This window comes from Kocuria rhizophila DC2201, assembly GCF_000010285.1.
GTDB classification, from domain to species: domain Bacteria; phylum Actinomycetota; class Actinomycetes; order Actinomycetales; family Micrococcaceae; genus Kocuria; species Kocuria rhizophila_A.
This window is the reverse complement of sequence record NC_010617.1, coordinates 1,265,693-1,323,363: the sequence shown is the minus strand read 5'-3', so window position 1 is coordinate 1,323,363 and position 57,671 is coordinate 1,265,693. Positions and strand designations below refer to the sequence as shown.

Sequence of the window (57,671 nt, the reverse complement as noted above, 5' to 3'; positions counted from 1 at the left end):
CCTCGTGGCCGTTGGCCATGGCGTCCATCACCAGGGCCCCGGAGTCGATCGAGGTGATGAAGAAGACGGTGATCACGATCAGCGCCACGATCGCCGTGACCGCGAACCACGGCATGGACTGCAGGAACTGGAACAGGGCCGCCTCCGCGTTGCCCTGCGTGACGATGGTCTCCGTGAGGCTGCCCTCGGTGCCGGGGGCGCGGTCCACGCGGATCGCGTTGTAGCCGTAGATCCCCATCCAGACCACCACGAACGCGGACGGCACGCCCAGCACGCCCACCACGAACTCGCGGATGGTGCGCCCGCGGGAGATCTTGGCCACGAACATGCCCACGAACGGCGCCCACGTGACGGTCCAGGCCCAGTAGAAGACGGTCCAGTCCCCGGACCACTGGCCGCCGCCGAAGGTGTCGTTGAAGAACGCGAGCGTGGGCAGCTGGTTCACGTAGCTGCCCGCGGACTCCACGACCGCGCGCATCGTGTCCATGCTGGCCCCGGCCATGAGCACGAACAGCATGAGCGCCACGGCCAGGATGATGTTGGCGTAGGACAGCCGCTTGACGCCCTTGTCCATGCCCGCGAGCACGGACGCCAGGCCCACCGCCGTGATCAGTGCGATGATCACGGCCTGGATCCACCCGGCCATGGGGATCCCGTACACGTACGTGAGACCACTGTTGATCTGCAGGGCCCCGAGGCCCACGGAGACCGCGAGCCCGAACACGGTGGCCACAATGGAGAGGATGTCGATGGCCTTGCCCCACGGCCCGTGGATGCCGTCACCGAGCAGGGGGTGGAACGCGGAGGACACGCGCGGCGGGAGCTTGCGCTTGTACGTGAAGTACCCGAACGCCAGCCCCGGCACGGCCAGGATCACCCACATGTGCAGCCCGAAGTGGAAGTTGGCGATGTTCAGCGCCTCCACGGCCGCTTGGTCGGAACCCGGCTCCGTGCCGTACATGGGCGGGTTGGCGTAGTGGTTGATCGGCTCGGCCACTCCCCAGAACATAAGTACCGCGCCCACGCCCGCGGCGAAGAGCATCCCGAACCAGGTGAGGCCGGAGTACGCGGGTGAGGAGTCGTCGTCGCCGATCCGGACGCGCCCGTAGCGGCTCACCGCGAGGCCGAGCGCGAAGATCACGAGGGCGGTCACGCTGAACGTGTAGAACCACCCCGTCTGGTAGCGCAGCACGTGGGCCACCGCCCCGAAGATCCCCTGCACCGGTCCGGGGAACAGCCCCATGGCCGCGGTGAACACCACCACCAGCGCCGCGGAGACGAAGAAGATGGAGGGCGTGGTGCGGAGCCCGAGTCGGTCGTGGAGGCGGTTGAGCACGGAGCTTGCGCTTTCGGTCGGGGTCGAGTGGGCGTGACGGTCGCCGCACGGGCGGCCGACCTCACTGTAGCGGCACCACCGTCCCCGGTCCGAGTCCGTCCGCACCGTGGGACGGGACCGCCCGTGACCGGAACCACCCCGCGCCGTGCCGGGGCGGCGGGCTCGTAGACTGGCGGGGTGTCCCCCGAACCAGCCACCGAGCAGTCCGCCCGAGACCTCGCCTTCTACACGGTGCTCCGAGCCGGGTCCGGCCACCGTGCCGAGCTGGAGATCAAGAAGTCCCGGTTCCTGGCCGTGCTGCACCGCACGGACACCGAGGACGCCGCCCGGGAGGCCGTCGCGGAGGTCGCGGCCCAGCACCGTGACGCCCGGCACCACTGCACCGCGTTCGTGCTGGGTGCCTCCCGCGGGACCACCCGCTCCTCCGACGACGGTGAACCCGCCGGCACCGCGGGCATCCCCATGCTGCAGGCGCTCACGCAGTTCGCGACCCCGCAGCAGCGGGCCGGGGGGCACCCGGGTGACCTCTCGGACGTCACCGCCGTGGTGGTGCGCTGGTTCGGTGGCGTGAAGCTGGGGGCGGGAGGGCTGGTGCGCGCCTACTCCGCCGCAGTGACCGCCGCGCTCGAGACCGCCCCGCTGCGCCGTCGGCTGCGCTGCCGGGAGCTGAGCTTCACGGCCCCGCACGCGGACGCCGGGCGCGTGGAGGCGGAGATCCGCGCCCACGGCTACACCGTGCTGCCCACCGACTACGACGCCGCCCGGGCCACCCTGCGCGTGCTCGTCCCGGACCGCGCCGACGACCTCGCCGACGCCCGCGACGGCCTGGCCGGAATCACCTCCGGGCGCGCGGACGTGCTCGACGGCGCCCCGCAATGGCGGGACCTGCCCCTGGAGTGAACCCGCCCCGGACGATCCGGGAGCCCTCCTCGCAAACCCCGTGGCGGGTGTGCTCCGGCAGGGCGGTCAATGCAGAAGGTCCCGCACCCCTTCCGGGGTGCGGGACCTTCCGTCACGCGTCAGCGTCCCTCACAGGACGCCGTCACGCGGTGCTCAGTGACCGGTGAGCTTCTCGCGCAGAGCGGCGAGGGCCTCGTCGGACGCGAGCGTGCCGGAGTCCTCGGCCGGAGCCTCGGACGAGTAGCTCGTGGGACCGGAGGAGTGGCTCTGCGATGCCGGGGAGGACGAGGAAGAGGACGAGGTGGTCGCCGCCTCCTGGTCATCCTGGATGTGCTTGCGCACCTGCTCCTTGTGGGCCTCCCAGCGGGACTGGGCCTGAGCGTACTGCTCCTCCCATGCCGCGCGCTGCTCCTCGTAGCCCTCGATCCACTCGTTGGTCTCGGGATCGAAGCCCTCGGGGTACTTGTAGTTGCCCTGCTCGTCGTACTCGGCGGCCATGCCGTACTGGGCGGGATCGAACTCGGTGGACTCCGGGTCCACGCCCTCGTTGGCCTGCTTCAGGGACAGCGAGATGCGGCGGCGGTCCAGGTCGATGTCGATGACCTTGACGAACAGCTCCTCGTTGACGGAGACGACCTGTTCGGCCATGTCCACGTGGCGCTGGGCCAGCTCGGAGATGTGCACCAGGCCCTCGATGCCGTCCTCGACGCGCACGAACGCACCGAAGGGAACCAGCTTGGTGACCTTGCCCGGCACGACCTGACCCAGGGCGTGGGTGCGGGCGAACAGCTGCCAGGGATCCTCCTGGGTGGCCTTGAGGGACAGGGACACGCGCTCGCGGTCCATGTCCACGTCGAGGACCTCCACGGTGACTTCCTGACCCACCTCGACGACCTCGGAGGGGTGGTCGATGTGCTTCCAGGAGAGCTCGGAGACGTGCACGAGGCCGTCCACGCCACCGAGGTCCACGAACGCACCGAAGTTGACGATCGAGGAGACGGTGCCGGTGCGGACCTGGCCCTTCTGCAGCTGCTGCAGGAAGTTGGCGCGCACCTCGGACTGGGTCTGCTCGAGCCAGGCACGGCGGGACAGCACCACGTTGTTGCGGTTCTTGTCGAGCTCGATGATCTTGGCCTCGAGCTGCTGGCCGATGTACGGCGCGAGGTCGCGGACGCGGCGCATCTCCACGAGGGAGGCGGGCAGGAAGCCGCGCAGGCCGATGTCCAGGATGAGGCCGCCCTTGACGACCTCGATGACGGTGCCGGTGACGACGCCGTCGTCTTCCTTGATCTTCTCGATGTCGCCCCACGCACGCTCGTACTGGGCGCGCTTCTTGGAGAGGATCAGGCGGCCTTCCTTGTCCTCCTTGGGGAGGACCAGAGCCTCCACCTCGTCACCCACGGCCACGACATCGTCGGGGTTGATGTCGTGCTTGATGGACAGCTCGCGCGAGGGGATGACACCTTCGGTCTTGTACCCGATGTCCAGGAGGACCTCGTCGCGGTCAACCTTGACGACGGTGCCTTCCACGAGGTCGCCGTCGTTGAAGTACTTGATGGTCGCGTCGACAGCGGCGAGGAAGTCCTCTTCCGTTCCGATGTCGTTGACGGCAACCTGCTGGGTGGTGGTGGTCATGTAGTAGGGACTCCGATGGAATTGGTCTGATGGATTGTCACTCCCGCGGCCGACCCGAGGGGCACGGCGCGGCGGAAGAGTAGAGCTCAGTGTAGGCGTGCGAAAACACGCACCGACCCAGTCTAGTGCTGGGCCGGTGCGGGTTCAAGCCTGCGGGACTCAGAACGGGGAGATGCAGTACGGCTCCGCCGGGGTGCTCATGAGGTCCTGCAGATCGCGCAGGGCGGCCTCGTCCCGCACGCGCAGCAGACCGGCGTCGTGCAGCGTGGACGCCTTGACGGCGCCGAGGTACAGCGAGCCGAGCAGGTCCACGGTGAGGGCGGCGTCGACGCCCTCGGGCAGCTCCACCGCGGGCAGAGAGCTGTCCGCGCGGTAGTCGTCGGTGCGCGGGCGGTCCGCCACGCGCTCGACCCGAGGCTGTGCACCCGTGGTGTCGATCGCGTAGATCCCGTCCGCGAAGCCCAGGGAGTCCACCACGGACAGGGTCATCCGCCGGTGGGCCGTGTAGCCGCGGGCGGACAGGGCGGCCACGGGGTCGAGGATCCGCAGCCACACGCGGTCCGAGCGCTTGTGCACCGTGTAGGCGGACATGTCCACCATGCCCCACATCAGGGGGTCCTCGATGGGTGCGGAGCCGTAGCGGACCTCCGTGACCAGGTCCAGGTTGCACAGGAACTCCCACAGGGCGATCCGCGCCCGGGGATTCGCGCCCACGAGGTCCACGACCTCCAGGGTTCCCTCGTAGCCCTGGGTGGGTAGGAACTTGTAGCTCACGTAGCCGTCCGGCTCACCCTGCTGGTCGTAGTGCACGGCGGTGCGCACCTCGGGCTCCGCGGCCCCCTTGTGCCAGTTCCACTGCCCCGAGACGTAGTCCCACCACTTGACGGTGCGCGTGAGCGAGCCCGCGGTGGAGCGGTGGAAGCGCTCGAAGATCTCCGGCGCCAGCCGCGCCACGGCCAGGTTGTCCGCCATCTCCACCGATCCCACGGTGGGTGCCTTGAGCTGCAGCCGGGTGTGGGCGTCCACCGTGATCTCGGCGTTGAAGGTGGCCGCGCCGAAGCCGAAGCGGCCGTAGATCGTGGCCTCAGAGGCCGTCAGGGCGGCCAGTGGGAAACCGGCCTCGTGCGCCTCGGTGAGGTCCTGCGTCATGAGCCGGCGCAGCAGGCCGCGGCGCGCGTGCGTGGGGCGCACCGTCACCTCGGAGATCAGCCACGCGGGGATGCTGCGCCCCTCCCCCAGGGTCAGCTCGGAGTCCCACGAGCAGAACGTGGCCACGGGCCGTTCCGCCCCGAGGGCCGCGGGCGGGACCGGGTCCGCGGTGTACACCGAGCGCAACCGGGTGCCCGCCGCCCGCAGGGAGCGCAGGATCCGCCGGGTGGCCTCGTCCGTGGGCTCGGAGTCGTGGAAACCCTGGTACACGGCGCGGTTCCACTGCACTGCCTCGGGGTTGTCCGCGAGCGAGCCCTCCCCCACGTGGAACCGCCGCAGCGTGTAGGTGTTGCCCCGTGCGCTGTGGGTGGTCTCGACGGGCTGGTCCTGCGGGGGTGTGGTGCTCATGGTGCTCCTTCGTTCCGTGCACCGGTCCCGGGGTTCCTCCCACGCGGGGGAGTAACCGTTCGGGGCCGTAGGGGTCTCGGGGGGTGCGGTGCCCGGCAGCGGGGTCAGCGTGCCGAGCCGCTCGCGGGGGCGGGGTCAGTGCGCCGCCTGGTGCCACGTGCGGCCGGTGCCCACGTTGACGTCCAGCGGGACGGTGAGCTCCGCGGCCCCGGCCATCTCGGTGCGCAGGATCCGCTCCACCTCCTCGCGCTCACCGGGGGCCACCTCCACGATGAGCTCGTCGTGGACCTGCAGCAGCACGCGGGAGCGCAGCTGCCCGTCCCTCAGCGCGCGGTCCACGCCGATCATCGCCTTCTTGATGATGTCCGCGGCCGAGCCCTGGATGGGGGCGTTCAGGGCCATGCGCTCGGCGGCCTGGCGGGCCTGGCGGTTATCGCTCGTGAGGTCCGGGAGGTAGCGGCGGCGGCCGTCGATGGTCTCGGTGTAGCCCTTGGAGCGGGCCTCCTCCACGACGCCGCGCAGGAAGTCCCGCACGCCCCCGAAGCGCTCGAAGTAGCCGCTCATCATGGTCCGGGCCTCGTCCACCCCGATGTGCAGCTGCTGAGAGAGTCCGTAGGAGCTCAGCCCGTAGACGAGGCCATAGCTCATGGCCTTGACCTTGGAGCGCATCTGCGGGGTGACGTCCTCCGGGGCCACGTCGAACACGCGGGAGCCCACGAAGCGGTGCAGGTCCTCACCGCCGCGGAAGGCCTCGATGAGCCCCTCGTCCCCGGACAGGTGCGCCATGATGCGCATCTCGATCTGCGAGTAGTCGGCAGTCATCAGGCACTCGAAGGGCCCCTGGGTGTCCTCCCCCACGACGAAGACGTCTCGGATGCGCTGGCCCTGCTCGGTGCGCACCGGGATGTTCTGCAGGTTGGGCCCGGTGGAGGACAGCCGCCCGGTGGCCGCCACCGTCTGCTGGTAGGTGGTGTGGATGCGCCCGTCCTCGGCAATGGCGTCCCGCAGTCCGGCCACGATCTGCTTGAGCTTGGAGTACTCGCGCCAGTTCATGAGCGCCACGAGGAAGCGTGACCCGGCGGTGTCCGGGGAGACCTTGCCGATCAGGTCCGCGACGGCCGAGGCGTCCGTGGTGTAGCCGGTCTTGGTCTTCTTGGTCTTGGGCAGGCCGAGCTCGTCGAACATCACGGCCTGCAGCTGCTTGGTGGAGCCCAGGTTGACCTCGTGGTCGATCTGGGCCTGGGCCTGCTCGAACGCCTGGTCGATGGGGTGCTGCAGGTCCTCGAACAGGACGTCGATCCCCGGGCGGTCCATGGCGATCCCCGTGGCCTCCATGCGGGCGAGGATCACGGCGAGCGGCATCTCGAGCTCGGTGAGCAGCCCCAACTGCCCGTCCGCCTCGAGCAGTGCCCGCAGGTGCTCGCTCAGTTCGCGGCACGCCCGCCCCAGCGTGGCCTCACGGACCAGCACGGCGTCGCTGACACCGCCGAGCGCGTCCTCGTCCTCCAGTGCGAGCGCGGTCTGTCCGTGCGCGTCCGCGCCGCCGGTGCTCTCCTCGGCGGCCGGGACCTCGACCTCCAGGTGCTGGGCCAGCTGCGACTCCAGCTCGTAGGAGCGCAGGGCCGGGCGCACGAGGTAGCCCGAGAGCTGGACGTCGTCCACCACCCCGGCCAGCACGATGCCCCGCTGGATCAGCCCGTGGTAGAGGTCCTTGAGGCCGTCCACGACCTTGGCCGCGGTGGTGTCTCCGAGCCACTGCTCCACGGCGCGGGTCAGCTCCTGGTCGGCGGCCACGAGGTCCAGGGCCGCGCCCGTGGTGCCCGTGAGCACCAGGGCGGTGACCTCCTCGCCCGAGGGCGCCTTGGGGTCCGCGCTCAGCCGGCGCACGACGACGGGTGCGTCCTGGTCCTGCGCCTCGAGCCAGTCGGCGAACTCCGGGGCGGTGTGCACCCGGGTGACGTCCGTGACGGGGGCGAGCGCGGCGACGTCGTCCCCGGAGGTCTGCGCTGCGAAGGCCTCGAGCAGACGACCGCGCAGCTGGGAGCCGAACTCGAGCTCGTCGAAGACCTCCGCCACGCGCTCCGCGTGCGCCTTTGGCAGGGCCGTCGCGGAGAGGTCGATCTCGAGGGGCAGGTCCGTGACCAGGCGGTTGAGCTTGCGGTTGCGGCGCACGAGCTCCTCGTTCTCGCGCAGCGCCTCGCCCTTCTTGCCGGTGATCTGCCCGGCGTGCTCCAGCAGCGAGTCCACGGGGCCGTAGGCGGTGATCCACTTGGCGGCGAACCCGGGACCGACGCCCGGGACACCCGGGAGATTGTCCGCGGTCTCCCCCGTGAGCGCCGCGAGGTCCGGGTAGTTCTGGGGAGCCACCTTGTACTTCTCGTACACGGCGGCCGCGTCCATCCGGCGCAGGTCCGAGGGCGTGCGACCGGGGTAGACCACGGTGACGTGGTCGGTGATCATCTGGAACGCGTCACGGTCCCCGGAGAACACGAGGACCTCGAAGTCCTCGGCCGCGGCGCGGGAGGCGAGCGTGGCCAGGACGTCGTCCGCCTCGTGCCCCTCCATGGTGACGATCGGCACGCCCAGGGCCTCGAGGACGCGCTGGATGTTGGGAACCTGGCCGTGGAACTCCTCGGGGGTCTCGTCACGGCCGCCCTTGTACTCCCCGTACTCCTGGGAGCGCAGCGTGGGACCCTCGAGGTCGAAGGAAACCACCAGGTGGGTGGGCTTCTCCTCCCGCACCAGCTTGACCATGGTGTTCACGAAGCCGTAGACGCCCTCGGTGTGCACCCCCTCGGAGGTGACGAAGCCCGGGCCGTTGCCGTATTCCGCCGCACGGGAGAGCGCGAAGAAGGCGCGGAACGCCAGGGAGTGGCCGTCGATGAGCAGCAGCCGCTTCTCCGGGCGGGACACCGGCTCGGGCAGGGGCACCTGCTGCGGGGCGTCGGTCTTCTCGCCGATCACCACCGTGCGGGGTGCGCTCGGATCCTGGCTGGGCTGCTGGCTCGTCTCGGTCACGCCCCCATCCTAGGGGCAGCCCCGGACAGGCACGGGCGCTTCGCCTCAGGCCACCTGGTTGATGATGGCCTCCGCGACCTCGCGCATGGACAGCCGGCGGTCCATCGAGGTCTTCTGGATCCAGCGGAACGCCTCGGGCTCGGAGAGGCCCATCTTGGTCTGCAGCAGGGACTTGGCCCGTTCCACGAGCTTGCGGGTGGCGAACTGCTCCTTCATGTCCGCGACCTCGTTCTCGAGCGCGGCGATCTCCTCGAAACGCGACATCGCAATCTCGATGGCCGGCACCACGTCGTCGACCGTGAAGGGCTTGACCACGTACGCCATGGCCCCGGCCTCCCGGGCGCGCTCCACGAGCTCGCGCTGGCTGAACGCGGTCAGCAGGACCACGGGGGCGATCCGGTCCGCGGCGATCTGCTCGGCCGCGGTGATCCCGTCCATCACGGGCATCTTCACGTCCATGAGCACGAGGTCCGGGCGGTGCTCGGTGGCCAGGGCGACGGCGCGCTCACCGTTCTCGGCCTGCGCCACCACGCGGTAGCCGGCGTCCTCGAGCATCTCCACGATGTCCATGCGGATCAGGGCCTCGTCCTCGGCGACCACCACGGTCCGGGGGGTGGCGCCGGTGGTGTCCGCGCCGGACGCGGCCTGCGCGGAGACGGAGTCGCGAGTCTCGGCGTGGGGTTCGGATGCACTGGGGTCAGGTGCGGGGGATTCGGGTGCGTGGGGCGTATCCGTCACGGGCACTCCTCGGTTCGGGGGTCGTCTGCCTGCTCTCGACACCGAATCCAACCACGTGAGCGGCCTGGGCACCCCGTGAGACACGGCACAGTGCGGTCTCCGGCGGGGTCATCGGGCGCACCCGGTGTCCCCCTCATGCTAGACCCCGTCGTGTATGCTGTGAGCCGCGCGGGGCCGGGACCCCCGGTCCTCCGCGCTCCAGGGCCGCCCGACGGCGACCCCGCCCCAGCCCAAGTGGCGGAATCGGCAGACGCGCCGCACTCAAAATGCGGTATGGAAACATGTGTGGGTTCGAGTCCCACCTTGGGCACCGCGAACGACCCGGTCAGAGCACCGCGAGAACGGCCCCGTTGACACGGGGCCGTTCGTCGTCGACACGCCCCCGTGCCCCCCGCCCTCGCTGCGCCGCGCGGTGCGGCACCCGCCGTAAGGCGCCTGCAACGGCCGACGGCGCGGGGTGCCGGTCCCGAAGAACCGCACCCCGCGCCGTCGTCACGCCCCGGAGGGCTCAGCCGATCACGGCTCGCGCCAGGAGGCCGAGCCCGGCAGGCTCAGGCCCCACGGACGGATGCCCTCGTGCGGCTCGCGCTGCGGGGCCTCCCCCGCGTCCTGGAGGTCGCCCACGCGGTGGACCTTGACCAGGTTGGTGGAACCGGCGTGCCCGGGGGGCGAACCGGCGCAGATGACCACCATGTCCTCGGTGTCCGCGAGGTCGTACTCGAGGAGGTAGTGGTCCACCTGGCGCGTCATGTCGTCGGTGTGCTCCACGCGGTCCACGCGGATGGGCTGCACGCCCCACAGCAGCTGCAGCCAGGACTGCACGCTCTTCTCGGGCGTGAAGGCGAGGATCGGGCGGTCCGGGCGCAGCCGGGACAGCCGCCGGGCCGAGTCACCGGACTGGGTGAACGTGCAGATGTAGCTCACGTCCAGCTGCCGGGCGATCGTCACCGCGGCGCGGGTGATCGCGCCGCCGCGGGTGCGGGGCTCGGTGCCCAGCGGGGGCATGCGGTCCATGCCCTCGGTCTCGGTGGCCTCGATGATGCTGGCCATGGTCTCGAGCGTCTTGATGGGGTACTTGCCCACCGAGGTCTCACCCGAGAGCATCACGGCGTCGGCGCCGTCGAGCACCGCGTTCGCGCAGTCCGAGGCCTCCGCGCGCGTGGGGCGGGGGTTGTCGATCATGGACTCGAGCACCTGGGTGGCCACGATCACGGGCTTGGCCCAGCGCCGGGCCAGCTCGATGGCGCGCTTCTGCACGATCGGCACCGCCTCCAGCGGCAGCTCCACGCCGAGGTCCCCGCGGGCGACCATGATGCCGTCGAACGCGTCGATGATCTCGTGCAGGGCGTCCACGGCCTGGGGCTTCTCGATCTTGGCGATCACGGGGATCTTGCGCCCCTCCTCCGCCATGATCTCGTGCACGCGGGTGATGTCCTCGGCGTTGCGCACGAAGGACAGCGCAATGATGTCGACGCCGCGCTGCAGGGCCCAGCGCAGGTCCGCCTCGTCCTTCCCGCTCAGGGCGGGAACGTTCACGGCCACGCCCGGCAGGTTGATGCCCTTGTGGTCGGACACGGTCCCGGGGACCACCACCTCCGTGGTGACGTCCGTGTCGGTCACGGCCGTGGCGCGCAGGGCCACCTTGCCGTCGTCGATCAGCAGCGGGTCCCCCACGGACACGTCCCCGGGCAGGCCCTTGTGGGTCGTGGAGCAGCGCTCCCGGGTGCCCGGCACGTCCTCCACGGTGATGGTGAAGGTGTCCCCCACCGCGAGGTCGTGGGGCCCGTCAGAGAAGCTGCCGAGGCGGATCTTGGGGCCCTGCAGGTCCGCGAGGATGGCCACGGTGGCACCGAGCTCCTCGCTCGCGCGTCGCAGGTTCTCGTAGGACGCGCTGTGCACGGAGTGGTCCCCGTGGCTCATGTTCAGCCGCGCGACGTTCATTCCGGCCTGGATGGCCCGGGTGATGTTCTCGTGGGACGAGATGGCGGGGCCGATGGTGGCAACGATCTTCGCTCGACGCATGTGGTGACTCCCTTTCGGAGAGCGGATGGCTGGCACACACGGAAGAAGCGGCCGGGCCGGGCAGCCCACGCTGCTCGGCCGCGGCCGCTTCGCCGATGTTGCTCCCCAGCCTAGCAATCCGGGCGGGTCGGCGGTATGAGCGGACACATGTCCCGGTGGTTCCTGGCTCACACCCGGGGGACGCCCGGGCCACCCCCGGGGGACGACCGTCTTAGAGGCTCAGGTCGATGGCCCGCTCGGAGGGCTCCACGGGCTCCGGCAGGCGGGTCTGGCCCGTGAGGTGGCGCTCCACGTGCGCGGCGCACGCCCGGCCCTCGGCGATCGCCCAGACCACGAGGGACTGCCCGCGCCCGGCGTCCCCGCACGAGAACACGCCGTCCACCGCGGTCATGTAGGTCTCGTCCCGGGCCACGTTGCTGCGCTCGTCCAGGGCCACCGGCAGCTGCTCGGTGAGCTCCTGGGACTCGTTGCCCGTGAACCCGAGGGCCAGGAACACAAGGTCCGCCGGCAGCACCCGCTCCGTGCCGGGGCGGGGCACGCGGGAGCCGTCCTCCCGGTACTCGGTCTCGGCCACGCGCAGTCCGGTGACGTGTCCGCCCTCCCCCACGAACTCCACGGTGGAGGCCAGGTAGCTGCGCTCCCCGCCCTCCTCGTGGGACGTGGAGACCTCGAAGACCCGGGGCATCATGGGCCAGGGCTCCGCGTCTGCGCGGTCCACCGGCGGCTTGCGGCCGATGGCCAGCGACGTCACCGACGCCGCCCCCTGGCGCAGGGCCGTGCCGATGCAGTCCGAGCCGGTGTCCCCGCCGCCGAGCACGATCACGTGCTTGCCGTGCGCGTCGATGGGATCGGGGACCTCGTCCCCCTCCACCAGGTGGTTGGAGCGCACGAGGTAGTCCATGGCGTAGTGCACGCCCTCCAGGTCCCGTCCGGGGATCTCCAGGTCCCGAGGACGGGTGGCCCCGGTGGCCACGATCACGGCGTCGTAGCGCCGACGCAGCACGTCCCACGTGATGTCCCTGCCGATCTCCACACCGGGCCGGAACTTGGTGCCCTCCTGGCGCATCACGTCCAGGCGCCGCTCCAGCACGGACTTCTCGAGCTTGAAGTCCGGGATGCCGTAGCGCAGCAGTCCACCGATGCGGTCGTCCCGCTCGTACACGGCCACCGTGAAACCTGCCTGGGTCAGCTGCTGGGCGGCCGCGAGACCCGCCGGTCCGGAACCCACCACGGCCACGGTCCGGCCCACGAGCCGCTGGGGGATGTGGGGGGCGATCAGCCCGTCCTCGAACGCCTTCTCCCCGATCGCGTACTCCACCTGCTTGATGGTCACGGGCTGCTGGTTGATGCCCAGCACGCACGACGACTCGCACGGCGCGGGGCACACGCGCCCGGTGAACTCCGGGAAGTTGTTGGTCGCGTGCATCCGCTCGGACGCCTCGCCCCACTGCTCCCGCCAGACGAGGTCGTTCCACTCGGGGATCAGGTTGCCCAGGGGGCAGCCCTGGTGGCAGAACGGCACGCCGCAGTCCATGCAGCGGCCCGCCTGCTCGTGCAGCACGCCGGCCTGCTGGCGCTGCTGCACCTCTTTCCAGTCCATCAGCCGCACCGGGACGGGACGCTTGGGGCGGTCCTCACGCTCGCGGACCTTCAGGAAACCACGGGGATCAGCCACGGCCGGTCACCTCCAGAATCTTGTGCCAGGTGCCGTCGCCGTCCGGGTCCTCGCCCTCGGCTTCGGCCTCGTTGCGCAGTGCGAGCACCGCGGAGTAGTCCCGCGGGAGCACCTTGGTGATACGGGTCAGGCTCTGCTGCGGGTCCGCGAGCAGCTGCGCGGCGAACGCGGAGCCGGTTTCCTCGCCGTGGCGCTTGAGCAGGTCCAGGACCAGCTCGCGGTCCTCACGGTCCAGCTGCTCGAAGCGCAGCTCGCCCTTCTCCCGGGCCTGCCGGTTGACGTCGAGCTCGTCGAGGTCCAGCACGTAGGCCACTCCCCCGGACATGCCCGCACCGAAGTTGCGTCCGGTCTCCCCCAGGACGAGGGCGACGCCGCCGGTCATGTACTCGCAGCCGTGGTCGCCGATGCCCTCGACCACCGCGGTGGCCCCGGAGTTGCGCACCAGGAAGCGCTCGCCCACCACGCCGTTGAAGAACATCTCACCGCTCGTGGCGCCGTAACCGATCACGTTGCCCGCGATCACGTTCTCGTGCGCCACGAGGTCCGCGTCCCGCGGGGGCCGCACCACGATCCGCCCACCGGAGAGCCCCTTGCCGGTGTAGTCGTTGGCGTCCCCCTCGAGCCGCAGGGTGATTCCCCGCGGGATGAACGCGCCGAGGGACTGCCCGGCCTCGCCGGTGAGGGTCACGTCGATCGTGTCGTCGGCGAGCTCCTCGGTGCCCAGGGCACTGGTCACGGTGTAGCCGAGCATGGTGCCCACGGCGCGGTCCGTGTTGACCACCCGTTCCTGCACCCGCACCGGCTCGGCACGCTCGATGGCCGGCGCCGCAAGCGGGATGAGCCGGTTGTCGAAGTGCTTCTCGAGTTCGTGGTCCTGGGAGCCCGTGTTGCGCAACCCGTCCGTGACGCCCTCCGCGCGGAAGGAGTCCAGCACGGGGCTCAGGTCCAGGCCCTTGGCCTTCCAGTGCTCCACGGCCTCCCGGGTGCGCAGCACCTCGGCGTGGCCCACGGCCTCCTCGATGCTGCGGAAGCCGAGCTGCGCGAGGTGCTCGCGGACCTCCTGCGCGATGAACTCGAAGAAGTTCACCACGTGCTCCGCCTTGCCCGTGAACCGCGAGCGCAGCTCGGGGTTCTGGGTGGCCACGCCCACGGGGCACGTGTCCAGGTGGCACTTGCGCATCATGATGCAGCCCTCCACCACCAGCGGCGCGGTGGCGAAGCCGAACTCCTCGGCCCCGAGCAGTGCGGCAACGACGACGTCCCGGCCGGTCTTGAGCTGCCCGTCCGCCTGCACCACCACGCGTTCGCGCAGCCCGTTGAGCCGCAGGGTCTGCTGGGTCTCTGCGAGACCGAGCTCCCAGGGCATGCCCGCGTGCTTGAGCGAGTTCAGCGGGGCGGCGCCCGTTCCGCCGTCGTGGCCGGAGACCAGCACGACGTCGGCCTTGGCCTTGGTCACGCCCGCCGCGACCGTGCCGATGCCCCGCTCCGAGACGAGCTTGACGTGCACGCGCGCCCTGGGGTTGGAGCGCTTGAGGTCGTAGATGAGCTGGGCGAGGTCCTCGATCGAGTAGATGTCATGGTGCGGTGGCGGGGAGATCAGGGACACCCCGGGGGTCGAGTGGCGCGTGCGGGCGATCCACGGGTAGACCTTCTGGGCCATGAGCTGCCCGCCCTCGCCGGGCTTGGCGCCCTGGGCCATCTTGATCTGCAGGTCGTCCGCAGAGGCCAGGTAGAGGCTGGTCACCCCGAACCGGCCCGAGGCGACCTGCTTGATGGCCGAGCGGCGCTCGGGGTCCACGAGCCGCTCGACGTCCTCGCCGCCCTCTCCCGTGTTGGACTTGGCGCCCAGCCGGTTCATGGCGATCGCGAGGGTCTCGTGGGCCTCCATGGAGATGGACCCGTAGCTCATGGCACCGGTGGAGAAGCGCTTGACGATCTCGCTCACGGGCTCGACCTCGTCGATGTCCACCGGCTCGCGCGTGGACTCGAAGGTCATCAGCCCGCGCAGGGATGCGATCTCCCGCGCCTGGCTGTCCACCCGCTGCGTGTAGGACTTGAAGATGTCGTAGCGCCCGGTGCGCGTGGCGTGCTGCAGCCGGAACACCGTGTGGGGGTCGAAGAGGTGGCGGGGACCCTCGCGGCGCCAGTCATACTCGCCGCCGGTCGCGAGGTCCCGGTGGGGCTCGGTGACGCCGTCCTCGGGGTAGGCCAGCCGGTGGCGGGCCTCGGTCTCGGCGGCGATGACGTCCAGGCCCACGCCCTCGATCTGCGTGCGGGTGCCCGCGAAGTAGTCGGCCACGATCTCGCTCGAGAGCCCGAGCGCCTCGAAGGTCTGGGCACCGCAATAGGACTGCACGGTGGAGATGCCCATCTTGGACATGATCTTCTGCACGCCCTTGCCGAGCGCGGTGATGAGGTTCGCGACCGCCTGCTCCTCGGTGACCCCCTGGATCTCCCCGCGGCGCACGAGCTCCTCGGCGGACTCCATGGCCAGGTACGGGTTCACGGCGGAGGCCCCGTAGCCCAGCAGCAGCGCCACGTGGTGGACCTCGCGCACGTCACCGGACTCCACGATCAGCGCCACCCGGGTGCGGGTGGCCGAGCGCAGCAGGTGGTGGTGCACCGCGGAGGTCAGCAGCAGGGACGGGATGGGGGCCCACACGCCGTTGGAGTCCCGGTCCGAGATGATCACGAACTGCACGCCCCGGTTCACGGCCGCGGAGACCTTCTCGCAGATCTCCGCGATCCGCTCCGCGAGGGAGCGGGCGCCGTCGAGCGGGCGGTAGAGCCCGCGCACGCGCAGACTCAGCGCGGCGCCGTCGTCGTCGTCCAGGTGCGCGAACTGGTCCAGCTGGTCGTTGTCGATCACCGGGAAGTCCAGCCGGATCTGGCGGGTGCGGCACTGCTGCGGGGAGAGCATGTTGCCCATGGGCCCCACGGCGCCGGCCATGGAGGTGACCAGCTCCTCGCGGATCGCGTCCAGCGGCGGGTTGGTGACCTGCGCGAAGGACTGCACGAAGTAGTCGTAGAGCAGCCGCGAGCGGTTGGAGAGCACGGCCACCGGGGTGTCGGTGCCCATGGCGTAGATGGGCTCGGCGCCCGCTGTGGCCATGGGGCCGATGATCTTCTTCAGCTCTTCCTCGGTGTATCCGAAGGTCTTCTGCCGCAACCGCACGGAGCGCGGCGGGTGCGTCATGTGCTCGCGCTCGGGCAGCTCCGAGATGGGGCGCACGGAGTCCCGCACCCAGTCCTGCCACGGACGGGAGGCCGCGAGTTCGGCCTTGATCTCGGTGTCCTCGACGATCCGGCCCTCGTCCGTGTCCACGAGGAACATGGTGCCCGGGGAGACCCGGCCCTTGCGCACGATCCTGCGCTGGCCCACGTCCACCACGCCCACCTCGGAGGCGAAGACCACCAGGCCGTCCTCGGTCTGCCAGTAGCGCCCGGGGCGCAGACCGTTGCGGTCCAGCACCGAGCCCACGCGCACGCCGTCCGTGAAGGACACGCACGCCGGCCCGTCCCACGGCTCCATGAGGGTGGAGTGGTATTCGTAGAACGCCCGCAGCTGCGGGTCCATGGTCTCGTGGTTCTGCCACGCCTCCGGGATCAGCATGAGCATGGTCTCGGTGACGGGGCGCCCCGCGAGCTGCAGCAGCTCCGCGACCTCGTCGAGGGACTGCGAGTCCGAGGCCCCCTCGGAGCAGATGGGGAACAGGTCCTCGGGCTGGCGGCCCAGCACGGGCCCGGACATTGAGGACTGGCGGGCGCGCATCCAGTTGCGGTTGCCCACCACGGTGTTGATCTCCCCGTTGTGCGCCAGGGTGCGCATGGGCTGAGCCAGCGGCCAGGAGGGGAACGTGTTCGTGGAGAAGCGCGAGTGCACCACCGCGAGCTTCGTCTCGAAGCGCGGGTCGGAGAGGTCCGGGTAGAAGGGCTCCAGCTGCGCGGTGGTCAGCATCCCCTTGTACACGAGGGTGCGCGAGGAGAAGGACGGGAAGTACACGCCGTACTTGTTCTGGGCGCGCTTGCGCACGCGGAACACCTTCTGGTCCAGCTCGCGCTGCGCGGCCACGGGGTCGTACGACGCCGCGTCCCGCGTCAACAGGGACGCGGCGCGCTTGTTGTGGCGCCCGTCCGAGACGAAGAACTGGACGAACGTGGGCATCACCGCGCGCGCGGAGGCGCCCACGGCGTCGTCGACCACCGGCACGTCCCGCCAGCCCAGCACGGAGAGGTGCTCCATGCGGGCGAGCTCCTCGAGCGCGCAGCGCAGCTCGTCCAGGTGGTGCCCACCCGTGGGCATGAACGCCGTGCCCACGGCGTAGGCGCCCTGCGGCGGCAGCGTGAAGTCCACGGCCTCCCGCAGGAACGCGTCCGGGACCTGGGTGAGGATCCCGGCGCCGTCCCCGGTGCCCTCGTCCCCGCCCACGGCACCGCGGTGCTCCAGGTTGCGCAGGGCCGTCAGGGCGGCGTCGACGACATCGTGGGAGGCCACGCCGTCGAGGGTCGCGACCACCGCGAGGCCGCAGGCGTCCTTCTCGTCCTCGGCGCGGTACAGGCCCTGGTCCTGCGGGACTGCGGAGAAGCGCTCGAACGGGGAGACGACCTCGGGCCCGTGGGGCGCGGTCTCGTGCTCGGGGGTCCCCTGTGCGGGAACGTGCTGCTGAGTCATGACGGAGCTCCTCACCAAGGGGTGGGCTGGTCTGGTGCGTCGACGAAGCCCGGGAACACTCGGTGGGTGTGCGGCGGGCGTCGTGAGATCCTGTGACGCCGGTGTCCGCCCCGTTGCGGAAAGGAAGCGGCTCTGCTGCGAGCCGAGGATCGGACCGGGCAGCCGTGTGGATGGGCGGTTGCGCGGTGCCTGGGTAACGTACCACGTAGTACACATCACAGTCGCGCGGGGACGGGCCATTCCAGCATGTGGACCACGGATGCCGAGAGGCCCCGGACCGCGGGGTCCGGGGCCTCTCAGCACGGGTCGCACCGCCCGCGGCGGGGCTCTCAGGAGGAGTGCGTGGGCTGGGGCTGCCGTGCCACGCCCGACTCCTGCGCAGTGCCGCGCCCGGTGCGTCGGCCGAGCAGCACGTAGAGCACAATCCCGCCGAGCACGATGAGCAGGGAGGTCCACACGTGCACCCGGACCCCGGCGACCATCAGCGCAGGATCCACGCGCAGGAACATCTCGATGAGCATCCGCCCCACGCCGTAGTAGACCATGTACAGGGCGAAGATCCGCCCGTGGGTATCCCCTACGCGCCGGTCCACGAGCAGCAGCACCACCACGCCCAGCAGGTCCCACAGGCTCTCGTAGAGGAACGTGGGGTGGAACAGGGTGTCCGGGGGCAGCCCCTGAGGGAAGTTCGGGGACAGGGGGGAGATCTCCAGGCCCCACGGCAGCGTGGTGGGCTTGCCGAACAGCTCCTGGTTGAACCAGTTCCCCCACCGGCCCACGGCCTGGGCCAGCAGCAGCGCCGGGGCCACGCAGTCCGCGAACACGTGCAGCGGGATCCCGTTGCGGCGGGAGACCACCCAGGCGGCGGCGGCTCCGAAGAGCACGGCGCCCATGATGCCGAGCCCGCCCTCCCAGATCCGCAGCACGGCCAGCGGATCCGCCCCGGGGCCGAAGTACCCGCGGGGGTCCGTGACCAGCACGTGGTACGCACGGGCGCCGACGATCCCGGCGATCACCGCCCAGAACACGATGTCCCACAGCACGTCCGGGTCCTGCCCGCGGCGCCGCCAGCGCTTCATGGTCAGCCACACGGCCAGTGCCATGCCCACCAGGATGCACAGCGCGTAGAAGTGGATGGTCAGGAAGCCCAGGTGGATGCTGCTGGTCCCCGGCGAGGGAATCGCGGCGGGCAGCAGCGCGGGCGTCATGCGCGCCCCGCGAGCTCGGCGGCGAGGCGGCCCACGGCCTCGGCACCGCCCTCGCCGAGGGCCCGCACGAGGGCGGTGCCCACGATCACGCCGTCCGCGTAGCGGCCGATCTCCAGCACGTGCTCGCGGCGGGACACCCCCAGGCCCACGCACACCCGCTGCGCACCGGCGGCCCGCGCCCGGGCCACGACGTCCTCTGCGGCCGAGGAGACCTCGTCCCGGGCGCCCGTGACGCCCATGACCGACACGGCGTAGAGGAAGCCCGAGGCCGCGGCCACGGTCATGTCCATGCGCTCACGGGTGGTGGAGGGCGCCACCAGGAAGATCCGGTCCAGCCCGTGCTCCTCGGAGGCGGCGAACCACTGCCCCGCCTCGTCCGGGATGAGGTCCGGGGTGATGATCCCGGCTCCCCCGGCCTCCGCCAGCCGGCGCGCGAACTCGTCCACGCCGGTCTGCAGCACGGGGTTCCAGTAGGTCATGACCACGGGCACCGCGTCCGTCTGCTCGGCCACGGCGCGCACCACGGTGAACACGTCCGCCACGTGGAAGCCGTTGGCCAGGGACTGCGTGGTCGCGGCCTGGATCACGGGCCCGTCCATCACGGGGTCCGAGTACGGGATGCCGATCTCGATGACGTCCGCGCCGTTGCGGCCCAGGGCCACCGCGGCCGCCACGGACTCCTCGAGGTTGGGGTACCCCGCGGGGAGGTAGCCCACGAGCGCGGGGCGTCCTTCGTCGCGGCACTGCTCGATCCGGCGGGACAGCGCGGACTCGCCGCGGTCCGTGAGGCCCGCGGGAAGGATTCGCGCGGCCAGCCCGGTGGGTGCGGTCTCAGGGGTTCCGGTGGTGCTCACAGCTGTTCGCCTTTCTGTCCCACGCGTTCCTCGTGGCTGTCCTGCGGGAGCATGTCGAACCACTCCGCGGCCGTGGCGACGTCCTTGTCCCCACGCCCGGACAGGGACACCACGATGATCTTCTCCGCCGCGGCCTCCGGGCCGAGCTCCTCGACCCAGCGCTCGGCCACCGCCCGCGCGCCGGCCAGGGCGTGCGAGGACTCGATGGCCGGGATGATGCCCTCGGTGAGGCACAGCAGCCGGAAGGCGTCCATGGCCTGTTCGTCGGTCACGGCCTCGTAGGACACGCGCCCGATCGAGTGCAGGTAGGAGTGCTCCGGGCCGACCGCCGGGTAGTCCAGGCCCGCGGAGATCGAGTGGGACTCCACGGTCTGCCCGTCGGTGTCCTGCATCAGGAACGTCCTCGCGCCGTGCAGCACGCCCGGGCGGCCCAGGGAGATGGTTGCCGCGTGCCGACCGGTGGACACGCCGTCGCCGCCGGCCTCGTTGCCGTAGAGCTGCACGGAGGCGTCGTCCAGGAAGCCGTGGAAGATCCCGATCGCGTTGGAGCCGCCGCCCACGCACGCGGTCACGGCGTCCGGCAGGCGACCGGCCTGCTCGAGGATCTGCGCGCGGGCCTCCTCGCCGATCTGCTCGTGGAAGTAGCGGACCATGGCGGGGAACGGATGGGGTCCGGCGGCCGTGCCCAGCAGGTAGTGCGTGGTGTCCACCGAGGCCACCCAGTCCCGCAGGGCCTCGTTGATGGCGTCCTTCAGGGTGCGGGAGCCGTTGCTCACCGCCACCACCTCGGCGCCGAGCAGGCGCATCCGGGCCACGTTCAGCGCCTGGCGCCGGGTGTCCTCCTCGCCCATGTAGACGGTGCACTGCATCCCGAACAGGGCCGCGGCGGTCGCGGTGGCCACACCGTGCTGGCCCGCGCCGGTCTCGGCGATCAGCCGGGTCTTGCCCATGCGCCGGGCCAGCAGGGCCTGGCCCAGCACGTTGTTGATCTTGTGGGAACCGGTGTGGTTGAGGTCCTCGCGCTTGAGGAACACGCGCACCCCGAGGGCCTGCCCGAAGCGCTCCGCCTCGGTCAGCAGCGAGGGCCGGCCCGAGTAGTCGCGGGAGAGCCGGGAGAACTCGGCGAGGAACTCCTCGTCCGTGCGGGCCTTCTCGAAGGTCTCGGTGAGCTCGTCGAGCGCCGCCACGAGGGACTCGGGCATCCAGCGTCCGCCGAAGTCCCCGAAGTACGGGCCGGGGGCGTCGCGCAGGGAGCCCGCGGCGTCGTCGGCGTGCTGCGCCTGTGCGGCGGCGTGCTCGGCCTGGGCCGCGGGCGGGGTGGCCCCGGCCAGGAACTCGCCGCGCGCCAGGGCTCCCACCTCGCGGAACCGGGCGATCCTCTGGGCGGGGTCCGTGGCGGTGACGAGCGCCTCCCCGGCGAGCACGGCGTGGGCGCCGTGGCCCGCGTACAGCCGGATCTGGTCCTCCCCGGCCACCCCGGACTCCGCGACCAGCACGGCGCCCTCCGGAGCCAGCGGGGCGAGCCGACCGAAGGTGTGCACGTCCACGTCCAGGCTCTTGAGGTCCCGGGTGTTCACGCCGATGATGCGCGCCCCGACCGCGACGGCGCGCGCCACCTCGTCCTCGGTGTGGGTCTCCACGAGGGCGTGCATGCCCAGGTGGTGGGTGAGCTCCAGCAGCCGGGCGAGCGCGGCGTCGTCGAGTGCGGCCACGATCAGCAGCACGAGGTCCGCACCGTGGGCACGGGCCTCCCACACCTGGTACTCCTCGACCACGAAGTCCTTGCGCAGCACGGGGATCCCCACCGCGCGCCGCACGGCGTCGAGGTCCGCGAGGGAACCCCCGAAGCGGCGCTGCTCGGTGAGCACCGAGATCACGGATGCGCCCCCGCGCTCGTACGCCGCGGCGAGCTCCGCGGGATCCGTGATCTGCGCGAGCGCGCCCTTGGAGGGGCTCGAGCGCTTGACCTCCGCGATGACCTGCACGGAGGCGGGGTCCGAGCCCCTCAGGGCCGCCTCCACGTCGAGCGCGGGCGTCTGCTCGGCGGCCGCGCGCTGCACCTCCTGCAGGCTCACCTGCGCCCTGCGGGTCTCGAGGTCCTCGCGCACCCCCTCGATGATCCTGTCCAGCACCGTGCCGGTGTGCTGCTGCGTCATGCGTCTCCCTCGTCCTGTGCCTGCTCCGCGGCCGCGCGCCCGCAGACGCGCGCCGCACTGATGGCAACGGCCAGCTCCCCGCTCGAGGAACTGGCCGTCATCCGGTGACTTCGATCCTGGCCGCGCCGCTGATCAGTGGCGCGGGCTCAGTGCGCGGCGGTCTTGGCGCCGCCCTTGCCGTAGCCCATGGCCTTGAGCACCCCGCCCACGATCAGCCCGACCACGATGAAGCCGATGCCCACCACGGTCACGGGCACGGAGGCGTTGACGAATCCCACGCAGCCCACGATGACGCCCACGGTCATCACCGCCACGCAGGCCCATCCGGCCACCGTGTTGCCGTGGCCCACCGCGGCGGTGTGGTCCAGGATGATCTGATCGGTGTTCGACATGCGTGTCCACTCTCCCGTGCCGGTCGAGCCTGCGGCTCGTGCTGTGCCGGACCCGCGTGCAGCGGGGTCCGAGTCTTCTCTGCGCCCATTGTGCCACTTCCCGGGGCGCTCGGTGGGCACCGCGCCGCTCACGCGTCCCCGGTGGGGTCCTCGCCGCGGGTCAGGGCGTCCCACGTGTCGATGTCGTCCGCGTGCTCGGCGGCCTGGGTCTCCCCCGCGGTGCTCGGCGCCGCCGCGTCGGGCGCACCCCCGGTGGCCGACGCCGCCGTCCCCGCCGCGGTGGACCCCGGCCCGGCGCTCGGGGCGCCCTTCCGCCCCGGCGCGTCCGCGGCGTTGGGCCCGGTGGGGGACGTCACGGACTCGTTGACGGCCGGGGCGCCCCGGTCGTAGCGCCGGGAGGCGCGACCGCGGACCCGCTGGGCCACGAGCACGAGCCACACGCCGCACACGGCCAGCAGCACGGCGGCCGCGACCGCGGCCCACGGCCATCCCGTCATGGTGTAGTCCCCGCCGGCGTTGAGCACGCCGGTCTGGCGGCCCACCGCAGGCTGCGCGGCCGCGCGGGGATCTGCGGTCACTGCCAGCACGGCGACGACGCCGCCCAGGCCCGCGAGTGCCACCACGGCGCCCACCACGGTGCGCAGCACGCGCCCGCCGAGGGCGGAGGCCACCGCGGCCACGGCGGCGACGAGACCCAGGGCGGTGACGGCCGGAGCGGCGTCGGCGCCGGTGACGTCCACCGTGACCGGCTGCAGGGACGTTGTCACGGCGGCGTGGATCCACGCGAGCGTGGTGGTGCCGAACAGGGCGAGCGCGCACAGCAGGGTGCTCAGGACGGCGGGGGCGGTGCGACGCAGCACGGGGTGCTCCTCGGGGGTTGCGGTGACGGCGCGATCAGCGCGAGAGCGGACGCAGCGACTGGGCGATCAGCGCGGCGCGCAGGGGCGCGGTGGCCTTGTTCAGGGACTCCTGGGCCTCGGCCTCGGGCTCGGAGTCCGCCACGATACCCCCGCCGGCCTGGACGTACGCCCGGCCCTCGATCAGCAGGGCCGTGCGGATCGCGATGGCCATGTCCATGTTCCCGGCGAAGTCCATGTAGCCCACCACGCCGCCGTAGACCGCGCGCCGCAGGGGCTCGTACTCGTCCAGCAGCTGCAGGGCCCGCGGTTTGGGGGCACCGGAGAGGGTCCCGGCGGGGAACGTGGCGGCGAGGACGTCGTACGCGGTGACGTCCTCGCGCATCGTGGCCACCACGGTGGAGCACAGGTGCATGATGTGGCTGAAGCGCTCGATCTCCATGAACTCGCTCACGTCCACGCTGCCGGGCTCGGCCACCTTGGAGAGGTCGTTGCGTGCGAGGTCCACGAGCATGAGGTGCTCCGCCCGCTCCTTGTGGTCCGCGAGCAGGTCCTGGCCCAGGGCGAGGTCCTCGTCCACGGTGGCCCCGCGCGGCCGGGAGCCGGCGATCGGGTGGGTCACGGCCTGGCGACCGGTGACGGTCACGAGCGCCTCGGGCGAGGAGCCCACGATCGAGTAGGGCCTGCCCTCGGCGTCCTCGAACGAGTAGAGGTACATGTACGGGCTCGGGTTGATCCGGCGCAGGGTGCGGTAGACGTCCAGCGAGCTGGCTTCGCACGCCGCCTCGAAGCGGCGCGAGACCACCACCTGGAAGATCTCTCCGTCCACGATGGCCTGCTTGCCGCGGTCGATCGCGGACATGAACAGCTCGCGGTCCCAGGACTGCTCCACGGCGGTCTCCAGGTCCACGGTCCCCGGCTGCGCCACGGACACCGTGCTGCGCTCCAGGGGGGTGGCCAGGCGCTGGACCATGGAGCGCAGGCGCGCCACGGCGTCGTGGTAGGCCTCGTCCACGTTCTCGTCCGTGCCGTTGAGGTTCACGGCGTTGGCCACGAGCAGCACCGAGCCGTCCTTGTTGTCGAGCACCGCCATGTCCGAGACCAGGTTCATGGCGAGCTCGGGCACGCGCAGGTCGTCCTCGGGCGGGTGGGGCAGCTTCTCCCAGTGCCGCACGGCCTCCCAGCCCACGAAGCCGACCATGCCACTGGTCAGGGGCGGGACGTCCTCGAACGGCTCGGTGTGCAGCAGCGCCATGGTCGCGCGCAGCGCCTCGAGGGGGTCACCGTCCGTGGGAGCGCCCGACGGCGCGTCGCCGAGCCAGTGCGCCTGCCCGTCCCGCGCGGTGAGGGTGGCCACGGAGCCCGCACCCACGAACGAGTAGCGGGACCACACCCCGCCCTCCGCGGCGGACTCCAGCAGGAACGTGCCGGGCCGCGCCGTCCCGTCCCGGGCGACGAGGGCGCGGTAGAGACCCACCGGGGTCAGCGCGTCCGCGAGCACGGTCATGCGCACCGGGACCACCCGGCGCGTGGCCGCGTGCTCCCGGAACTGCTCCAGGGTGGGGGTGATGGTGCCGAGCTCCTGCAATCTAGACCGCCTGTTCCGCGTGGAGGTCCTGCCCGTCGAAGCACGTGCGCGAACCCGTGTGGCATGCTGCGCCGGTCTGGTCCACCCGCACGAGCAGGGCGTCGCCGTCGCAGTCCAGGTGCACCGAGTGCACCCGCTGGATGTGTCCCGAGGTGTCCCCCTTGCGCCAGTACTCCTGGCGGGAGCGGGACCAGAACGTGACCCGACCCTCGGTGAGGGTGCGGCGCAGGGCCTCGTCGTCCATCCAGCCGAGCATGAGCACCTCGCCGGTGTCGTGCTGCTGGACCACCGCGGCCACGAGGCCCGCGGCGTCGCGGGTCAGCCGCCGGGCGATCTCCGGGTCCAGGCCGCCGGTGGCGGGTGCGGGGTGCGTGCCGCTCATCAGCGCACCTCGTGGCCCGCGGCGCGCAGGGCCGCCTTGACGTCGCCGATCGCGTGGTCGGGCCCGAAGTGGAACACGGAGGCCGCGAGCACGGCGTCCGCGCCGGCGGCCACCGCCGGTGGGAAGTGCTCGGGGGAGCCCGCGCCGCCGGAGGCGATCAGGGGCACCCCCACCACCTCGCGGACCGCGGAGATCATCTCCAGGTCGAAGCCCTCGCGCGTGCCGTCCGCGTCCATGGAGTTCAGCAGGATCTCCCCCACCCCGCGCTCCTCGGCCTCACGGGCCCACTGCAGGGCGTCCAGGCCGGTGAGCGTGCGGCCACCGCGCGTGGTGACCTCGAAGCCCGAGGCCGTGTTCCCCGTGCGCCGCGCGTCCAGCGAGAGCACGAGCACCTGGCTGCCGAAGCGGCGCGTGATCTCGTCCACCACCTCGGGACGCTCCACCGCGGCGGTGTTGATCGACGCCTTGTCCGCACCGCAGCGCAGCAGCCGGTCCACGTCCTGCGGGGTGCGCACCCCGCCGCCCACGGTCAGGGGCACGAACATGGTCTCCGCCGTGCGCGAGACCACGTCGAACATCGTGTCCCGCTCGCCCGAGGACGCCGTGACGTCCAGGAAGGTCAGCTCGTCTGCCCCCGCGAGGTCGTAGCGGGCGGCCAGCTCCACGGGGTCACCGGCGTCCCGCAGGTTCTCGAAGTTCACGCCCTTGACCACGCGCCCGGCATCCACGTCCAGGCACGGGATCACTCGCACCGCCACACCCATGGGCCTCGCCCCTTCCGTCCGTCATTACTCGCTCGTCGTCCCGCCCGCGCCGTGCCCGGCGCGCGGTGGGGCTCGTCAGATCCGCGCCGCCTGGATCGGGGAGACCAGGATGGCGCGGGCGCCCACCTCGTAGAGCGCGTCCATGACCTTGTTGGTGTCCGCCTTGCGCACCATCGAGCGCACCGCCACGGCACCGTCGCGCCCCAGCGGGGAGATGGTGGGGCCCTCCATGCCGGGGGTGATCTCGGTGGCCGCGGGCAGCAGCTCCTCGCGGATGTCGTAGTCCATCATCACGTACTGCCGGGCCACCAGGACGCCCTGCAGCCGACGCCGCAGCACGCTGAGCCCCTCGGGCTCCGGTTCGTCACCGCGGCGGATCAGCAGCGCCTCGGAGGTCATGATGGGCTCGTCGAAGATTTCGAGTCCCGCGGCCCTCAGGGTGTTGCCCGTCTCCACGACGTCCGCGATCGCGTCCGCGACACCCAGGCGGATGGAGGACTCCACCGCGCCGTCCAGGCGCACCACCTCGGCGTCCACGCCCTGCTCGGCGAGGTGGCGCTCCAGCAGCACCTGGTAGCTCGTGGCGATCCGCTTGCCCTGCAGGTCCTGCACGGAGCTGAACTGCCCGAGCGGGCCCGCCAGGCGGAACGTGGAGCGGGCGAAGTCCAGGCACAGCTCCTCGGCGGCCTCGGCCCCGGAGTCCAGCAGCAGGTCCCGTCCGGTGATCCCGAGGTCCAGGGTGCCGCCGCCCACGTAGATGGCGATGTCCCGGGGGCGCAGGTAGAAGAACTCCACGCCGTTGTCGTTGTCCACGAGCACGAGCTCGCGGCTGCTGCGCCGCTGCCGGTACCCGGCCTCGGTGAGCATGGTGATGGCGGACTCGGACAGCGCGCCCTTGTTGGGCACGGCGACTCGCAGCATGGTGTTCCTCTCCGCGGGAGCGGTGTGGGTGGCAGGACGGCGGGACGCTGCGTCCCGGAGGCTCGCGGGGCGGCTCACAGGTGCGTGTAGACGTCCTCGAGGCTCATGCCCTTGGCGATCATCATGACCTGCACGTGGTAGAGCAGCTGGGAGATCTCCTCGGCGGCCTCGGCGTCCGACTCGTACTCGCACGCCATCCAGACCTCGGCGGCCTCCTCCACGACCTTCTTGCCGATGCCGTGCACGCCCGCGTCGAGCTCCGCGACGGTCTTGGAGCCCTCCGGTCGGCGGGCGGCCTTGGCACTGAGTTCGGCGAAGAGGTCTTCAAAGGTTTTCACCCTCCCAGGGTAATGGGTGTGTCCCCCTGCCCCGAACGCGGGCCCGCCGCCGGGGGATGCCGCTCAGTACCCCAGGGTCAGTGCCGTGCTCAGTGCGGCGTGGGCGGCCTCGTAGCCCTTGTCCTCGTGGGAGCCCTCGAGCCCGGCACGGTCCAGGCCCTGCTCCTCGGTGTCGCACGTGAGCAGCCCGAAGCCCACCGGGGTCCCGGTGCGCACGGACACCTCCGTGAGCCCTGAGGTGGCCGCGTGGCACACGTAGTCGAAGTGCGGGGTGCCCCCGCGGACGACGACGCCGAGCGCGACCACCGCGTCCACGTCACCCGCGAGCCGGCTCGCCGCGACGGGCAGCTCGAAGCTGCCGGGCACGCGCACCTGCACCACGTGCCCGGCGCGGGCGTCCGCGAGCGCGCGCCGGGCACCGTCGAGCAGCCCGTCCATGATGGTGGTGTGCCAGCTGGCGGCGACCACTGCGACGCGCAGCGTCGAGGCGTCGAGGGTCGTGGCGTCGGTGGTGGGTGCTCCGTGTCCGCTCATGAGTTCTCTCCTGGTGCGAGGTGGGTGAGGTGGTGGTGCATGCGGTCGCGCTTGGTGCGCAGGTAGTCGACGTTCTCTGTGCGGGGGCTGACCTCGTGGGCGAGCACGTCCGCCACGGTGATCCCGAGGGCCTCGAGCTTGCTGACCTTGTCCGGGTTGTTGGTCAGCAGCCGGACCGTGGTGAGGTTCATGGCCGTGAGGATGCGGGCGGCGGCCGTGTAGTCGCGGGCCTCGGCGGGCAGCCCCAGCATGGTGTTGGCGTCCACGGTGTCCGCCCCGGCGTCCTGGAGCTTGTAGGCCCGCAGCTTGTTCACGAGGCCGATGCCGCGGCCCTCGTGGTTGCGCAGGTACAGCACGGTGCCGCCGTGGGTGTGGATCCGCTCCAGCGCCAGGTGCAGCTGGGGTCCGCAGTCGCAGCGCCAGGACCCGAATACGTCCCCGGTGAGGCACTCGGAGTGCAGCCGCACGAGCGGCGCCAGCTTCTCCTCCCCCGCGGGCGGGGGCGCGGAGAGGGAGACGTGCTCGGTCGCGGGTGCCCCCGAGCGTTCCGGGACCCGCCAGCCGACCACGGAGAACGTGCCGTGGTCGGTGGGCACGGTCACCGGCTCGGAGTGCTCCAGCACCGGGGCGTGCGTGCCGCCCGGTGCCGCGCCCGCACGACGCCGTCCGCGTTCCTCGGTGCCCCGGCCCATGCCGTTGTGGACTCGGCTCATGCGCCGGCACCCCGCTGCGCACCGCTCACCGCGTCCGCGGCGGCGCGGCCGGCACCGTACCGTGCGTCGGACGCGGCCACGGGCGAGTCCTGCACGGTCGGGCGAGACCGCTCCCGGGCGACGTCGTCCCGGTCCGAGGCGTCCCGGTCGGGCGCGCACTGCTCAGCGGCGCGGCGGTCGGCGGCGTCGAGGTGGGCCACGAGGTCGGCGATGCTGATCATCACGAGTCCGTGCTCGTCCGCGAAGCGGCGCAGGGCGGGCGCGCGGCGGGGCTCACCGGCGTCGTCGACGATCTCGGCGATCGCGCCCACGGGCTCGCACCCGGCCAGGCGGGCGAGCTCCACGGCGGCCTCGGTGTGTCCGGGGCGCTCGCGCACGCCCCCGGGGACCGCGCGCAGCGGCAGGACGTGGCCGGGGCGGGTGAGGTCCGCGGCGGAGGTGCCCGGCTGGGCGAGCAGCCGGGCGGTCAGGGCGCGGTCCCGGGCGCTGATCCCGGTGGACACTCCCACCTTCGCGTCGCACGTCACGGTGTAGGCGGTGCCCTTGGCGTCCTCGTTGTGCGCGGTCATGGGAGGCAGGTCCAGCTGGTCCGCCCGCGGCCCGGTCATGGGCACGCACACGACCCCCGAGCTGTGGCGCACGGTGAAGCCCATGAGCGGCGGGCTCGCGTGCTGGGCGGCGAACACGAGGTCCCCCTCGTTCTCGCGGTCCTCATCGTCCACGACCACCACCGCGGCCCCCGAGGCGATGGCCGCGACCGCGTCCGGGACCGGGTCGAGCCGCACGGCCTGCGCCACCGGGGCCGCGCAGGCCGCGAGGCGCTCGGCGTACTTCGCGAGCACGTCCACCTCCAGGTTCACGGCCTCGCCCTCGGCCCGCGCCCCCAGGGTGGTGACCCGCAGGGTCTCCGGGATCACGCCCACCTCGAACCACGCCGGTGACTCGCCCGGTGCACTGACCGCCGTGACCGTGAGGGACACCCCGTCCACGGCGATCGAGCCCTTGACGGCGGTGTAGCGGGCGAGCTCCGCCGGCACCTCGACCCGCACCGTGTCCCACCCGGTGTGCCGCTCACGGTGGACCACGGTGCCCACGCCGTCCACGTGGCCCTGCACCACGTGCCCGTCCAGACGCTGGCCGGCCGCCGTGCAGCGCTCCACGTTCACGGTCTCGCCCGGGCCCAGCCGGCCCAGCGTGGTCAGGCGCAGGGTCTCCCCCATGACGTCCGCGGTGAACGTGGCCGCTCCCGCGTCCTCGCCGGGCACCGCGGTCAGGCACACCCCGTTCACGGCCAGCGAGCCGCCCCGGGGAAGATCCGCGACCAGCGCCCCCGCGCGCAGGTGGAGCCTGGCGGCGTCCTGCGCGAGCCGCTCCACGCGCTCCACGGTGGCCTGGGTTTCGACGATTCCTGTGAACACGAGCACTCTCCTCGGACCTCGCCGTGCCGGCGGCACGCTGCGGTCCTCCTGATCTGGTGGCGCCGTGGAACGGCGCCGTGGTCGGTGGTGGCGGGGCGGTGCGCACGCCGTCCCGGCGGGGTGGGGCGTCACCGGGGCGCGGCGTCACCCGGGTGGGACGTCAACGGGGTGCGGGGCGCAGGTGCCACCGCAGGTCCTCGCCCACGGCCGCGACGGGACCGTCCTGCACCCCGACGGGATCACCGCGCCACGACGACGCCGCCGCCAGCGTCCCGATGCCCAGCGCACCCACGGAGGCCGCGCCGTCGCCCAGCAGCAGCGGGGCCTGGTGGAGCCACAGCTCGTCCACGAGGTCCGCGGCGAGGAACGCGGCGGCGACCGTGGGCCCGCCCTCCACGAGCACGTGGGCCGCTCCCAGATCCCGCAGCCGCGTGAGCGCCTCCCGGGGGTCGTGAGTGCTCAGGTGGACGAACCGCCCGTCGAGCCCCTCGGCCGGGCCCGAAGTGGCCGGGGCGGAGGCGGCGGGAGTGGCGGTGACGGCGTCCGGTCTCGGTGCCAGGGACGGGGAGCCGGCCCCCGGGCCCGGCATCGAGGTCTCGGCGTCCGGGGCCTGCGCTGAGGTTTCGGTGGCCGCGCCCCACGTCGGGGCTGCGGAGCCCGCGTCCGTGCCCGGGACCGGGCTCCGTGCGGCGGTGTCGGCGGCCGTGAAGTCGTGCGCCGTGCCCACGCGGATTCGCGCCTCCGGGGGCACCGGCCTGGTGGACATCACCGCGCGCAGGGGCTGCCGTGCACACGGTGCCCCCTCGGCGTCGCGTGCCGTGAGGGCGGGGTCGTCGCCGCGCAGCGTGCCGCCACCCACGAGGATCGCGTCCACCCGGGTGCGCAGCGCGTGGCCCTCAGCCCGGGCCGGGAGCCCCGTGATCCACTGGCTCGTCCCGTCCGCCGCGGCCACCCGGCCGTCGAGGCTCTGGGCGATCTTGAGGCTTACGAACGGTCTGGCCTGCTCCCGGGCGCGCAGCCATCGCTCGTTGAGCTCCCGGGCCTCGTCGGCGAGGAGCCCGGCACGCACGTGGACGCCGTGGGAGCGCAGTGCCGCCCCTCCCCCGCGCGCCTCGGCCGTGGGGTCCGCGAGGGCGTAGACCACGCGGGGCACCCCGGCCGCCTCCACGGCCGCCGTGCACGGACCGGTGCGTCCCGTGTGGTGGCACGGCTCCAGCGTGACCACCAGGGTGGACCCCTCCAACGGGGTCCGTGCCGCACGGGCCTGCTGGAGCACGTCCACCTCGGCGTGGGGCGTGCCGGCCCCCCGGTGGTGCCCCACGTGCAGCAGCTGTCCGGTGGGTCCCAGCAGGGCCGCACCCACCACGGGGTTCGCCCCGCGCACACCGCGGGCGGCCGCGGCCAGGGCGGCCCGCATCCCGGCGGTCTCGGCGGCCGTGAAGGTGGCATCGGACGCGGGGTCCACCGCCCGGTCGCGGGTCGTCCGGTCAGCCGTGGGCAGCACCTCGGGGGCGGCCGAATCAGGCGTCCCCTCCGCTGCCACCCCGGCAGCGGAGGACGGCGCGTGCCCACCCCGTGCGGAACCGCTGGGACCTGCGGGGGCCGGCCCCGCGGCGTCGTCGGCGGCGCTCACGGGCGGTCGTCCTTCACCGAGAGCTGCAGGTCCGGGAAGCCCGTGCCGATCGTGGCCGCCCGGCGCTGGCGCGTGTTGACGCGCCACCACACGAAGAAGCCCGCGAGCGTGAACCCCCCGTAGAACAGGTACATCAGGCCGGAGGCGTAGTAGCCCGCGGAGAACAGCAGGGGCACGCCCACTACATCCACGAGCACCCAGAACAGCCAGAACTCCACCCAGCCCCTGGCCATGCCGAGGGTGGCGAGCAGCGAGCCCATGAAGATCCAGGCGTCGGCCCACACGGGCTCGTAGGAGCCCAGGGCGCGGAACACAGGGGTCAGTGCGGCGGTGCCGAGCACCATGGCACCCACCAGCAGGATGCGCTGCCGGCCCGAGGCCCAGCGCGGGGTCACGGCCTCCTGCTGGGCACCCCGGGAGCGGCGCCACTGCACCCAGCCGTACACGGACACGGCGATGAACATGATCTGCCGCCCCGCCTGGCCCAGGAGGTTCACGGGATTGGGGGTCTCGAAGACCGCCCCCAGGAAGACCGTCAGCAGGATCGCGTTGCCCACGATCCCCACGGGCCACGCCCAGACCTTCCGGCGCATCCCACCCAGTGCGGACAGCAGCCCGAACACGTTGCCGAGCACCTCGCGCCACAGGATGAAGCCGTCGCCCACTCGCAGCTGCGCGTCGAACAACCAACGCAGGACGTCCACGGTGTCTCCTCTCAACCCGCCACGAATCAGTGGTTCCGGGGAGTCAGGAGCACGTGCACGGTGGGAGCCGTGCGGCGGACGGCACCACGGAAAAACCCTCAGGGGCCCACCCGCACTGCTGATGCGCCGCGGGATCGCGGTGCCCACGTGTACCTACCATCCAGACTGTACTGTCGGCACCGGAATTCCACCGGTTCGGCCGTTCACCCCGCACCAGCCGGACCACTGCCTCCTGGACGGAGGGGGTCCCGCGTGCACGGCGTTCACGGTTCGCGGACTGTCACCGCCGGTTCGGAATTGCACCGACCCCGGAACACGTTGCTCCTGCCAGTATGCCACGCGTCACCCACGCGCCGTGGCCGGGGTGGGAGGGGTTCGCCCTCAGCCCATGTGACGCCGTGCGGTGCCGCGCAGCGCCTCGATCGCCGCACCGGGATCCTCCGCGCCGTACACGGCCGAACCGGCCACGAAGGTGTCCGCGCCGGCCTCGGCCGCGCGCACGATCGTCTCCTCGGTGATCCCGCCGTCCACCTGCAGCGCCACGGTGCCGCCGTGCGCGCGCACGGCCTGCGCCGCCCGCCTCAGCTTGGGCAGCGTGACGTCCAGGAACTTCTGGCCGCCGAAGCCCGGTTCCACGGTCATCACGAGCAGCATGTCCAGCTCCGGGAGCAGGTCCAGGTACGGCTCGACGGGCGTGGCCGGGCGCACCGCGAGTCCCGCCTTCGCGCCCGCGGCCCGCAGCTCCCGGGCCAGCTTGACCGGGGCGGCCGCGGCCTCCGCGTGGAACGTCACGGACGCGCAGCCCGCCTCGGCGTACGCGGGCGCCCAGCGGTCCGGGTCCTCGATCATCAGGTGCAGGTCCAGCGGCACGGGCGAGACCGCCTGCAGCCGCTCGACCACGGGCAGGCCCAGGGTCAGGTTGGGGACGAAGTGGTTGTCCATCACGTCCACGTGGGCGGCGTCCGCGGTGCTGATGCGCTGCAGCTCCTCCCCCAGGCGGGAGAAGTCGGCGGAGAGGATGGACGGGTGGATGTCACAGCGGGTCATGGGGTTCCTCCTGCGTGGCGGGTCGAGTGGGCGGGACGAGTGGGCGCGCTGGCCCCCGGTCAGGCGGTGCGGCGCAGCGCGACCATGTACATCGCGTCGGTGCCGTGCACGTGCGGCCACAGCTGCACGCTCGAGCCGCCGCCGGGGACCTCGTGGCGCACGGCGCGGTCGCCGTCGAGGGCACCGGGAAGGGCGGCGCGTGCGGCGAGGTGTGCCGTGTCCAGCACCGTGACGTCCGTGCGCTCGTCCAGCAGGTCGTGCAGGACGTCGTGGGTCTCGGCGGTGTGCGGCGAGCACGTGGCGTAGAGCACCACGCCCCCGGGGCGGGTGGCGTCCACCGCGGCGCGCAGCAGCTCCCGCTGGACGGTCGCGAGGTCCGCGACGTCGGACGGTGTGCGCCGCCACCGGGCCTCCGGGCGGCGCCGCAGCGCCCCCAGCCCGGTGCAGGGCACGTCCACGAGCACGCGGTCGAAGCCCCCCGGGTGCCAGCCGGGGACCTCACGGGCGTCACCGGTGCGCACCTCCCAGGCGTCGCGGGGCACGGGCTGCAGGGACTGGCGCACGAGCTCACCGCGGTGCTCGCTCACCTCGTTGGCGAGCAGGTGGGCCCCGCGCTCGTGGGCCAGTGCCGCCAGCAGTGCGGCCTTGCCACCGGGGCCGGCGCACAGGTCCGCCCAGCGCCCGGAGTCCTCGGTGACGTCTGCGGCGGCCAGCACCCGCGCCACGAGCTGCGAGCCGGCGTCCTGGACGCGCACCACGCCCTCTCGGGTGCCAGGGACGCGGTGCACGTCCCCGCCACCGCTCACGGCGCTTCCCGGGACGAGGTCCCCGGGCTCGGCACCGGCCTCGAGCGCACCCTCCAGGGACCCGAGCCCGGGCAGGGCCACGAGGTGCACGCGCGGTGCCTCGTTGTCCGCCTCCAGCAGGGCCGTGATCTCCTCGGGGTCCCGGCCGTTGGCACGCAGCGCGCGGCGCAGGGCCCGGATCTCCCACACGGGGTGGGCGTGGCGGATGCCCATGCGGCGCCACCGGTCGGGCTGCTCGGCCTCCAGGGCCTCGAACCACTCCTCCTGGCTGCGGCGGGCGACCTTGCGCAGCACCGCGTTGACGAGCCCGGCGGGCCCCTGCCCGATCTCCCCGCGCACGAGGCCCACCGTGGCGTCGAGCGCCGCGTGGTCTGGCACGCGCATGGCCAGCAGCTGGTGGGTGCCCAGCCGCAGGGCGTCCAGCACCGCGGGGTCCAGCTGCTCCAGGGGGCGGTCCACGCACTCGGCGAGCACGGCGTCCCACGTGCCGCTGAAGCGCATGGCGCCGTAGCCCAGCTCCGTGGCGAACGCGGCGTCCCGCCGGTCCAGGCGCAGCTCCCGCACCAGCCCGGGCAGCACCAGGTTGCCGTAGGCGTCCTCGGAGGTCACCGCCCGCAGCGCGCGGAACGCGGCCAGCCGGGCCGGATCGGACTGGCGGCGCCGCTGTCCCGGCGCCTGCGCGGAGTAGGCCCGCTCGTGCTGGGCCCGCCGGTTGCGCTCGTGGCCCTTGGCGTTGCGGCGCGAGCCGGTCGACGCCGCCCCGTCACGGTTCTCCCGGCCGCGGCGGTCACCGGGTGCACCGGGGCGGTCCGTGGCGCCGCCCCGCAGGTTGGACGGACCACGACGGTCCGAGGAGCCGCGGCCTCGAGGGTTCTGCGAGCTGCCCGACCCGTGGGTGCTGCGGTCCTGACTCATGTGAACGCCACCTGTTCCCTGTGTTGTGTGCCCCGGGCCCAGTCCAGGGCCGCCATGGGCTTCTTGCCGCCGGGCTGCACGCGGGTCAGTTCCACCGCGTAGGACCCGGTTCCCGCGTAGACCCGCTTCTCCCGGATCACCACGTGACCCGGGGCGATGCCCGTGACGCCGGGTGCGGGGACCACGCGGTCCACCTTGAGCCGCTGGCCCTCGAACTCCGTCCACGCTCCGGGCTCGGGGGTCACGCCCCGGACGTGGTGTGCCACCGCCACCGCGGGGTGCTGCCACGTGATCCGGGCGTCCGCGCCCGTGAGCTTGGGGGCGGCGCTGGGCTCGCCCCGTTGGGCCTCGGGATGCACCGCCTCGGAGGCCACGCCCAGGAGGGACTCCGCGAGCAGCGGTGAGCCCTCGCGGGCCAGGCGCGCGAGCACGGTGCCGGCGGTGTCCTCCTCGCGGACCTTGTCCGTAAGGGTGCCCACCACGGGGCCCGTGTCCATGCCCTCGTCCAGGACGAACGTGGAGGCGCCCACCACGGTGTCCCCCGCCATGAGCGCGCGCTGCACCGGGGCGGCCCCGCGCCACTGCGGGAGCAGGGAGAAGTGCAGGTTGATCCAGCCGTGCTCGAACACGTCCAGCGCCGGGCGGGGCAGCAGGGCGCCGTAGGCCACCACCGCACCGATCCGGGCGCCCTTGGCCCGCAGGGCCTGCTGCACTTCGGGGGTCACGCGGTTGGCCTTGAGCACGGGCAGGCCCAGCTCCTCGGCGCGCCGCCCCACCGCGGAGGGGGTCATGACCCGCTTGCGGCCCACGGGCGCGTCCTCGCGCGTCAGCACGGCGCGCACCTCGATCCGGGGATCCTCGTGCAGCGCCTCCAGCGGTGCCACCGCGGTCTCCGGGGTGCCCGCGTAGACGATCGGCAGTGCGGTCCCGCTCATCGTGCACCTCCCGGGCGTCGGGTTTGCTCGGCCCCGTGCTGCGCGCGCGGTGCGCCGCCGGACGAACTAGCGCCGCGCCGTGTGCGGGACGCGCCCGGGCCGGAGGCGCGTCCGAACGCGGAACCGGGCCCCGCGGCGTCGTCGGGGGACCGGACGAACGAGGACGCCGCGGCCCCGGTGGCCCGTGGCGCGTCACCGGCGGGACGGGGGGCGACGCCGCGCTGCTCGTCCCGCTCCCGGGCGATCCGCTCGGCGGTGGCGCGGAAGGCCTCCCCGCGCAGCTGCCGCATGGCGTCCCTGCGGTGCTCGCCCTCCAGCCGGTCCACGTAGAGCGTGCCCCGAAGGTGGTCGGTCTCGTGCTGGAAGCAGCGGGCCAGCAGACCAGTGGCGTCCCGGTGCACCGGGCGGCCGTGCATGTCCACGCCCGTGAGGGTGGCGCTGTCCATGCGGGGCGTCTCGTAGGAGAGGCCGGGCACCGAGAGGCACCCCTCCCCGCCGTCCTGTGGCTCGTGGCCCACGCTCAACCGGGGGTTGACCACGTGGCCCTCGTCCCCCTCGATGCCCCACGTGAAGATCTGCAGCCCCACTCCCACCTGGGGCGCGGCCAGGCCGACACCGCCCACGGCGTACATGGTCTCGACCATGTCCCGCACCAGCGTGCGCAGGGACTCGTCGAACTGCGGGACCTCCTGGGCCGGGGTCCGCAGCACCGGGTCCCCGATGGTGCGGATGCGCAGAATACTCACCGTCTGATGCTCTCCTAGCGTGGATGGGGCGGGTGCGAACAGCGGAACTCAGTCTACGGCGGGCCCGGCCACGGTCCGGGCCGCGGTGCCCACCGGTGCGGACACCCGGCCCGTGGGCCGACCCTCGAGCGGCGGCGGGGCGATGCTGCGCAGCTGCGGGCCGGCCGCCTCCAGCTGCGCGGCGCGGGCCCACACCTTGGCCAGCGCGCAGAACTTGTACCAGTGGGCCGGCAGGTGCTCGCCCACCGCCTGGACGCTCAGCGCCTCCGTCTCGCCGATGGCCACGGCCATCAGGACCTCCGCATCCCCGTAGGGCCACGGCTCCCACTGCCCGGTGGCGGCGTCCACGAGCGACTCCTCGGCCTTGAGGCCCGCGACGAGCTGGGTGACCACCTTGGGGTCCGGGGCCTTCACGCGCCCGGTACGGTCCGTGCCCTTGGTCTTGTAGTCGATCAGGCACACCTTCCCGCCGATCCGCGCCACGAGGTCCAGGGTTCCGGCGTAGCCCACGGTGGAGTTCCACACCGTGATCTCCGCGGCCAGCGGTTCCGGGCGGTAGAGCTCCCACCACTGGTCCGCGCTGTCCGCGAACCGCGCCTCGTGGTGCTCCTCCAGGTCCGCACGGGCCCGCTCCACGTCGTGCTCGCGCCCCATGGCGCGCAGGGCCAGCTGCTCGCAGTAGTCGTGCACCCGGTCACCGCGCTGCGCGGCCTGGTCCCGGTGGCGCTCGGCGGCCTTGGCCGCGTGGTTGACCAGGGCACGGCGGCGGCGTGAGTCCCGCAGGGCCTCCGGCAGCTGCGGGTCCGTGGCCAGGGCCTGGGCCGCGCTGTAGCCGTACCAGCCGCCGAGGTCGTTCGCCTCGCAGCCGATGATCGTGGTGATGGAGGGCACCTCGAGATCCCCGCCCTCCCTGCGCGCGTACATGCGACCGGTGGGCGTGGACTGGGCCAAACGAGGTTGCGTCATGGGATCCAGCGTAGGAACGCGCGCAGACACGGACAGCGCGCAGCCCGGCCCCGGACGACGACGCCGCGGCGCGGGCGGGTGCCCCCGTCACAGAGCGCGCGGGGCCGGCTCAGCGGTGCCCGCGGTTTCGGGGAACGCCCGGCGGGACGGTGCGGGGGCGGCGTCGACAGCCGGTGGGTACGATCAGGGGCGGACCGCCACCGGAGCCGGCTCCCGGCGCAGCGGGCCGGAGCGGGGTGCGGAGCTGAACGGGATGCGGAACCGAACGGTGGTGCGGGCACGAAAAAACCCGGCCCCTTCCGGGACCGGGTTTCTCGTCGTTCCGTGCGCGATACTGGGATCGAACCAGTGACCTCTTCGGTGTGAACGAAGCGCGCTACCGCTGCGCCAATCGCGCTTGCAACGTTGAAAACTCTAGAACACATGATCCAGGATCGGCAAATCCGCCCCGGATGCCCCACGGAACCCCGGCCGCCCCACCGTCGTCGGCGCGGACCGAACCCCGATTTGCCCGGGCCCCCGGGTGTGGGTAGTGTTCTTCCTCGTTGGCAACGCCCCGCAGGCCAGGCCCACCGGACGGAAACGATCGGAAGTCGCAGCAGGCGGGAAGCGCGAGAACCTGTGATAATGTTTCCGCTCGGAAGAACGGAACACGGCATCGCCGGGGACCGGACGACCAACAATGCGGACGTAGCTCAGCTGGTAGAGCATCACCTTGCCATGGTGAGGGTCGCGGGTTCGACTCCCGTCGTCCGCTCGCAGTTTTCGACCCCTGGTCGAGACCTGAGACCCTGTCCTCCAAGGATCTGGTCCCCGGTGGGGTGGCCGAGTGGTTAGGCAGCGGCCTGCAAAGCCGTCTACGCGGGTTCGAATCCCGTCTCCACCTCGGTGCAACCACCCCGTCCAGTGCACTGGACGGCGAGCGCGATTGGCGCAGCGGTAGCGCGCTTCCCTGACACGGAAGAGGTCACTGGTTCGATCCCAGTATCGCGCACCAGAGAAAAACCCCGGAACCGATGTTCCGGGGTTTTCTCATGCCTGGGGCTTGTTCGGCCGCCGTTCCCACGGCCCGGCGCAGTCCATCGAGTGCGATGCGTGACCGAGGGCCCGCAGGATCCGGGTGAGCCAGTCGTAGCTGACCATCCCCTCCATGGCGCGCCGCACCACCACCTCCCTGGAGGGGGCCTCCGTTCCCGCCGCGCTGCTCGACGGCGTGGCCTCGTGCTGGGGCCCTCGCCGGTCACCCCAGCTGGACGAGCAGGCCCTGGACGAGGGGTTCCTCGTTCGCCGGCTCCCCGGACGCAGCAGCGCGGTCCGGGCAGGGCGCGGCGGGGAATCCCGCCGAGATCGCCTGCGCAACCTCCAGACAGTCCACCACCGGGCGCCGCGGGTCGTCGAGCAGTGTCACCAGGGCCCGCATCGCCGCGCTCGGGGCGGAAGGGCGTGCGAGCATCATCCGGGCGTACCGCAGACCCCGCGCCGCTCCCACCGGGGAGGCGTGAGCGGGGCGGGCACGACGCCGCCCGGCCACCTCCGGCCGCGGGCGTTCGGTGGCCCCGGCGTCCAGTCGTCAGGCGTTCCGTAGCCCCGGCGCGTGGCCGTCTAGCGTTGGGTGGCCCCGCGTCCAGCCGGGCGGCGATCAGTCGGCCGCGGCCTCCAGCACGCCGGCCGCCACCGCGAGGTCCTGCCAGCTCATCCCCACGCACTTGAACACGCGCGGCCGGTCCTCGGCCACGGCCGCGCGTCCCGCGACGACGTCCGCGAGCGGCACGAGCGCGTCCTCCTGCAGCGCCCCGTGGGCGACTGCCTGGATGACGTCCCCCGCCTCCCGCAGCGCGGTCCCGCGGTCCTCCACGACCACCTGGGCGCGCTCCATCAGTGCGTCGTCCAGCTCCCGGGCGCCGGGCTCGTGGGATCCCATGGCGACGACGCACGCTGAGTCCCGGACCAGCGTCCCGTCAAACAGCGGCTGGGACGCCGAGGTCGCGCACACCACGATGTCCGCCGAGCCCACCTCGTCCGCGTCACCCGCACGGGCCGTCAGCCCGAGGGACCGTGCGTGCTCGAGGGCCGCCTCGACCTTCTCCGGGGACCGCCCGCACACGACCACCTCGTCCAGTGCCCTGACGTCCGCGAACGCCTCGATGTGGGACAGCGCCTGCGGACCGGTGCCGAACACCATCAGGGTGCGGGCCCCCGGGGCCGCCAGGTGCTCGGCGGCCAGTGCGGAGATCGCCGGTGTGCGCAGCGTGGTGAGCGCGTTGCCCTCCATCATGGCGCGCACGGTGAGGGTGGCGGTGTCCAGCAGCAGGTAGGTCGCCTGGATCCGTGGCAGGCCCCGCTGCGGGTTGCCCGGAGAGACCGAGGCCACCTTGATGCCGCTCCATGGCCCCAGCACGGAGGGCATGAGCAGCATGTGGCCCTCCCCCGCCGCCACGTTGTCACGGGCGGGATCCTCCTCGGGGCGGAAACCGCTCCGCAGGGTCTCGGCCAGCAGCTCGCGGGCCCGCCGCGGACTCACGGCGTCGAGGATCTGCTGGGCGGTAAACCACCGCGGTGTGCTCTCCGAGGTGCTCTGCTGGGGCTGGGTCATGCGGGGTTTCTCCTGAAGTGGTGGGACGGGCGGGCGCGCGCTCGGCGAGCCCGGGGACGCCGCTGCCCCGCACGACCGGCCGGTCGAACGGGGCAGCGGAGCAGGGTGAGGCCCGCGGGGGACACCACGCGGCGGCGTCGTCCCCCGTGCTCACCGACGACGACGGCGCGTCACAGCATGCAGGACACGCAGCCCTCGACCTCTGTGCCCTCGAGCGCCAGCTGGCGGATCCGCGAGTAGTACATGGTCTTGATGCCCTTGCGCCACGCGTAGATCTGCGCCCGGTTGATGTCACGCGTGGTGGCGGTGTCCTTGAAGAACAGCGTCAGGGACAGGCCCTGGTCCACGTGCTGCGTGGCCGCGGCGTACGTGTCGATGATCTTCTCGAAGCCGATCTCGTACGCGTCCTGGAAATACTCCAGGTTCTCGTCATTCATGAAGGGCGCCGGGTAGTACACGCGCCCCAGCTTGCCCTCCTTGCGGATCTCGATGCGCGAGGCGATCGGGTGGATCGAGGAGGTGGAGTTGTTGATGTACGAGATGGAACCCGTGGGCGGCACGGCCTGCAGGTTCTGGTTGTACATCCCGTCCGCCATGACCTTCTCGCGCAGCTCACGCCAGTCCTGCGCGGTGGGCAGCGCCACACCGGCGCGCGCAAAAAGCTCGCGGACGCGGGCGGTCGCAGGCTCCCACGTGCCGTCGATGTACTTGTCAAAGTACGTGCCGTTCGCATAGTCGGACTTCTCGAAGCCCACGAAGGACTCCCCGCGCTCCTTGGCGATCAGGTTCGACGCCCGGATCGCGTGGTACGTCACGGCGTAGAAGTACATGTTCGTGAAGTCCACGCCCTCCTCGGAACCGTAGAACACGTGCTCCTTGGCCAGGTACCCGTGCAGGTTCATCTGGCCCAGGCCCACCGCGTGGGACATCTGGTTGCCGCGGCGGATCGAGGGCACGGAGTCGATGTTGGACATGTCCGACACTGCGGTGAGGCCGCGGATCGCGGTCTCGATGCTCGCCCCGAAGTCCGGGGACTCCATGGCCATGGCGATGTTCATGGACCCCAGGTTGCACGAGATGTCCTTGCCCACCTCCGCATAGGTGAGGTCCTCGTTGTAGACCGAGGGCTCGGAGACCTGCAGGATCTCGGAGCACAGGTTGGACATGATGATCTTGCCGTCGATCGGGTTGGCGCGGTTCACCGTGTCCTCGAACATGATGTACGGGTAGCCGGACTCGAACTGCACCTCCGCGACGGTCTGGAAGAACTCGCGGGCGTTGATCTTGGTCTTCGTGATCCGAGAGTCGTCCACCATCTCGTGGTACTTCTCGCTCACGTTCACGTCCGCGAAGGGCATTCCGTAGATGCGCTCCACGTCGTACGGCGAGAACAGGTACATGTCCTGGTTCTTCTTCGCCAGCTCGAACGTGATGTCCGGGATGACGACGCCGAGCGAGAGGGTCTTGATGCGGATCTTCTCGTCCGCGTTCTCGCGCTTGGTGTCCAGGAAATTGAGGATGTCCGGGTGGTGGGCGTGAAGGTACACAGCACCCGCGCCCTGACGGGCCCCCAGCTGGTTCGCGTAGGAGAACGAGTCCTCCAGCAGCTTCATGACCGGGATGACGCCCGAGGACTGGTTCTCGATCATCTTGATCGGCGCACCGGACTCGCGCAGGTTCGTCAGCGCGAACGCCACACCGCCGCCGCGCTTGGACAGCTGCAGCGCCGAGTTGATGTTGCGCCCGATGGACTCCATGTTGTCCTCGAAGCGCACCAGGAAGCACGAGACCAGCTCGCCGCGCTGCTTCTTGCCCGCGTTGAGGAACGTGGGAGTGGCCGGCTGGAAGCGACCGGAGATGATCTCGCCCACCAGACGCTTCGCCAGGGTCTCGTCCCCGTCCGCGAGGTAGAGGGAGACCATGACCACGCGGTCCTCGAAGCGCTCCAGGTAGCGCTGTCCGTCGAACGTCTTCAGCGTGTAGGACGTGTAGAACTTGAACGCGCCCAGGAAGGTCTGGAAGCGGAACTTGTAGCCGTACGCCTGCTTGGACAGCTCCTTGATGAACTCCACGCTGTACTTCTCGAGCACCTCGGCCTCGTAGTACTGGTGGTCCACCAGGTACTTGAGCTTCTCCTCGAGGTCGTGGAAGAACACGGTGTTCTTGTTGACGTGCTGCAGGAAGTACTGCCGCGCGGCCTGACGGTCCGCCTCGAACTGGATGTTGCCCTCGGCGTCGTAGAGGTTCAGCAGGGCGTTGAGCTCGTGGTAGCCCAGACCCCGGTACTGCTCGGGGCACGTGGGATCCTCGTGACCGGGCTCGACGCTCACTCCCGGGGTTTCGTGAATGCTGGCCAAAACTCTTCCAATCCTTGGGTGACTTTTTCGACGTCCTCGTCCGTGCCCATGAGCTCGAACTTGTACAGCAGGGGGACCTGGCACTTGGCAGCCACCTTCTCCGCGGCCACGCAGAACAGCGGCCCGAAGTTGGTGTTGCCCGCTCCGATCACACCCTTGAGGTGGGCCCGAGAGGGGGCGTCGTTGAGGAACTTGACGACTTGCGGGGGGACCGATCCCGCTCCCCCGGGGCGACCGTAGCTGGGCACAGCCAGCACGAACGGCTCCTCGATCCGGGGAGGGGGTTCGGACGTCCTGAGGGGCAGCCGGATGGAGCGCACCGGCAGCTTGGCGATGAAACGGTCCGTGTTGCGGGTGACGGAGGAGAAGTACACCACCAGGGGTGCGTCCTCCCCCGCCGGCGCGGGATTCCGATCGTGTTCCCGCTCCTTCGCCCGGGCGAGAACCGAGGCAAGAGCACTCATGGGCGGATCACTTCGATTCTGGGGGGATCGTGTCCGGGGATCGTGCGTGCGGAGAGCGGTTCCCGGCAGGGTCCTGGAACCGTCTGCCGGGACCGCCTCCCGGGGCCGGCCGGTCTCCGGTGTCCGACCGGGCAACGGTCGGACGGTGACCGGTGAGCCGCCGGTCGGTGCGCGGCCGGTTCCCGGCGACCGGTCCACGAGCGGGCGAGGGAGCTGGATGCGCCACGACCGGCTGCGCGGGTGGCGGCTGGTGCGAGTCCTGCCGGTGAGCGAGCCCCGCCGGTGAACGAGCGCGGGGCCGGTGGGCGGGCAGCCGGTCAGTGGTGCCGCCCGAGGGCCGGGCGGTGGCGTCCGGCCCGGTGCTCGGCTCAGGCGGAGAGCAGCAGGGCCAGGGAGTTGATCTTGTCCGGGCGGAACCCGGACCAGTGCTCGGAACCGGTCTCCACCACGGGGACCTGCTGGTAGCCCAGACCCACCACGTGCTCGTACGCGGCGGTGTCCTCGGTGACATCCACCACCGTGTAGTCGATGCCCTTCTTGGTGAGGGCACGGTAGGTGGCGTTGCACTGGACGCACGACGGCTTGGAATACACGGTGACTGACATAGCCCATTCTCCTTGCGGGAAGTACCTGTTGCTCCGGCGTTCCCGGGGCCGTGGGGCTCGTGAACCGGGTGGTGCGCCAGACGATTGAACATCTGCGTCAATACTACATCTAGTGGCGCACATGGACAGGACACCCAACATGATGTGGTCACGTGTTCCACAGGGGGTCGCGTGTTTTCCCCCGTGTTGTCCACAGGACGGGACGGCGCGGACCGCGTGATCCCGCGGTCCGCGCCGCGGTCGGTGTGGATAAGAGCTGTTCCGGAACTCACCGAAAAAGTTTTCGGCCGCCGCTGCGGGCGCACGGCCGGGTGGGCGCAGCGGCCCTCCGGACGGGCAGGGCGCACCTGCCGGTGCGGGCTCAGAGCAGCCCGGCGTCCCGCAGCTGGTCCGAGATGGAGGCGCCGTCGTTGGCCTCGAGCCACAGCACGCCCTCGGGCACCGTGACCTGGTGCCGGTCCGAGACGCGGGCGCCCGCGGCGAGCACGGCCTCGGTGGGTGAGAGGTTGCGGATCACGATGGCCGCCACGGACTCCGGGTGGCGCTGGGCGAAGCCCGAGTAGATCTGCGGGTCGTGCTGACCGTCGTCCCCGATGAGGATCCACTTCACGTGCGGGAAGTTGGTGGCCAGACGCTGCAGGTTCTGCACCTTGTGCTGGGCGCCCGAACGGAACCACCGCTCCGTGGTGGGCCCCCAGTCCGTGAGCAGCAGCGCACCCGCCGGGTAGGCGTTGCGGGTGAGGAAGCGGCGCAGCGTGGGGGCCACGTTCCACGCCCCCGTGGAGAGGTAGAGGAACGGGGCGTGCGGGTGGCTCCGCCGCAGCCGGTCCATCATGGTGGACATCCCCGGGGTGGGGGTGCGGGCGTGCTCGTTGGCCACGAAGGAGTTCCACGCCGCGAGCAGGGGCCTGGGCAGCGCCGTGACCATCACGGTGTCGTCGACGTCGCACACGACACCCAGGTGCTGCTGGTCCGAGACCACGGTGATGGTGGCCTCGGTGACGTCCGAGCCCTCCGCCTGCATGTAGATGGTGTGCACCCCCGGGGCCATGGAGACGTTGAGGTCCACGTCGATCACGCCCCCCTTGTCCGCCACGAAGTGGAACTCGTGGTCCCCCAGCCACACGTTCACGTGCGCGAAAGCGTAGGGGACGGAGGAGAAGGAGCGCCACCCGCGGATGGACTCGGCGGCGGCGCCGGTCTCGTCCACCAGCGAGCGGGTCTTGAGCAGCACGCGCCCCAGGGCGCGGACGTCGCGGGGACTGCCGTAGCCGTCGAACGCGAGCATGGTGGGGATGTCCCCCCGCTGCACCGCACGCCCCTGCCGCCACCGCTGCAGCTTCTGGTCGAAGCGGTAGCCGAGGTTGATGGCCTGCTCCGTGACCTGGTCCACGGACGGCAGCAGCTCCCCTGCACCGGTGTTCTTCGCCATGGCTCTCAGTGTTCCACAGCGCCCGCGGTGTGCCGCACCGTGCCGTTGCGCGTCCGCGGTGTGTCATGGGCGGTGTCATCGCACACCTGCCCCGTGCCCGAACGCCTGCTGAGTGGTGGCCCGCGGCCCGCTGCCTTGCCCCCGGGGCTGCCGCGCCCGTGCCGGCCCGTCGCGCCGCGGCGGCCGCGAGGGGGTGGGGCACGATCCCAGCAGCGTGCGGGGGTCGGGGAGGGTCTCCGGGCGGGAGAGGTCCCAGGCCCGGACCGCCTGGATCCCGATCCCGCGGGGGCCCGTGCGTCGTGTGTGGCCGTGGACCAGCAGCAGCGTGGGAGCGAAGAGCACCTCCCCGGAGGCAGCCTGCGCCTCGTCGAAGAACGTGCAGTCCACCGCCCCCGAACCGTCGTCCAGGGAGATGAAGACCACGCGTCTGCCGCTGCGCATGGGAGGGGTCATGGTGGAGACCCGCACACCGGCCACGACCACCTCGCTGCCGCTGCGCAGCCCCAGCAGGTCCTGCGCCCGTGTGGCACGGTAGGCGCGCACGAGCTCGGCGTGGGAGTCCATGAGGTGGGCGCTGACCTCGATGTCCATGGTCTCCATCTCCGCCCGCACCCTCTCCTGCGGGGTGAGCTCGGGCAGCCGGGCCGGCAGGGATGTCAGGTCCACGTCCCCCAGGGGCAGTGCGAGCTGCCCCTGGCCCGGCCCGGTGCGTCCCGCGGACCCCCGGGCAGGGAGCTGCGCCCGGTCCGTCAGGAAGTGGACCATGTCCGCGCGGGAGGCACGGGTCCCGGAACCGTGCAGCAGGCCGTCGAGGGCCCCGGCCGTGGCGAGGCGCTGCAGGCTCCGCCGGGAGGGCCGGGCACGGGCGCGGACCGCGGCGAGGTTCTCGTAGGGCTGCCCCGCGAGGAGCCGCTCGATCTCGGCGGAGCTGATCCCGGTGATGGCACTCAGGGACATCCGGATCCCCCAGGCACCGTCCTGCGTGTGGGGGATCCCCGCGTCCAGGTCCCCGGAGACCACGGTGCCGGGCCGGGGCGTCACCGCTTCCACGCGGTGGTGCTCCCCGCTGCGGTTGACGTCCGGTCCCAGCACGGGGATACCCATGCGGCGGGCCTCCCCCACGAGCAGCCGCGCCGGGTACATCCCAGGGTCGTGCTCCCACACCCCCGCCATGAAGGCCTCCGGGTGGTGCGTCTTCAACCACGCGGACTGGTAGGTGGGCACTGCGAAGGCCACCCCGTGGGCCTTGCAGAAGCCGAAGCTGCCGAACGCGTGGAGGATCTCCCACACGGTGTCGATGACGGCCCGCGTGTAGCCCCGGGCACGTGCGCCCTCCCGGAAGGCGGTCTCCACCGGCTCCTCGCCGGGGGAGCCCAGCAGGCGGCGCCAGACGTCGGCGCGGCCCAGGCCGCACCCGGTCATCCGGTCCATGATCCGCATGATCTGCTCGTGGTAGACAGCCACGCCGCGGGTCTCGGCGAGGATCTCCTCGAGGTCCGGGTGGGGGTACACGGGGGTGGACCAGCCGTGGCGGGCGTCCAGGTAGGGGCGGACCATGTTGGCCTGCATGGGCCCGGGGCGGAAGAGGGAGATGTCCACGACGAGGTCGTTGAACTCCTCGGGGCCCATCGTGCCGATGAGCTCGCGCTGCCCGGGGGACTCGATCTGGAAGCAGCCCAGGGTGTGGGTGGAGCTGATGAGGCGGAAGGTGTCGGGGTCGTCGCGGGGCATGGTGTCCAGGTCCGGGAGCGCCTCGTGGGGGTGCAGCCGTGCGACCTCCGCGACGGCGTGGGCGAGGGTGGACTGCATGCGCACGCCCAGGATGTCGAGCTTGATCAGCCCCATGGGGTCCATGTCGTGCTTGTCGTACTGGGACATGGGCAGCCCGATTCCGCTGGCCTGCACGGGGGTGCGGTCCAGCAGGGTGGTGTCGGAGAGGATCACCCCGCACGGGTGCATGGAGATGTGGCGGGGCAGCCGGTCGAGGCGCTCGGTGAGGTCCACCAGCAGGTCCATCTGCCGGTTGTCCCTGAGGCGCTGCGCGAGGGGAGCCAGCTCGGGGCGGCGGGAGATCTCCTCGCGCAGCGTGCCCCCCGGAACCCGCCACAGCTGACCCGCCACGTGGTCGACGTCCTGCGGGCCGAGGCCGAGGGCGAGTCCGGCGTCCCGGACGGCACCGCGGGAGCGGTAGGCGTTCTGCATGCTCATGAGGGTCACGCGGCGGGGACCGAAGCGTTCGAAGATCCGGCGGTAGACGTCGTGGCGGCGGGCGCTCTCCATGTCGATGTCGATGTCCGGGAGGTTGGGGCGCAGCGGTGAGAGGAAGCGCTCGAACACGAGGTCGTACTCGAGGGGGTCCGCGGGTGAGATCCCGAGCAGGTGCACCACCAGGGAGGAGACCCCGGAGCCGCGCGCGGCGTGGCGCACGTCCATGGCGCTCATCAGGTCCGAGACCTCTCCCACGGTGAGGAAGTACCCGGCGAACCCCAGCTGGGAGATCACGGACAGTTCGCGCTCGAGCCTCTCGCGCAGGGACTCCCTGTTGAGCCCGGGGACGGTGCGGTCCCAGTCCTCCCCGGCGTGCAGCCGGGCGAGACCGGCGTAGCAGCGCCGGGCGAGCTCGCGGTCCGGGTCCCCGCTGAGGCCGAGGACGGAGGCCTCCGGGATCACGGGGGTCCCGATGCCGAGGTCCCCCTGCGGGTCCAGGCGGCAGCGTTCGGCGAGGTGGTGGGTGTCCACGAGCAGCCGGGCGGGGGTGTCCCGGTCCACGCGGGCAGCGGTGACGATCTCGTGGGCGAGCCGTTCCATGCGCGGGCCGTCCTTGAGCCAGCCCTGGCCGTTGGGCTGCAGCACCCCACGGTCCGCCCCGGCGAGCTCGTCGAGGGACATGAGGGTGCGGGCGGCGTCGAGGACGTCCGCGGTGACGGCCTGCCCCGGGTGGGCGTAGCGCACGGCGTTGCTGAGCACCACGGGCACGTCCGCGGCGCGCCCGAGCTCGTAGAGGCGCACCGCGTGCCCCGTGCTCAGCGCCTCGCCCTGCGGCGCCAGGTGGGTGGTGGTCTCCACCACGAGGGCACCGGGTGGCAGCCGGGCACGCCAGCGGTTCAGGGCCTCCCGCGCGCCCCGGTAGTGCCGCCGGGCCAGCAGCCTGCCGGCGTCCGAGTCCGGCCCCACCAGCACCACGAGTCCGGGCTCCCCACTGCGGGCGGCGCGGTGCACGTGGCGCGCGAGCTGCGCGGCGGTGAGGCCGATGGGGCTGGCCGCGGCGCGGTCGTGGGAGCGGTGGGCGGCCGAGACCAGCCGGCACAGCGCCGCGTACCCGGACCCGCCGTCGTGCCCGGTGGCCAGCACCACCACCCGGCCGACCACCCGCGGCGCCGCCGTGCGCCGGCCCCCACGGGCCGCGGCAGACCCCGGGCGGACCGGGCCCGCACTCCCTGAGCCGGGGCCGCTCCCGTTCCCGCGTGCCGGAACGGGGTTCCCGCCCGGCCGCACGGCGCCGCCGCGCTGCGGTGTGCTCCCTGCACGCGGGCGCGCCCCGCCCGGTGCACCCGCGTGCTGCACGGGTTCCCGCAGCAGGGCGAGGTCCACCCCCAGCACGGGGGCGATCCCGTGCTCCTGACACGCCAGCACGTGCTTGACCGCACCGTAGAGACCGTCCCGGTCCGTGCACGCCAGGATCTCCGCGCCCTGCCCGGCGGCCGCCCGCGCGAGCTCCTCCGGGCGTGCCACGCCGTAGTGCGCACTGAACGCGGACGCCACGTGAAGATGAGGGAACCACATGCCCCTATTCGAAACTGTGTTCGAACATCTGTCAACCGAGGTGGGCACCTCCAACGGCGCCCCGGTGGGCTCCACGGCCACGGGATCACACACTGACACGCAGCAGCTGCCACTGCTCGGTGGCCTGGTTGCGTGTGAGCTCGAAGGTGCGGGCCACCGCCGCGCCCGCCTGGACGGCCTGGACCCGCCAGCGCTCCCGGTCCACCGCGCTGGTGCGGCTCTCGCGGGGCACGCGGGCCTCCACATCCCACCATTTCCGGCGTTCGAACCAGTGGATCACCGGTTCCAGCACGCGCTGCTCCCGGCCGTGGTAGACCAGTTCGCACGGGTTCCCCACGGCGTCGCAGCGCACCGACACATCCTCCGGGGCAGGTTCTGCCCCCCACTCCCCCGCGGCCCCGGCCGCCTCGGGGTCGAGGGCGGCCCCGATCACGGGAACCGTGTCCCACGGGTCCTCGAAGCTCTCGATCTGCCGCATGTCCAGCACCGTCATGATGCGCCGTCCTCCCCAGGTGTTCGAACCTTTATTCGACTCCTGAGACGGTGCCAAGGCCGTCCGACACGCATAAGCGACCGCGCCCAGGGCATGCCCCCCACTCCCCCGGCCGTGCCATCGTCGACACGCGCTCGGAGCCACGGTCGGACGTCACACGGAGGGCAGGTCCTCAGCGGGGCGCGGTCGGACACCACGGGGCGGACACGTCCCCAGCACCGGCACGCCTCGGTGCGACCGACGTGGACGTGCTCAGGAGCGGGGGCGACCCCACCGGGCGGCCAAGTGCCACAGCTGCGTGAGGGGCGGCGGCTCGTACCGACCGCTACGAGCCGCCTCACCGATGATGCGCGCGTCGATGACGTGGCCGCGGGCGCCGAGCCGCGGCAGTTCTCGTGGGCGTCGAGGGTCGTCAGGTCGAGGACGCGTCCTTCGTGCCGCTCGAGGGGGATCCGGAGCCGGCGGGCCGCCCCTCGACGCTCAGGGGTTCCACCGTGCAGAGCGGCATGTGCGGGGACCACACGGCATCCGGCGACGTCCGCGGCATGCGCCCACCCCTGCCCGGATCCGGTCGGGGATGTGGCAGTCACGTCCTACGCGTGGTGCTCCGAGCGCATCAGGGCCACGGCGAGCACGGAGCTGAGGCAGCACGCCGCGAGGAAGGTGGCCGCGCCCCACGTGGCCCCGCCGGCCGCGGTGATCAGGGCCGCAGCGACGAGTGGACTGAGCCCAGCCACGACCGCCCCGTTGGTCTCGCGCGCCAGGGCGATGCCGCTGAAGCGCTCCGCCATGGGGAACAGACCGGCCAGGAACGCGCCCTGCGCCCCGGAGGTGCACGCGACCACGAGTCCGTGCCCCACGCCGATGGCCACGATCGCGAGTCCGTGCCCCACGCCGATGGCCACGATCGCGAGCACCGTGTCCCCGGACGCCAGCGCGCGGAACAGCGGGAAGGCTCCCAGTGCGCCGAGCAGGGATCCCACGGCCAGCACGGGTCGCGCCCCGAACCGGTCGGCGGCAAGTCCCCCCAGGGGAGTGGTCAGCACACCGCACACGGAGCCGATGCTCACCGCCAGCAGCGCCGAGCCGCGCGGCATGCCCACGGCCGGGGAGGTCATGAAGGAGAGCGAGAACACGGCCAGGATGTAGTTCAGGGCGTTGGACCGGTCAGCGCGAAGAACCCCGCGAGCACGGCCCTGGTGTGGTGGCGCAGCAGCTGCAGCAGCGGCACCTTGCGCCCCTGCCCCTGCTGCCGCGCACGGGCCAGGGCCGCCTCGTACTCGGGACTCTCCTCGAGCTTGGCGCGGATGAACACCGCGAGCGCGAAGAGCACGGCCGAGGCCAGGAACGGGACGCGCCACGCCCAGGCGAGCAGGGCGTCGTCGCCCTGGGACGCCGCCCAGAGGAACGCGACGGACGCCAGCACGATGCCGGCGGGCGGTGCGGAGAGCACCAGGGAGGTGTAGAGGCCGCGGCGCCGGGGCGGGGCGAACTCGGCCACGAGGGTCATGGCCCCGGCGAGCTCGGCGCCCGCGCCCATGCCCTGCAGCAGCCGCAGCAGCACGAGCAGCACGGGGGCGGCCGCGCCGATGGCCAGGTGGATGGGCAGCAGGCCGATGCCCACGGTGGCCACGCCCATGAGGACCACCGTGAGCAGCATCGCGGGGCGGCGCCCGTGGCGGTCCCCCACGTGCCCCACCAGGACGCCTCCGAGAGGACGCGCCACGAATCCCACGGCGAAGGTCGCGAACGCGGCCAGGGAGGCGCCTGCGGACGATCCCGCGAAGAAGAGCGGCCCGATCACGAGCCCCGCGGCGGTGCCGTAGAGCGCGTAGTCGTACCACTCGATCACGGTTCCCACGATGGCCGCGAAGAGTGCCCTGCCCGCGCCGGGGCACGCCGATGTCCGTGCTGTGTCCTGGTTCACGGGCCCACCCTTCGGCCCTGCCGGGACTGGGATGTGTCGCGCCTCACGTCAGCGGGTCGTGCCGGGGGACGACGCCGCCCGCGGACCTGACGAGCCCACCGCACCGGTCGTCCGCTCCCGGCGAGCCGCACGCTCCCACGGGCCCCGGCTGCAGCACCACATGCTGCGCCACCGCCCTGCGGCTCCACGCCCTTTGCCGTGCCGAGCGGCCGCGCGTCCCCGGCCCTGCGGGCGGCTACGCCTCGAAGATGGCACGCCCGAAGTGGTCCTCCGGGTCCTCCGAGAGCCCCGCCGGGACGGCGAAGAGCCCGGAGCCGGTGTGGCGCAGGTACTCGCTCAGGGCGTCCTGGCGCGCGAGTCTGTTCTGCATGGGCACGTAGCCCGTGGCGGGGTCCTTGACCATGGCGATGAAGAACAGCCCCACGTCCATGTTGCCCACCGAGTCGGTGCCGTCGGCGTAGTTGTAGCCGCGGCGCAGCATCTGCACCCCGCCGTTGCTGTCCGGGTGCGCGAGGCGCACGTGGGAGTCCACGGGGATGATGGGCTGGTGGCCGGATCCCGCCATGGAGAGGTCCACGGGGGTGAACTCCTCCCCGCCGGACAGCGGGGCACCGGTGCCCTTGGTGCGTCCGATGATCTTCTCCTGGCCCATGAGGGACTCCCGGTCCCAGGTCTCCAGGATCATCCGGATGCGGCGGGCCACCAGGTACGTGCCGCCGTCCAGCCAGGAGCCGTCCCGCACCCACACGTGCTGGTCGATCTGGTCGGGGTCCTCGGCCTTGAGGTTGGCCGTGCCGTCCTTGAACCCGAAGAGGTTGCGCGGGGTGGCCTGCTCCGTGGAGGTCGAGGAGGTGCGCCCGAAGCCCAGTTGCATCCACCGGGTGGACACGATCCCGAAGCCCATGCGGATCAGGTTGTGCACCGCGTGCACGGCCACCTGGGGGTCGTCCGCGCACGCCTGGATGCACAGGTCCCCGCCCGTGCGGTGCTCCTCGAGGCGGTCCCCCGGGAAGTGGGGCAGCTCGATCAGGGCCTCCGGCAGGTGCTCGGCCAGCCCGAAGCGGTCCTTGCCGGAGCCGTCCCGGAACAGCGAGCGCCCGAAACCCACGGTCACGGTGAGGTGGGCCGCGGAGAGGTCGTGGGCCTCCCCCGTGTCCTGGGGCGGGGCGTGGTCGGAGCCGCCGTCGAAGCCGTTCTCGGTGACGTCCAGGCCCTGGGTGATCCTCCGGCACGCCGCGGTCCATTTGCGCAGCAGCGCCACGAGCTCCGCGCGGTCCTTCGTGAGCACGTTCAGGGAGGCGAAGCACAGCCGGTCCTGGGCGGGGGTCACGATCCCGGCCTGGTGCGCGCCGTGGAAGGCCACGACGTCGTCGGGGGCCCGGGTGCCGAGGGCGTCCCCGACGGCGGCGACCGCCGGTGGGCCGGCGAGTCCCAGCCCGGCACCCACCGCGAGCGCACCGGCTCCAGTGCCGAACAGGGCGCGGCGGGACACGGCCCGCCGCGCGGGGACGTCCTGGTGCGGGGTGGCCACGGTCTACTCGACCACCTTGTCGGTCACGGTGGACAGCGGTTCGGACAGGGCATTGACGGCGTCGGAGAGCTCCTTGACCTGGGCCTTGGTGAGCTGGTCGTAGGTCACGAAGCCGTCCCCGCGCCTGTGCTGGTCGAGCAGCTTCTGCAGCTCGGCGAAGCGGGTCTTCAGGGTGCTGTCCAGCTCGGGGTCCCGCTTCTGGAGCAGCGGCGAGAGGTCCTCCCAGGCGATGCGTGCGCCGTCCACGTTGCCCTGGAAGTCCCACAGGTCCGTGTGGGACCACGCCTCCTCCTCGCCGGTGACCTTGCCGGTGGCCACCTCGTCCAGCAGCTCCTTGGCGCCGTTGGAGAGCTGGTCCGCGGTGAAGGTGATGCCGCGGGTGCGTTCGTGGAGGGTCCTCGTGTCGCTCACGAGCTGCTCGCCGAGTGCGTCCCGGTCCTTCTGGGGCAGGGCGGTGTAGCCGGTCCGGGGAGGCCAGAGGTCCTTCTCGATGCGGTGCCACCCGGTCCACGTCTGGCCGTCCTCGAGGTCCGCCTCGCGCAGGTCGAGCTTGGGGTCGAGGTCCCCGAAGGACTCGGCCACGGGCTCGATGCGCTCCCAGTGCATGCGCACGGGCGCGTAGAGCTCGCGGGCGCGGGCGTCGTCGCCGGCCCGGTAGGCCCGCGCGAACTCCTCGGTGCCGGAGAGCAGCTGCTCGCTCTGGTCCTTGACGTAGGAGGCGTACTGGGTGGTGGCCTGCTCCTTGAGCTGGCCGTCCTCGGCGTCCGCCGCGGACGCGCCGTCGCCGGCGGTCACGGTGAACTCGTGGCGGATCCCGTCCCCCACCATCCCGGGTTTGCACGCGGTGGAGTACGTCCCCTGGGGTGCGGAGACGGTGAGCGTGCGGTTCAGCCCGGGGGCGATGTTCTCCACCTCCCCCACGATGCGCAGCCCGTCCTTGCCCAGCAGGTAGAACTCGGTGACCTTGCTGCCCTCGTTCTTGACGTCGAAGCGCAGGGTGCCCGAGGGCGCCTCGGTGGCGGAGACCTTGCACTCGTCGTCGGTGCTCGTCACGGAGATCGCGCCGTCGCCCGCGCCGCCCGACGGGTCGTTGGGCTGGCACGCGGAGAGGCTGAGGAGCAGCCCGGTGGCGGTCACCAGGGCGGGAAGGGTCACGGCGGTACGGGGCATGGTGGTCCTCGGTCTCGGCCGTCGGCGACGGCGGGGTGGGTCTGAGATGGATGGGGCTGCGGTGGGTGGTTCCGTGCTGCTGTGGTTCCGTGCTTCTGCGGCTCGGGTGGCGGCCGCGGGGACGACGACGCCGCACGGTCGCCGCCCGCAGGTCACCGCCGGACGGCGCGGGGCCGGCCGGCGGAGGCTCAGGCGGAGGGTGCGGTGGCCGTGGCGGTGGTGTCCCGGGCCACGGCCACCCTGGTCGCGGGGCGGGTGCGGCCACCGCGCGAGCGCACCACGAACAGCGGCATGACCACCAGCACGTAGGCCCACCACACGCCGAACTCGAGCCACGTGGTGGCCGGTGAGAAGTTGAAGACGCCCTTGAGCAGCACCCCGTACCAGCTCGTGGGAGGGATCGCCGCGGAGACGTCGAAGGCCAGGGAGTGCAGTCCGGGCAGCACCCCGGCCTCCTGCAGGTCGTGGAAGCCGTAGGCGAGCACCCCGGCGGCGATGACCACCAGGAACCCGCCCGTCCAGCGGAAGAAGGTGGAGAGGTTGAGCCGGAGGAGCCCGCGGGTGATGGCCCACGCGATGAGCACGGCCACGAGGATGCCGAGCACCGCGGCCAGGGTGGGTCCGAGCATCCCGCCCGCCCCGCCGGTGGCGCGCGTGGCAGCCCACAGGAACAGTGCGGTCTCCAGGCCCTCGCGGCCCACCGCGAGCGCACCCAGAACCGCGATGCCCACAGCGGAGCCCTCGACCGCCACGGCGGCGCGGGACTCGAGCTCGTGCTTCATGTTCCGGGAGGCGGCCGCCATCCAGAAGATCATCCAGGTCACGAAGCCCACCGCCAGGATGGACAGGGAGCCCCCGATCAGCTCCTGGGCCTCGAACGTGAGAGTGGAGGGGCCGAAGGTGAGGACCGCTCCGAACGCGAGGGACACCGCGACCGCGGCCGCGACCCCGAGCCACAGGGGTCGCAGGGCGGCCGGGCGGCCCACCCGGTGGAGATAGCTGATGAGGATGGCCACGATCAGGGCCGCTTCGAGCCCTTCGCGCAGGCCGATCAGGAAGGTTTGGAACATGGCCCCGTCTCGTATTCCCCTAAGGTTAGGCACGCCTAACATCAATGGTGACACGGTAGCACGCGGCGGCCGGGGCGCCCGGGCCCCGGCGCGAGTGCGCGGTCGTGTGACGCGCCGGGGCCGTTCCGTCCGCTGGGCCGCCCGGCTACCCCGCGGCCCGTGCCACCGGGGCGAGCACCGCCCCCGTGACCCGCACGAGGTCCTGCGGGGCGAGCCCGACGTCGAAGCCGCGCCGACCGCCCGAGACGTACATCCGCTCCAGGCCACTCGCGCTCTCATCCACCACCGTGGGCAGCGTGGTGCGCTGGCCCAGGGGGCTGACCCCGCCGAGCACGTACCCCGTGAGGCGGTGCACGTCCGCCGGGTCCGCGAGCTGCGCCTTCTTCGCGCCGAGCGCGGCCGCCGCGGCCTTGAGGTCCGCCCGGGCGGCCACGGGCACCACGCAGACCCCGTGGCCTCCGTGGTCCAGGGACACCACGAGGGTCTTGAACACGCTGGCCGGGTCCAGCCCGAGGGCCTCGGCGGCCTCGTCCCCGTAGGAGCGCGCCGCGGGGTCGTGCTCATAGGGCAGCTCCTCGAACGGGACTCCCGCCTCGGTCAGGGCGTGGACGGCCGGTGTGGCCGAGGACCTGTGCTTCTTCGCCGCCATGCGCTGTGCTCTCCGTCCTCCGCCCCGTGCTGGGGCGGGCTCGGCGGGTCCCGGCTGCTGCGGGCACCCGCGGTGTGTCAGGTGGTGGTCTCCGGTGGATGGCCCCGGTATGTGACTCCGGTGCGTTGCTCCGGTGGGCGGGCCCACCCCGTGCCCCCCGCTCCGCAGGTGGCACGCGGCGTTCCCGGCCGACGACCCCGCAGAGTCCCTCGCAAGGGAACGGTCACGGCACCGGTTCCCGGCGTCGTGACCGGTCGGGCGGGTACTGTGGTGCCAGAACCGCACCGCGGGAAGGCACGTGAACCCGGTCCCCGAGCCTACGACCTCCCCGCGGCCACCGCAGCGGCCCCCGTCACGCAACACCCCGTCAACCACCCCCACCGGAACCTCCGGACGGCCCCCGCCGACTGGAGGACTCCTGCAGATCGAACACCCCCCGGACCGGAGGAACTCCGCCGGCCGGAGGCACTCCGCAAACTGGAAGAACGCCGCAAACTGGAAAACCTCGGCGAGCGGACCAGGCACGACCCCATCGCGCCACCCGAGTGCCGGACCGCCCGGACGGCACCGGGAGGCACGGCACCCGGGACACGCGGCACCGGGAGGCAGTACCTTCGGGCGGGCGCGGCTCCGGGCCCGAGTGCTTCTGGGCGGGCTTGGCGCGGAGGCACCAGCGGTCTCCGTGCTCCGGCGGAGGTCGACGGACGGACCGCCGCACCCGGTGGCGCCGCCCCGCCCGTCGGGGACCTGTCGGTCGGGAACCTGCCCGTCAGGGCTCCGTCCGTGGGGTTCCCGTCCATCGGGGCCCGGGGCCCCGTGCGGAGTCCGGCTGCGGTGCTCATCCCCTCGACAACCCAGGAGGTCCGGGACGTTGGCCACCACCCTTCCCCCCACCACGGCCCTGGCGCGCTGGTCCTCCGGCGGTGCGCTCCCCCGCCGTCGCCTGATCGTCTTCCCCCACGCCGGTGCGGGTGCCCTGTCCGGGCGGGTGCTGCAGCGTCCGGGCACCGAGGTGCTCGTCCACCGCCGCCCCGGGCGCGAATCCCGGGCGGGCGAGTCCACCCCCGTGAGCGTGGACTCGGTGGTGGCCGAGGCCCTCGCGCTGCTGCTGCCCGTGCTGGACGCGGACGACGTCCCCACCGTGGTGCTCGGCCACTCCTTCGGCGCGCTGCCCGCCGCCTGGTTCACGGCCGCGGTGGAGCGCGAGCGCCCCGCTCGGCTGCAGCGGACCGTGCTCTCGGCCAAGGCCGCTCCGCCCGCGCCGGATCCCGAGCTCGCACGCATCCTGGACGACGACGCCGCCCTGGCCGCCTGGGTGGGCGGGCTCGGCGGGACCCCGGCGGAGCTGCTGGACGACCCCGAGCTGCGGGCCCTGGTGCTCGCGCCGCTGCGCGCGGACCTGCGGGCCTCCCTGACCCACGCGGCCCCTCCGCCGCCGCTGCACACCCCGCTGCTGCTGGTCCACGCCGAGGGCGATCCCGCGGCATCGGCAGCTGCCGTGGCAGGGTGGGCGCGCGCGGCGGACGCCACGGTGGACACGCTCACGGTCCCGGGAGGCCACCACGGCCTGCTGGAGCACCCCGAGCTGCTGGGGCGCGCACTGGACGCACTGCCCGGGGGCATCCGGTGAGCGCGGGCACCACAGCGCTGCGGCAGCCCGTGTGGGCCACGCACCGGCGCCGGGTCCCGGGCGCTCCCGCGGACCTGACCCTGCACGTGCTGCCCGTCGCCGAGATCGCCCCCTGGGCCTTCACCGCGCTCGGGTGCCTCGGGGAGGAGGAGACGGCCCGGGCCGACACCGTGCAGGCCGAGCGGGCCCGTGAGCTGTTCCTCGTCTCGCACGTGGTGCTGCGCCACGTGCTCGCCCACCGCCTGGGGTGCCGCCCCCACGAGGTTCCCGTGCACCACGATCCCGTGACGGGCGCACCACGCGCGGTCCACGGCCGCGCGGGCACGGTCGACGACGCCGCGCGGCAGGGTGCACCCGGCACGCCCCCGGGCCCCGCCCCGCTGCAGCCGGTGCGCTTCTCGCTCTCGCGCACCGCGGGGTTCGTGGCCGTGGCGACCGCCCAGCGCCGCGTGGGGGTGGACGTGGAACGCGTCCAGAGCGACGTCGAGACGGACGTGCTGCTGGACGTGCTGCACCCAGAGGACCGCACGCGGCTCT

44 protein-coding genes, 5 tRNA genes and 1 riboswitch (2 of these 50 running past the window's edge) are annotated in these 57,671 nt (G+C 72.3%); of the genes, 7 read left to right on the top strand and 42 right to left on the bottom strand.

The annotated features are described in order from the left end of the window. On the bottom strand, positions 1-1,336 hold the 5' portion of the coding sequence (locus KRH_RS05835; protein WP_050738044.1) for a dephospho-CoA kinase. Its footprint begins 1,058 nt before the window's first position; only the first 1,336 of its 2,394 coding nucleotides appear in the window; its start codon is at positions 1,334-1,336; its stop codon lies beyond the left edge, outside the window. A gap of 177 nt (positions 1,337-1,513) precedes the next feature. On the opposite strand from KRH_RS05835, the gene KRH_RS05830 reads away from it, so the two are divergent. After that, the gene (locus KRH_RS05830; protein ID WP_105590522.1) at positions 1,514-2,236 is read left to right on the top strand and encodes an IMPACT family protein; all 723 of its coding nucleotides are present in this window, start codon (positions 1,514-1,516) and stop codon (positions 2,234-2,236) included. Between the two features lie 153 nt (positions 2,237-2,389). Here the strand turns inward: KRH_RS05830 and rpsA are convergent, their stop codons facing one another. From rpsA to KRH_RS05810, 4 genes are all read right to left on the bottom strand, one after another. Beyond that, positions 2,390-3,871, bottom strand: coding sequence for a 30S ribosomal protein S1 (gene rpsA / locus KRH_RS05825; protein WP_012398257.1), 1,482 nt, complete (start codon positions 3,869-3,871; stop codon positions 2,390-2,392). Between the two features lie 159 nt (positions 3,872-4,030). Next, the gene (locus KRH_RS05820) at positions 4,031-5,428 is read right to left on the bottom strand and encodes a GNAT family N-acetyltransferase (RefSeq protein WP_012398256.1); all 1,398 of its coding nucleotides are present in this window, start codon (positions 5,426-5,428) and stop codon (positions 4,031-4,033) included. Positions 5,429-5,563: 135 nt separating this feature from the next. Next, positions 5,564-8,446, bottom strand: a complete 2,883-nt coding sequence (gene polA / locus KRH_RS05815; RefSeq protein WP_012398255.1) for a DNA polymerase I — start codon at positions 8,444-8,446, stop codon at positions 5,564-5,566. 45 nt (positions 8,447-8,491) lie between these two features. Continuing rightward, positions 8,492-9,049, bottom strand: coding sequence for an ANTAR domain-containing response regulator (locus tag KRH_RS05810; protein WP_050738108.1), 558 nt, complete (start codon positions 9,047-9,049; stop codon positions 8,492-8,494). Between the two features lie 363 nt (positions 9,050-9,412). Here KRH_RS05810 and KRH_RS05805 point away from each other — a divergent pair. Next, positions 9,413-9,494, top strand: a tRNA-Leu gene (locus KRH_RS05805). A gap of 206 nt (positions 9,495-9,700) precedes the next feature. Here the strand turns inward: KRH_RS05805 and pyk are convergent. The 24 genes from pyk to KRH_RS05680 all read right to left on the bottom strand — a co-directional run bounded on the left by pyk (position 9,701) and on the right by KRH_RS05680 (position 37,827). Next, positions 9,701-11,206 (bottom strand): pyruvate kinase, encoded by a 1,506-nt coding sequence (gene pyk, locus KRH_RS05800; RefSeq protein ID WP_012398253.1) that lies wholly within the window; start codon positions 11,204-11,206, stop codon positions 9,701-9,703. Between the two features lie 211 nt (positions 11,207-11,417). Continuing rightward, positions 11,418-12,881 carry a glutamate synthase subunit beta gene (locus KRH_RS05795; RefSeq protein WP_012398252.1) on the bottom strand — a complete coding sequence of 488 codons (1,464 nt, stop codon included), beginning with the start codon at positions 12,879-12,881 and terminating at the stop codon, positions 11,418-11,420. Next, a complete protein-coding gene (gene gltB / locus KRH_RS05790; RefSeq protein ID WP_012398251.1) occupies positions 12,874-17,553 on the bottom strand; it encodes a glutamate synthase large subunit in 4,680 nt (1,559 codons plus the stop codon). The genes KRH_RS05795 and gltB overlap by 8 nt, the downstream gene beginning before the upstream one ends. A 329-nt stretch (positions 17,554-17,882) precedes the next feature. Then, positions 17,883-18,761, bottom strand: coding sequence for a prolipoprotein diacylglyceryl transferase (lgt, locus tag KRH_RS05785; RefSeq protein WP_012398250.1), 879 nt, complete (start codon positions 18,759-18,761; stop codon positions 17,883-17,885). After that, positions 18,758-19,615 (bottom strand): tryptophan synthase subunit alpha, encoded by an 858-nt coding sequence (trpA, locus tag KRH_RS05780; RefSeq protein WP_012398249.1) that lies wholly within the window; start codon positions 19,613-19,615, stop codon positions 18,758-18,760. Before trpA ends, lgt begins: the two co-directional genes overlap by 4 nt. Next, positions 19,612-21,771: a bifunctional phosphoribosylanthranilate isomerase/tryptophan synthase subunit beta gene (locus tag KRH_RS05775; protein ID WP_012398248.1), complete on the bottom strand. Its 2,160-nt coding sequence runs from the start codon at positions 21,769-21,771 to the stop codon at positions 19,612-19,614. Before KRH_RS05775 ends, trpA begins: the two co-directional genes overlap by 4 nt. Before the next feature lie 146 nt (positions 21,772-21,917). Next, positions 21,918-22,163, bottom strand: coding sequence for an HGxxPAAW family protein (locus tag KRH_RS05770; RefSeq protein WP_012398247.1), 246 nt, complete (start codon positions 22,161-22,163; stop codon positions 21,918-21,920). A gap of 128 nt (positions 22,164-22,291) precedes the next feature. Beyond that, entirely contained in the window at positions 22,292-23,023 is a 732-nt protein-coding gene (locus KRH_RS05765; RefSeq protein WP_012398246.1) for a Trp biosynthesis-associated membrane protein, read from the bottom strand. 34 nt (positions 23,024-23,057) lie between these two features. Further along, positions 23,058-24,608 carry an anthranilate synthase component I gene (locus tag KRH_RS05760; RefSeq protein ID WP_012398245.1) on the bottom strand — a complete coding sequence of 517 codons (1,551 nt, stop codon included), beginning with the start codon at positions 24,606-24,608 and terminating at the stop codon, positions 23,058-23,060. A gap of 1 nt (position 24,609) precedes the next feature. Further along, complete coding sequence (gene hisI / locus KRH_RS05755) at positions 24,610-24,990, bottom strand: phosphoribosyl-AMP cyclohydrolase (protein ID WP_012398244.1); 381 nt, start codon at positions 24,988-24,990, stop codon at positions 24,610-24,612. Then, positions 24,990-25,754, bottom strand: coding sequence for an imidazole glycerol phosphate synthase subunit HisF (gene hisF / locus KRH_RS05750; protein ID WP_012398243.1), 765 nt, complete (start codon positions 25,752-25,754; stop codon positions 24,990-24,992). The genes hisI and hisF overlap by 1 nt, the downstream gene beginning before the upstream one ends. A gap of 75 nt (positions 25,755-25,829) precedes the next feature. Further along, positions 25,830-26,675, bottom strand: a complete 846-nt coding sequence (gene hisG / locus KRH_RS05745; protein WP_012398242.1) for an ATP phosphoribosyltransferase — start codon at positions 26,673-26,675, stop codon at positions 25,830-25,832. A 74-nt stretch (positions 26,676-26,749) separates the two neighbouring features. Then, entirely contained in the window at positions 26,750-27,013 is a 264-nt protein-coding gene (locus KRH_RS05740; protein WP_012398241.1) for a phosphoribosyl-ATP diphosphatase, read from the bottom strand. Positions 27,014-27,076: 63 nt separating this feature from the next. Further along, a complete protein-coding gene (gene ribH, locus KRH_RS05735) occupies positions 27,077-27,547 on the bottom strand; it encodes a 6,7-dimethyl-8-ribityllumazine synthase (RefSeq protein ID WP_012398240.1) in 471 nt (156 codons plus the stop codon). Further along, on the bottom strand, positions 27,544-28,260 hold the full coding sequence (locus tag KRH_RS05730; protein ID WP_012398239.1) for a GTP cyclohydrolase II: 717 nt from the start codon (positions 28,258-28,260) through the stop codon (positions 27,544-27,546). Before KRH_RS05730 ends, ribH begins: the two co-directional genes overlap by 4 nt. Further along, on the bottom strand, positions 28,257-29,678 hold the full coding sequence (ribB, locus tag KRH_RS11760; RefSeq protein WP_012398238.1) for a 3,4-dihydroxy-2-butanone-4-phosphate synthase: 1,422 nt from the start codon (positions 29,676-29,678) through the stop codon (positions 28,257-28,259). The genes KRH_RS05730 and ribB overlap by 4 nt, the downstream gene beginning before the upstream one ends. A gap of 160 nt (positions 29,679-29,838) precedes the next feature. Further along, positions 29,839-31,311 (bottom strand): bifunctional diaminohydroxyphosphoribosylaminopyrimidine deaminase/5-amino-6-(5-phosphoribosylamino)uracil reductase RibD, encoded by a 1,473-nt coding sequence (gene ribD, locus KRH_RS12640; RefSeq protein WP_088610664.1) that lies wholly within the window; start codon positions 31,309-31,311, stop codon positions 29,839-29,841. Continuing rightward, on the bottom strand, positions 31,308-32,015 hold the full coding sequence (gene pnuC, locus KRH_RS05710; protein ID WP_041297351.1) for a nicotinamide riboside transporter PnuC: 708 nt from the start codon (positions 32,013-32,015) through the stop codon (positions 31,308-31,310). Before pnuC ends, ribD begins: the two co-directional genes overlap by 4 nt. 144 nt (positions 32,016-32,159) lie before the next feature. Beyond that, a riboswitch (FMN riboswitch) is annotated at positions 32,160-32,335 on the bottom strand. A 61-nt stretch (positions 32,336-32,396) separates the two neighbouring features. Next, a complete protein-coding gene (gene rpe / locus KRH_RS05705; protein ID WP_012398235.1) occupies positions 32,397-33,062 on the bottom strand; it encodes a ribulose-phosphate 3-epimerase in 666 nt (221 codons plus the stop codon). Between the two features lie 59 nt (positions 33,063-33,121). Then, positions 33,122-34,783 (bottom strand): RsmB/NOP family class I SAM-dependent RNA methyltransferase, encoded by a 1,662-nt coding sequence (locus KRH_RS05700; protein ID WP_012398234.1) that lies wholly within the window; start codon positions 34,781-34,783, stop codon positions 33,122-33,124. Further along, entirely contained in the window at positions 34,780-35,703 is a 924-nt protein-coding gene (locus tag KRH_RS05695) for a methionyl-tRNA formyltransferase (protein WP_041297574.1), read from the bottom strand. The genes KRH_RS05700 and KRH_RS05695 overlap by 4 nt, the downstream gene beginning before the upstream one ends. Positions 35,704-35,714: 11 nt before the next feature. Next, a complete protein-coding gene (gene def, locus KRH_RS05690; RefSeq protein WP_012398232.1) occupies positions 35,715-36,464 on the bottom strand; it encodes a peptide deformylase in 750 nt (249 codons plus the stop codon). Between the two features lie 48 nt (positions 36,465-36,512). Continuing rightward, on the bottom strand, positions 36,513-37,430 hold the full coding sequence (locus KRH_RS05685; protein ID WP_012398231.1) for a hypothetical protein: 918 nt from the start codon (positions 37,428-37,430) through the stop codon (positions 36,513-36,515). Positions 37,431-37,755: 325 nt separating this feature from the next. After that, positions 37,756-37,827: transfer RNA gene (locus KRH_RS05680), tRNA-Val, on the bottom strand. Positions 37,828-38,114: 287 nt separating this feature from the next. Here KRH_RS05680 and KRH_RS05675 point away from each other — a divergent pair. From KRH_RS05675 to KRH_RS05665, 3 genes are all read left to right on the top strand, one after another. Then, positions 38,115-38,187, top strand: a tRNA-Gly gene (locus KRH_RS05675). Between the two features lie 58 nt (positions 38,188-38,245). Next, a tRNA-Cys gene (locus KRH_RS05670) sits at positions 38,246-38,316 on the top strand. 36 nt (positions 38,317-38,352) lie between these two features. Further along, positions 38,353-38,427 (top strand) — tRNA-Val (locus KRH_RS05665). 642 nt (positions 38,428-39,069) lie between these two features. Here KRH_RS05665 and KRH_RS05655 read toward each other — a convergent pair. The 13 genes from KRH_RS05655 to ybaK form a co-directional block, all read right to left on the bottom strand. Next, complete coding sequence (locus KRH_RS05655) at positions 39,070-40,023, bottom strand: ornithine cyclodeaminase family protein (RefSeq protein ID WP_012398229.1); 954 nt, start codon at positions 40,021-40,023, stop codon at positions 39,070-39,072. A gap of 170 nt (positions 40,024-40,193) precedes the next feature. Beyond that, positions 40,194-42,353, bottom strand: coding sequence for a class 1b ribonucleoside-diphosphate reductase subunit alpha (nrdE, locus tag KRH_RS05650; protein ID WP_012398228.1), 2,160 nt, complete (start codon positions 42,351-42,353; stop codon positions 40,194-40,196). Continuing rightward, on the bottom strand, positions 42,350-42,844 hold the full coding sequence (nrdI, locus tag KRH_RS05645) for a class Ib ribonucleoside-diphosphate reductase assembly flavoprotein NrdI (RefSeq protein ID WP_050738043.1): 495 nt from the start codon (positions 42,842-42,844) through the stop codon (positions 42,350-42,352). The genes nrdE and nrdI overlap by 4 nt, the downstream gene beginning before the upstream one ends. Positions 42,845-43,212: 368 nt before the next feature. Then, positions 43,213-43,449: a glutaredoxin-like protein NrdH gene (gene nrdH / locus KRH_RS05640; RefSeq protein WP_012398226.1), complete on the bottom strand. Its 237-nt coding sequence runs from the start codon at positions 43,447-43,449 to the stop codon at positions 43,213-43,215. Positions 43,450-43,810: 361 nt separating this feature from the next. Then, complete coding sequence (locus KRH_RS05635) at positions 43,811-44,881, bottom strand: App1 family protein (protein WP_012398225.1); 1,071 nt, start codon at positions 44,879-44,881, stop codon at positions 43,811-43,813. Between the two features lie 75 nt (positions 44,882-44,956). Continuing rightward, entirely contained in the window at positions 44,957-48,664 is a 3,708-nt protein-coding gene (locus KRH_RS05630; protein ID WP_012398224.1) for a DNA polymerase III subunit alpha, read from the bottom strand. Positions 48,665-48,749: 85 nt separating this feature from the next. Continuing rightward, positions 48,750-49,157, bottom strand: coding sequence for a DUF6504 family protein (locus KRH_RS05625; protein ID WP_050738042.1), 408 nt, complete (start codon positions 49,155-49,157; stop codon positions 48,750-48,752). Between the two features lie 593 nt (positions 49,158-49,750). Beyond that, positions 49,751-50,293, bottom strand: a complete 543-nt coding sequence (locus KRH_RS12635; protein ID WP_012398222.1) for a hypothetical protein — start codon at positions 50,291-50,293, stop codon at positions 49,751-49,753. Between the two features lie 14 nt (positions 50,294-50,307). After that, a complete protein-coding gene (locus KRH_RS12630; RefSeq protein ID WP_012398221.1) occupies positions 50,308-51,084 on the bottom strand; it encodes an MFS transporter in 777 nt (258 codons plus the stop codon). A gap of 235 nt (positions 51,085-51,319) precedes the next feature. After that, positions 51,320-52,615: an iron uptake transporter deferrochelatase/peroxidase subunit gene (gene efeB / locus KRH_RS05615; protein ID WP_012398220.1), complete on the bottom strand. Its 1,296-nt coding sequence runs from the start codon at positions 52,613-52,615 to the stop codon at positions 51,320-51,322. Positions 52,616-52,618: 3 nt separating this feature from the next. Next, the gene (gene efeO, locus KRH_RS05610) at positions 52,619-53,785 is read right to left on the bottom strand and encodes an iron uptake system protein EfeO (RefSeq protein ID WP_041297349.1); all 1,167 of its coding nucleotides are present in this window, start codon (positions 53,783-53,785) and stop codon (positions 52,619-52,621) included. Positions 53,786-53,973: 188 nt separating this feature from the next. Beyond that, positions 53,974-54,855, bottom strand: a complete 882-nt coding sequence (gene efeU, locus KRH_RS05605; protein WP_012398218.1) for an iron uptake transporter permease EfeU — start codon at positions 54,853-54,855, stop codon at positions 53,974-53,976. 145 nt (positions 54,856-55,000) lie between these two features. Then, on the bottom strand, positions 55,001-55,504 hold the full coding sequence (ybaK, locus tag KRH_RS05600; RefSeq protein ID WP_012398217.1) for a Cys-tRNA(Pro) deacylase: 504 nt from the start codon (positions 55,502-55,504) through the stop codon (positions 55,001-55,003). Between the two features lie 871 nt (positions 55,505-56,375). Between ybaK and KRH_RS05595 the strand changes: the two genes are divergently transcribed. Together KRH_RS05595 and KRH_RS05590 are read left to right on the top strand one after the other, a co-directional pair. Then, positions 56,376-57,134 (top strand): thioesterase II family protein, encoded by a 759-nt coding sequence (locus KRH_RS05595; protein WP_012398216.1) that lies wholly within the window; start codon positions 56,376-56,378, stop codon positions 57,132-57,134. Next, positions 57,131-57,671: the 5' portion of a 4'-phosphopantetheinyl transferase family protein gene (locus KRH_RS05590; protein ID WP_012398215.1), read on the top strand. Its footprint extends 236 nt past the window's final position; the window shows 541 of its 777 coding nt (coding positions 1-541); it begins with the start codon at positions 57,131-57,133; the stop codon falls past the right edge of the window. Before KRH_RS05595 ends, KRH_RS05590 begins: the two co-directional genes overlap by 4 nt.

Coding starts and splice junctions, on each gene's coding strand:
- pyk (WP_012398253.1), bottom strand. CDS start 11,206: ATGCGTCGAGCGAAGATCGTTGCCACCATCGGCCCCGCCATCTCGTCC.
- KRH_RS05730 (WP_012398239.1), bottom strand. CDS start 28,260: ATGAGCCGAGTCCACAACGGCATGGGCCGGGGCACCGAGGAACGCGGA.
- efeO (WP_041297349.1), bottom strand. CDS start 53,785: ATGCCCCGTACCGCCGTGACCCTTCCCGCCCTGGTGACCGCCACCGGG.
- nrdI (WP_050738043.1), bottom strand. CDS start 42,844: ATGAGTGCTCTTGCCTCGGTTCTCGCCCGGGCGAAGGAGCGGGAACAC.
- rpsA (WP_012398257.1), bottom strand. CDS start 3,871: ATGACCACCACCACCCAGCAGGTTGCCGTCAACGACATCGGAACGGAA.
- rpe (WP_012398235.1), bottom strand. CDS start 33,062: ATGACCCGCTGTGACATCCACCCGTCCATCCTCTCCGCCGACTTCTCC.
- KRH_RS05630 (WP_012398224.1), bottom strand. CDS start 48,664: ATGTGGTTCCCTCATCTTCACGTGGCGTCCGCGTTCAGTGCGCACTAC.
- KRH_RS05655 (WP_012398229.1), bottom strand. CDS start 40,023: ATGACCCAGCCCCAGCAGAGCACCTCGGAGAGCACACCGCGGTGGTTT.
- hisF (WP_012398243.1), bottom strand. CDS start 25,754: ATGGGTGTGGCGGTGCGAGTGATCCCGTGCCTGGACGTGGATGCCGGG.
- nrdH (WP_012398226.1), bottom strand. CDS start 43,449: ATGTCAGTCACCGTGTATTCCAAGCCGTCGTGCGTCCAGTGCAACGCC.
- KRH_RS05625 (WP_050738042.1), bottom strand. CDS start 49,157: ATGACGGTGCTGGACATGCGGCAGATCGAGAGCTTCGAGGACCCGTGG.
- efeU (WP_012398218.1), bottom strand. CDS start 54,855: ATGTTCCAAACCTTCCTGATCGGCCTGCGCGAAGGGCTCGAAGCGGCC.
- KRH_RS05770 (WP_012398247.1), bottom strand. CDS start 22,163: ATGTCGAACACCGATCAGATCATCCTGGACCACACCGCCGCGGTGGGC.
- hisG (WP_012398242.1), bottom strand. CDS start 26,675: ATGCTGCGAGTCGCCGTGCCCAACAAGGGCGCGCTGTCCGAGTCCGCC.
- KRH_RS05775 (WP_012398248.1), bottom strand. CDS start 21,771: ATGACGCAGCAGCACACCGGCACGGTGCTGGACAGGATCATCGAGGGG.
- KRH_RS05685 (WP_012398231.1), bottom strand. CDS start 37,430: ATGACGCAACCTCGTTTGGCCCAGTCCACGCCCACCGGTCGCATGTAC.
- KRH_RS05820 (WP_012398256.1), bottom strand. CDS start 5,428: ATGAGCACCACACCCCCGCAGGACCAGCCCGTCGAGACCACCCACAGC.
- ribH (WP_012398240.1), bottom strand. CDS start 27,547: ATGAGCGGACACGGAGCACCCACCACCGACGCCACGACCCTCGACGCC.
- ybaK (WP_012398217.1), bottom strand. CDS start 55,504: ATGGCGGCGAAGAAGCACAGGTCCTCGGCCACACCGGCCGTCCACGCC.
- hisI (WP_012398244.1), bottom strand. CDS start 24,990: ATGAGCGGCACGCACCCCGCACCCGCCACCGGCGGCCTGGACCCGGAG.
- lgt (WP_012398250.1), bottom strand. CDS start 18,761: ATGACGCCCGCGCTGCTGCCCGCCGCGATTCCCTCGCCGGGGACCAGC.
- KRH_RS05635 (WP_012398225.1), bottom strand. CDS start 44,881: ATGGCGAAGAACACCGGTGCAGGGGAGCTGCTGCCGTCCGTGGACCAG.
- KRH_RS05700 (WP_012398234.1), bottom strand. CDS start 34,783: ATGAGTCAGGACCGCAGCACCCACGGGTCGGGCAGCTCGCAGAACCCT.
- gltB (WP_012398251.1), bottom strand. CDS start 17,553: ATGACTCAGCAGCACGTTCCCGCACAGGGGACCCCCGAGCACGAGACC.